50 protein-coding genes, 3 tRNA genes, 1 pseudogene and 2 riboswitches (1 of these 56 only partly in view) are annotated in these 57,671 nt (G+C 44.2%); of the genes and pseudogenes, 21 read left to right on the forward strand and 33 right to left on the reverse strand.

The window, feature by feature from the left end; all coding sequences use genetic code 11:
* Nucleotides 1-176: 176 nt before the first annotated feature.
* The 9 genes from lpxD to rimO all read right to left on the reverse strand — a co-directional run bounded on the left by lpxD (nucleotide 177) and on the right by rimO (nucleotide 11,675).
* Nucleotides 177-1,193, reverse strand: a complete 1,017-nt coding sequence (gene lpxD, locus ACZ5XY_RS02120) for a UDP-3-O-(3-hydroxymyristoyl)glucosamine N-acyltransferase (protein WP_464743690.1) — start codon at nucleotides 1,191-1,193, stop codon at nucleotides 177-179.
* Between the two features lie 74 nt (nucleotides 1,194-1,267).
* The gene (bamA, locus tag ACZ5XY_RS02125) at nucleotides 1,268-3,691 is read right to left on the reverse strand and encodes an outer membrane protein assembly factor BamA (RefSeq protein WP_464742538.1); all 2,424 of its coding nucleotides are present in this window, start codon (nucleotides 3,689-3,691) and stop codon (nucleotides 1,268-1,270) included.
* 284 nt (nucleotides 3,692-3,975) lie between these two features.
* On the reverse strand, nucleotides 3,976-5,340 hold the full coding sequence (rseP, locus tag ACZ5XY_RS02130) for an RIP metalloprotease RseP (RefSeq protein ID WP_464743692.1): 1,365 nt from the start codon (nucleotides 5,338-5,340) through the stop codon (nucleotides 3,976-3,978).
* An 81-nt stretch (nucleotides 5,341-5,421) separates the two neighbouring features.
* On the reverse strand, nucleotides 5,422-6,642 hold the full coding sequence (gene ispC, locus ACZ5XY_RS02135; protein WP_464742540.1) for a 1-deoxy-D-xylulose-5-phosphate reductoisomerase: 1,221 nt from the start codon (nucleotides 6,640-6,642) through the stop codon (nucleotides 5,422-5,424).
* 68 nt (nucleotides 6,643-6,710) lie between these two features.
* Nucleotides 6,711-7,520 (reverse strand): phosphatidate cytidylyltransferase, encoded by an 810-nt coding sequence (locus tag ACZ5XY_RS02140; protein ID WP_464742542.1) that lies wholly within the window; start codon nucleotides 7,518-7,520, stop codon nucleotides 6,711-6,713.
* 96 nt (nucleotides 7,521-7,616) lie between these two features.
* Nucleotides 7,617-8,384 carry a polyprenyl diphosphate synthase gene (uppS, locus tag ACZ5XY_RS02145; protein ID WP_464742544.1) on the reverse strand — a complete coding sequence of 256 codons (768 nt, stop codon included), beginning with the start codon at nucleotides 8,382-8,384 and terminating at the stop codon, nucleotides 7,617-7,619.
* 215 nt (nucleotides 8,385-8,599) lie between these two features.
* A complete protein-coding gene (gene frr / locus ACZ5XY_RS02150) occupies nucleotides 8,600-9,154 on the reverse strand; it encodes a ribosome recycling factor (RefSeq protein WP_464743696.1) in 555 nt (184 codons plus the stop codon).
* Nucleotides 9,155-9,236: 82 nt separating this feature from the next.
* Complete coding sequence (gene pyrH / locus ACZ5XY_RS02155) at nucleotides 9,237-9,962, reverse strand: UMP kinase (RefSeq protein ID WP_464742546.1); 726 nt, start codon at nucleotides 9,960-9,962, stop codon at nucleotides 9,237-9,239.
* Nucleotides 9,963-10,142: 180 nt separating this feature from the next.
* Nucleotides 10,143-11,675 carry a 30S ribosomal protein S12 methylthiotransferase RimO gene (gene rimO, locus ACZ5XY_RS02160; protein ID WP_464742548.1) on the reverse strand — a complete coding sequence of 511 codons (1,533 nt, stop codon included), beginning with the start codon at nucleotides 11,673-11,675 and terminating at the stop codon, nucleotides 10,143-10,145.
* Between the two features lie 378 nt (nucleotides 11,676-12,053).
* On the opposite strand from rimO, the gene ACZ5XY_RS02165 reads away from it, so the two are divergent.
* A tRNA-Leu gene (locus tag ACZ5XY_RS02165) sits at nucleotides 12,054-12,138 on the forward strand.
* A gap of 93 nt (nucleotides 12,139-12,231) precedes the next feature.
* Here the strand turns inward: ACZ5XY_RS02165 and ACZ5XY_RS02170 are convergent.
* Nucleotides 12,232-13,176, reverse strand: coding sequence for a protein kinase domain-containing protein (locus tag ACZ5XY_RS02170; RefSeq protein WP_464742550.1), 945 nt, complete (start codon nucleotides 13,174-13,176; stop codon nucleotides 12,232-12,234).
* A 78-nt stretch (nucleotides 13,177-13,254) separates the two neighbouring features.
* On the opposite strand from ACZ5XY_RS02170, the gene ACZ5XY_RS02175 reads away from it, so the two are divergent.
* Nucleotides 13,255-14,256 carry an ATP-binding protein gene (locus ACZ5XY_RS02175; RefSeq protein WP_464742552.1) on the forward strand — a complete coding sequence of 334 codons (1,002 nt, stop codon included), beginning with the start codon at nucleotides 13,255-13,257 and terminating at the stop codon, nucleotides 14,254-14,256.
* On the opposite strand, the gene ACZ5XY_RS02180 is transcribed toward ACZ5XY_RS02175, so the two are convergent.
* The 7 genes from ACZ5XY_RS02180 to ACZ5XY_RS02210 all read right to left on the reverse strand — a co-directional run bounded on the left by ACZ5XY_RS02180 (nucleotide 14,253) and on the right by ACZ5XY_RS02210 (nucleotide 22,884).
* A complete protein-coding gene (locus ACZ5XY_RS02180) occupies nucleotides 14,253-15,308 on the reverse strand; it encodes an MBL fold metallo-hydrolase (protein ID WP_464742554.1) in 1,056 nt (351 codons plus the stop codon). The genes ACZ5XY_RS02175 and ACZ5XY_RS02180 overlap by 4 nt on opposite strands.
* A gap of 29 nt (nucleotides 15,309-15,337) precedes the next feature.
* The gene (locus ACZ5XY_RS02185) at nucleotides 15,338-15,583 is read right to left on the reverse strand and encodes a hypothetical protein (protein ID WP_464742556.1); all 246 of its coding nucleotides are present in this window, start codon (nucleotides 15,581-15,583) and stop codon (nucleotides 15,338-15,340) included.
* A gap of 33 nt (nucleotides 15,584-15,616) precedes the next feature.
* Nucleotides 15,617-16,288 carry a glutathione S-transferase N-terminal domain-containing protein gene (locus ACZ5XY_RS02190; protein ID WP_464742558.1) on the reverse strand — a complete coding sequence of 224 codons (672 nt, stop codon included), beginning with the start codon at nucleotides 16,286-16,288 and terminating at the stop codon, nucleotides 15,617-15,619.
* 119 nt (nucleotides 16,289-16,407) lie between these two features.
* Complete coding sequence (rarD, locus tag ACZ5XY_RS02195) at nucleotides 16,408-17,454, reverse strand: EamA family transporter RarD (RefSeq protein ID WP_464742560.1); 1,047 nt, start codon at nucleotides 17,452-17,454, stop codon at nucleotides 16,408-16,410.
* Between the two features lie 118 nt (nucleotides 17,455-17,572).
* On the reverse strand, nucleotides 17,573-20,260 hold the full coding sequence (gyrA, locus tag ACZ5XY_RS02200; protein ID WP_464742562.1) for a DNA gyrase subunit A: 2,688 nt from the start codon (nucleotides 20,258-20,260) through the stop codon (nucleotides 17,573-17,575).
* A 332-nt stretch (nucleotides 20,261-20,592) separates the two neighbouring features.
* Nucleotides 20,593-20,934 (reverse strand): hypothetical protein, encoded by a 342-nt coding sequence (locus ACZ5XY_RS02205; protein WP_464742564.1) that lies wholly within the window; start codon nucleotides 20,932-20,934, stop codon nucleotides 20,593-20,595.
* A gap of 285 nt (nucleotides 20,935-21,219) precedes the next feature.
* Nucleotides 21,220-22,884 carry an alpha/beta hydrolase gene (locus ACZ5XY_RS02210; RefSeq protein WP_464742566.1) on the reverse strand — a complete coding sequence of 555 codons (1,665 nt, stop codon included), beginning with the start codon at nucleotides 22,882-22,884 and terminating at the stop codon, nucleotides 21,220-21,222.
* 146 nt (nucleotides 22,885-23,030) lie between these two features.
* Between ACZ5XY_RS02210 and ACZ5XY_RS02215 the strand changes: the two genes are divergently transcribed.
* Entirely contained in the window at nucleotides 23,031-23,840 is an 810-nt protein-coding gene (locus tag ACZ5XY_RS02215; protein WP_464742568.1) for a methyltransferase domain-containing protein, read from the forward strand.
* A gap of 8 nt (nucleotides 23,841-23,848) precedes the next feature.
* Here the strand turns inward: ACZ5XY_RS02215 and ACZ5XY_RS02220 are convergent, their stop codons facing one another.
* From ACZ5XY_RS02220 to ACZ5XY_RS02250, 7 genes are all read right to left on the reverse strand, one after another.
* Nucleotides 23,849-24,955: an ABC transporter ATP-binding protein gene (locus ACZ5XY_RS02220; protein ID WP_464743699.1), complete on the reverse strand. Its 1,107-nt coding sequence runs from the start codon at nucleotides 24,953-24,955 to the stop codon at nucleotides 23,849-23,851.
* 222 nt (nucleotides 24,956-25,177) lie between these two features.
* Nucleotides 25,178-26,803 (reverse strand): ABC transporter permease, encoded by a 1,626-nt coding sequence (locus ACZ5XY_RS02225; protein ID WP_464743701.1) that lies wholly within the window; start codon nucleotides 26,801-26,803, stop codon nucleotides 25,178-25,180.
* Between the two features lie 106 nt (nucleotides 26,804-26,909).
* Nucleotides 26,910-28,049 (reverse strand): Fe(3+) ABC transporter substrate-binding protein, encoded by a 1,140-nt coding sequence (locus ACZ5XY_RS02230; RefSeq protein WP_464742570.1) that lies wholly within the window; start codon nucleotides 28,047-28,049, stop codon nucleotides 26,910-26,912.
* Nucleotides 28,050-28,257: 208 nt separating this feature from the next.
* Nucleotides 28,258-28,983, reverse strand: coding sequence for a 16S rRNA (uracil(1498)-N(3))-methyltransferase (locus tag ACZ5XY_RS02235; protein ID WP_464742572.1), 726 nt, complete (start codon nucleotides 28,981-28,983; stop codon nucleotides 28,258-28,260).
* Nucleotides 28,980-30,437 carry a 3-deoxy-D-manno-octulosonic acid transferase gene (locus tag ACZ5XY_RS02240; protein WP_464742573.1) on the reverse strand — a complete coding sequence of 486 codons (1,458 nt, stop codon included), beginning with the start codon at nucleotides 30,435-30,437 and terminating at the stop codon, nucleotides 28,980-28,982. Before ACZ5XY_RS02240 ends, ACZ5XY_RS02235 begins: the two co-directional genes overlap by 4 nt.
* Nucleotides 30,438-30,467: 30 nt before the next feature.
* Nucleotides 30,468-31,973 (reverse strand): tetratricopeptide repeat protein, encoded by a 1,506-nt coding sequence (locus tag ACZ5XY_RS02245; protein WP_464742575.1) that lies wholly within the window; start codon nucleotides 31,971-31,973, stop codon nucleotides 30,468-30,470.
* A gap of 146 nt (nucleotides 31,974-32,119) precedes the next feature.
* Entirely contained in the window at nucleotides 32,120-33,748 is a 1,629-nt protein-coding gene (locus tag ACZ5XY_RS02250; RefSeq protein WP_464742577.1) for a cardiolipin synthase, read from the reverse strand.
* A 261-nt stretch (nucleotides 33,749-34,009) separates the two neighbouring features.
* On the opposite strand from ACZ5XY_RS02250, the gene ACZ5XY_RS02255 reads away from it, so the two are divergent.
* Together ACZ5XY_RS02255 and ACZ5XY_RS02260 are read left to right on the forward strand one after the other, a co-directional pair.
* A tRNA-Val gene (locus ACZ5XY_RS02255) sits at nucleotides 34,010-34,085 on the forward strand.
* A 47-nt stretch (nucleotides 34,086-34,132) separates the two neighbouring features.
* A tRNA-Asp gene (locus tag ACZ5XY_RS02260) sits at nucleotides 34,133-34,209 on the forward strand.
* Between the two features lie 281 nt (nucleotides 34,210-34,490).
* Here the strand turns inward: ACZ5XY_RS02260 and ACZ5XY_RS02265 are convergent.
* Both ACZ5XY_RS02265 and ACZ5XY_RS02270 read right to left on the reverse strand, forming a co-directional pair.
* Nucleotides 34,491-36,227, reverse strand: coding sequence for an ABC transporter ATP-binding protein (locus ACZ5XY_RS02265; protein ID WP_464742579.1), 1,737 nt, complete (start codon nucleotides 36,225-36,227; stop codon nucleotides 34,491-34,493).
* A gap of 122 nt (nucleotides 36,228-36,349) precedes the next feature.
* Nucleotides 36,350-37,753 carry an aminotransferase-like domain-containing protein gene (locus ACZ5XY_RS02270; protein ID WP_464742581.1) on the reverse strand — a complete coding sequence of 468 codons (1,404 nt, stop codon included), beginning with the start codon at nucleotides 37,751-37,753 and terminating at the stop codon, nucleotides 36,350-36,352.
* A gap of 296 nt (nucleotides 37,754-38,049) precedes the next feature.
* On the opposite strand from ACZ5XY_RS02270, the gene ACZ5XY_RS02275 reads away from it, so the two are divergent.
* The 8 genes from ACZ5XY_RS02275 to ACZ5XY_RS02310 all read left to right on the forward strand — a co-directional run bounded on the left by ACZ5XY_RS02275 (nucleotide 38,050) and on the right by ACZ5XY_RS02310 (nucleotide 43,818).
* Entirely contained in the window at nucleotides 38,050-39,006 is a 957-nt protein-coding gene (locus tag ACZ5XY_RS02275) for an EamA family transporter (RefSeq protein ID WP_464742583.1), read from the forward strand.
* Nucleotides 39,007-39,078: 72 nt separating this feature from the next.
* Nucleotides 39,079-39,693, forward strand: coding sequence for a bifunctional phosphoserine phosphatase/homoserine phosphotransferase ThrH (thrH, locus tag ACZ5XY_RS02280; protein ID WP_464742585.1), 615 nt, complete (start codon nucleotides 39,079-39,081; stop codon nucleotides 39,691-39,693).
* Nucleotides 39,694-39,885: 192 nt separating this feature from the next.
* Nucleotides 39,886-40,425 carry a TetR/AcrR family transcriptional regulator gene (locus ACZ5XY_RS02285; RefSeq protein ID WP_464742587.1) on the forward strand — a complete coding sequence of 180 codons (540 nt, stop codon included), beginning with the start codon at nucleotides 39,886-39,888 and terminating at the stop codon, nucleotides 40,423-40,425.
* A gap of 34 nt (nucleotides 40,426-40,459) precedes the next feature.
* Nucleotides 40,460-41,266: a PhzF family phenazine biosynthesis protein gene (locus tag ACZ5XY_RS02290; protein WP_464742589.1), complete on the forward strand. Its 807-nt coding sequence runs from the start codon at nucleotides 40,460-40,462 to the stop codon at nucleotides 41,264-41,266.
* Between the two features lie 133 nt (nucleotides 41,267-41,399).
* Nucleotides 41,400-42,128: an aspartate/glutamate racemase family protein gene (locus tag ACZ5XY_RS02295; protein ID WP_464742591.1), complete on the forward strand. Its 729-nt coding sequence runs from the start codon at nucleotides 41,400-41,402 to the stop codon at nucleotides 42,126-42,128.
* 99 nt (nucleotides 42,129-42,227) lie between these two features.
* Nucleotides 42,228-42,860 (forward strand): FMN-binding negative transcriptional regulator, encoded by a 633-nt coding sequence (locus ACZ5XY_RS02300; protein WP_464742593.1) that lies wholly within the window; start codon nucleotides 42,228-42,230, stop codon nucleotides 42,858-42,860.
* Nucleotides 42,850-43,104, forward strand: a complete 255-nt coding sequence (locus tag ACZ5XY_RS02305; protein WP_464742595.1) for a DUF6196 family protein — start codon at nucleotides 42,850-42,852, stop codon at nucleotides 43,102-43,104. The genes ACZ5XY_RS02300 and ACZ5XY_RS02305 overlap by 11 nt, the downstream gene beginning before the upstream one ends.
* 129 nt (nucleotides 43,105-43,233) lie before the next feature.
* Nucleotides 43,234-43,818 carry an HAD-IB family hydrolase gene (locus ACZ5XY_RS02310; protein WP_464742597.1) on the forward strand — a complete coding sequence of 195 codons (585 nt, stop codon included), beginning with the start codon at nucleotides 43,234-43,236 and terminating at the stop codon, nucleotides 43,816-43,818.
* A gap of 154 nt (nucleotides 43,819-43,972) precedes the next feature.
* On the opposite strand, the gene ACZ5XY_RS02315 is transcribed toward ACZ5XY_RS02310, so the two are convergent.
* From ACZ5XY_RS02315 to ACZ5XY_RS02325, 3 genes are read right to left on the reverse strand one after another with little or no spacing between them, the layout of a single operon-like run.
* Entirely contained in the window at nucleotides 43,973-44,497 is a 525-nt protein-coding gene (locus ACZ5XY_RS02315; protein WP_464741094.1) for an IS630 family transposase, read from the reverse strand.
* The gene (locus tag ACZ5XY_RS02320) at nucleotides 44,484-44,822 is read right to left on the reverse strand and encodes an IS630 transposase-related protein (protein WP_464741096.1); all 339 of its coding nucleotides are present in this window, start codon (nucleotides 44,820-44,822) and stop codon (nucleotides 44,484-44,486) included. Before ACZ5XY_RS02320 ends, ACZ5XY_RS02315 begins: the two co-directional genes overlap by 14 nt.
* Before the next feature lie 44 nt (nucleotides 44,823-44,866).
* Complete coding sequence (locus ACZ5XY_RS02325; protein WP_464742599.1) at nucleotides 44,867-45,616, reverse strand: AraC family transcriptional regulator; 750 nt, start codon at nucleotides 45,614-45,616, stop codon at nucleotides 44,867-44,869.
* Nucleotides 45,617-45,717: 101 nt separating this feature from the next.
* On the opposite strand from ACZ5XY_RS02325, the gene ACZ5XY_RS02330 reads away from it, so the two are divergent.
* Nucleotides 45,718-47,382, forward strand: coding sequence for a 2-isopropylmalate synthase (locus tag ACZ5XY_RS02330; RefSeq protein WP_464742601.1), 1,665 nt, complete (start codon nucleotides 45,718-45,720; stop codon nucleotides 47,380-47,382).
* Nucleotides 47,383-47,847: 465 nt separating this feature from the next.
* On the opposite strand, the gene ACZ5XY_RS02335 is transcribed toward ACZ5XY_RS02330, so the two are convergent.
* Nucleotides 47,848-48,264: a hypothetical protein gene (locus ACZ5XY_RS02335; protein WP_464742603.1), complete on the reverse strand. Its 417-nt coding sequence runs from the start codon at nucleotides 48,262-48,264 to the stop codon at nucleotides 47,848-47,850.
* Between the two features lie 250 nt (nucleotides 48,265-48,514).
* Between ACZ5XY_RS02335 and ACZ5XY_RS02340 the strand changes: the two genes are divergently transcribed.
* Nucleotides 48,515-48,835, forward strand: coding sequence for a YcgL domain-containing protein (locus ACZ5XY_RS02340; protein ID WP_464742605.1), 321 nt, complete (start codon nucleotides 48,515-48,517; stop codon nucleotides 48,833-48,835).
* Between the two features lie 154 nt (nucleotides 48,836-48,989).
* Nucleotides 48,990-49,751 (forward strand): hypothetical protein, encoded by a 762-nt coding sequence (locus ACZ5XY_RS02345; protein WP_464742607.1) that lies wholly within the window; start codon nucleotides 48,990-48,992, stop codon nucleotides 49,749-49,751.
* A 170-nt stretch (nucleotides 49,752-49,921) separates the two neighbouring features.
* Here ACZ5XY_RS02345 and ACZ5XY_RS02350 read toward each other — a convergent pair whose 3' ends face one another.
* Together ACZ5XY_RS02350 and ACZ5XY_RS02355 are read right to left on the reverse strand one after the other, a co-directional pair.
* Nucleotides 49,922-50,848, reverse strand: a complete 927-nt coding sequence (locus tag ACZ5XY_RS02350; RefSeq protein ID WP_464743703.1) for a glycine zipper domain-containing protein — start codon at nucleotides 50,846-50,848, stop codon at nucleotides 49,922-49,924.
* A pseudogene (locus ACZ5XY_RS02355) lies at nucleotides 50,825-51,292 on the reverse strand (glycine zipper domain-containing protein); the annotation flags it as partial. The gene ACZ5XY_RS02350 and the pseudogene ACZ5XY_RS02355, both read right to left, overlap by 24 nt.
* A 437-nt stretch (nucleotides 51,293-51,729) precedes the next feature.
* Between ACZ5XY_RS02355 and ACZ5XY_RS02360 the strand changes: the two are divergent.
* Entirely contained in the window at nucleotides 51,730-53,043 is a 1,314-nt protein-coding gene (locus ACZ5XY_RS02360; protein ID WP_464742609.1) for a lytic murein transglycosylase, read from the forward strand.
* Between the two features lie 109 nt (nucleotides 53,044-53,152).
* On the opposite strand, the gene ACZ5XY_RS02365 is transcribed toward ACZ5XY_RS02360, so the two are convergent.
* Nucleotides 53,153-53,977 (reverse strand): YidX family protein, encoded by an 825-nt coding sequence (locus ACZ5XY_RS02365; RefSeq protein WP_464742611.1) that lies wholly within the window; start codon nucleotides 53,975-53,977, stop codon nucleotides 53,153-53,155.
* Between the two features lie 275 nt (nucleotides 53,978-54,252).
* Nucleotides 54,253-54,358, forward strand: a riboswitch (glycine riboswitch).
* A gap of 36 nt (nucleotides 54,359-54,394) precedes the next feature.
* Nucleotides 54,395-54,524, forward strand: a riboswitch (glycine riboswitch).
* 124 nt (nucleotides 54,525-54,648) lie between these two features.
* Between ACZ5XY_RS02365 and gcvT the strand changes: the two genes are divergently transcribed.
* The 4 genes from gcvT to gcvP form a co-directional block, all read left to right on the forward strand.
* The gene (gene gcvT, locus ACZ5XY_RS02370; RefSeq protein ID WP_464742613.1) at nucleotides 54,649-55,809 is read left to right on the forward strand and encodes a glycine cleavage system aminomethyltransferase GcvT; all 1,161 of its coding nucleotides are present in this window, start codon (nucleotides 54,649-54,651) and stop codon (nucleotides 55,807-55,809) included.
* 74 nt (nucleotides 55,810-55,883) lie between these two features.
* Nucleotides 55,884-56,264, forward strand: coding sequence for a glycine cleavage system protein GcvH (gene gcvH / locus ACZ5XY_RS02375; RefSeq protein ID WP_464742615.1), 381 nt, complete (start codon nucleotides 55,884-55,886; stop codon nucleotides 56,262-56,264).
* Between the two features lie 191 nt (nucleotides 56,265-56,455).
* The gene (locus ACZ5XY_RS02380; RefSeq protein ID WP_464742617.1) at nucleotides 56,456-57,235 is read left to right on the forward strand and encodes a nitroreductase family protein; all 780 of its coding nucleotides are present in this window, start codon (nucleotides 56,456-56,458) and stop codon (nucleotides 57,233-57,235) included.
* Between the two features lie 54 nt (nucleotides 57,236-57,289).
* On the forward strand, nucleotides 57,290-57,671 hold the 5' end (the start) of the coding sequence (gcvP, locus tag ACZ5XY_RS02385) for an aminomethyl-transferring glycine dehydrogenase (protein ID WP_464742619.1). Its footprint extends 2,516 nt past the window's final position; the window shows 382 of its 2,898 coding nt (coding positions 1-382); its start codon is at nucleotides 57,290-57,292; its stop codon lies off the right edge, out of view.

A 57,671-nucleotide genomic window follows, 5' to 3' on the forward strand; every position in this document is an offset into this window, starting at 1 on the left:
CTAAGAGTAAATTGGCAATCTGTTATTTTAAATCTTAAAATTTATTGAGCAATTTTAACAATAAATCTTAGCTTGCTAAAATGCTAGTTAAAATATTTTTTATTTAACTACTGATTAAAAAATCAGGTTAAAATTTTAAAGTTTTGCGTATTAAATTTTGTGATGACTACTTAAGTTTATTTATCACCAAGTTTGCGAAAGCGAACCGCGGCGCGGCGCCAATTTGGCGTTGGCATGGCAGAGGTTCCCGAGGAATAAGCCCCTGCGGTTTTAATCGACTTGGTCACCATGGTCATTGCTGATAAAGTCACATCATCACAAATTGTAATGTGACCATTAATCCCAACGGCTCCGCCAATAATGCAGCGTTTGCCAATGGTGGTGCTGCCGGCAATTCCCGTTTTGGCGGCAATCGCAGTGCCGTCGCCGATTTTGACATTGTGAGCGATTTGCACCAAGTTATCAATGATCACATGATTGCCAATGACCGTATCATCAACCGCGCCGCGATCAATACAAGTCTGGCTACCGATTCGCACATGATTGCCAATCACGACCCGACCAAGCTGAGCAATGCGCTCCCAACCAAGCTTGCTACGGTCATTGGTCGCGGCAAAGCCAAAACCTTCTGAGCCGATACTCACGCCAAAGTGCAGGCGAACAAAATCACCAATAATGCAGTGATGGGCAATCGTCACATGAGATTTGATGACGGTGTGCTGACCAATAGTCACGCCATCTTCAATAACGACGTGAGCATCAAGACAAGTTCCATTACCAATAACAACGTTTTCACCAATGACGCAAAACGCACCAACGCTGACGTTTTGACCAATGACCGCGCTGTCTGCGATTACCGCTGATGGGTGAACATTGCCGCCATTTGGTTGATAGGCAAACAGCTGACTGCTACTGGCATACGCCAAATACGGATCGGCAACGACCAATGCCGTACTGGATGCTGGTACTAACGCCTCATGCTTTGGTATTACTAAAATGGCAGCAGCACGGCTATTTTTAATGCTTGCTTCAAACTGGGCGCTTGATAAAAAGCTGATTTCATCAGCTTTAGCATGAGATAAACTGCCCACCCCGCAAAGCTTTTGGTTCAGCATAGCAGCGCTCAGCTTGGCTTTATTTAGCACCGGTTGGCGCTGCTCAATTTTTGCAATCAGTTGTTTAAGGGTTATCATCATTTAATAGTATCAGTATAAATAACAATCAAGCCCAATCGTTGGGCTTGAACTTTTATCCTAAATGACTGGGCTTAGAAAGTGCTACCAATCTGAAACTGAACGTGTTCGGTTTCATCACCCTCTTTGTCACCGATAGGCATGGCATAACTCAGCGAAATGGGACCAATAGGGGTATACCAAGTGATGCCCGCTCCGGCACTAAAGCGCAAGTCTTTATCTTGAGTCAAGAGCGGAATACCTTTATTTTCGCCAGAAACTGGATCAACAAAGGTGCGATTTTCTTTATCGGTAGTATCAAAAACCTGACCGCCTTCAAAGAACACCACAGGGCGAACTTGATCTGCCCAATCGCCTTTAAATGGCATCGGTAAAATCAGCTCAGAACCAAAGGTCACCAGCGCGTTTCCGCCAACTTCTTCATCACGAAGTCGATCTAAACCATTGATCGCATCATAATAAGCTTTAGATCGTGGTCCAAGACTTGAAGACTCATAACCACGAACCGAACCGTAGCCGCCGGCATAAAAGTTTTCATAAAACGGTAAATCGTTACCATAGCCAAGCTTGGTATAACCGCGAGCCACCCAGTCTTTATAAATTGGGTAGTATACATTACCACGATAAATGACTTTTTGGTAGCTGGCATCCCCTAAACCAATGGTGGCATCAACGGCATGACTCATGCCTTTGGTTGGGAAAACAGGGCGATCAAGGGTGCTATAATCCCAGCCTAAGAGCAAGTTGTAGGTGTCATAGTCATTTTTAAAGCTGCCGATGCCTTTGATTTGTTCGCCATTGTCATTGGTATACGTTTCAACGCTACCGCCATCATCAATGATTTGTTGAACGTTTGATACGCCCAAGTTACGACCGCCACGAACGGTAGTATTGTCATAGTTGAAGCCTGCGCTAACGCGTTTGGTTTCATCGACCGGATAGCTGTAGTTTAAGGTCGCCCCATACGAGTCGGTGACATAGTTGCTGACGTTACGGTCATCGTATTTGGTATTGCGGTAATAAGCGCTGACGCCTTGTGATACGCCATTTTCGGTAAAGTAAGGGTCGGTATAGCCCAAGCTATATGAGTCGCGCGTTTCTGAGCGCGATAACGCCGCTTTTACGCGGTTTCCTGTTCCCATAAAGTTATTTTGGGACAAATCAACCTGAAAGGTCACCCCGCCGCTTTGAGAGTAACCGGCTGCAACTTGAGCGCTTCCTGAAGGCTGCTCTTCGACCGTATAATTCACATCGACTTGATCGGGCTGGTTTGGAACCGGTTTGACATCAACGTTAACCGTTTTGAAAAATCCAGTTCGCATCAATCGCGTTCTTGACAGCTGAATTTTTTCGTTCGATGCCAACGCCCCTTCTAACTGACGCATTTCACGGCGAAGGACTTCGTCTTTGGTGCGAAGGTTGCCGTTAAAGTTAATTCGGCGAACGTAAATAGGCCGCGCAGGATCAATGTAATAATCGATATCCACGACGCGAGTTTCATCATTAATTCTTGGTACAGGGCGGATTTGCGCTAAATAGTAGCCTTCATTGCCATAGCGGCTTTTAAGCGCGGCAGTGGTGGCGTCAAGTTTGGCTTGCGAATACTGCTCATTTGGCGCAAAAGTGACCAGATTTTGCAGCTCACTGGTTTCAAAAGTAGGCTTTCCTAAAAAGTTGATTTGCCCAAACTTGTACTGCTCGCCTTCGCTGATGCTCACTTCAATAAAGACGCTGCGCTTGTCTTCGCTGATGTTTAATACCGCATTATTCACATCAAAACGTACAAAACCGTCATTAAGGTATAACGCTTTTAAATTTTCAAGGCTTGCGGCAAGCTTTTCTTTGGCATAGCGGTCAGACTTTGATAGCAAGCGCGTCCAAGAGGACTCTTTCACCGCAAAAACATCTTTGATTTTTGAATCACTAAAGTGCTTATTGCCAATCACGTTAATGTCAACGACTTTGGCAGGTTTGCCTTCAATAAAGCGAATATCAAGCTTAACGCGGTTGCCATCAAGTAGCGTTTGGTCAACTTCGATGTCGCTATTATAGTAGCCTTGGCTGATATATTGCTGCTGAAGCTCGTTAGCTACCCCAAGCAAAGTGGCTTGCTTTAACACGTCACCAACTGCAAGCCCTGCGTTTTTTAAGCCTTGAGTTAAGCCTTCTTTGGGAATGAGCTTATTGCCTTCAAAGTTTACCTCAGCGATGATGGGGCGCTCAACGACCTCAAAAATGAGCTTTGAGCCATCAACTTTGCTTTGGATATTGGCAAAATTTTCGGTGGCATAAAGCGCTTTAATACTGGCAGCTAAGCGCTCGTCGTTAACGGTGTCGCCAACAGAGATGGGCAAAACGGGATAAAGGCTGTCGGCGGTGAGTCGCTTGAGCCCCAAAAAGCTGATGTCTGATACCACAAAATTGGCGGCTTGAGCCGGAACACTCAAGGCTGCCACAAGCGGCAACACCGCCGCGCTCATAATTAAAGGCGTTCGCATAAACACTGTCCGTCAAAAAAACTTGGCTTAAATTAAGGCAAAACGTTTGGCTTGTAAAGCCCCAAGCTTAACCGAAATTTTGGAATGTCCAACAGCCAACTAAAAAACCAAAATTGTAAATTATATAAAACGTAGCATAAAATAAACTAAAACTTACCGTTAGTATAGTGCTTAAAACTAAAGAAGAACTGACTTTTACATTAAAATAATTGGCTCATGCTAAGGATATGCCGCCCAAAGCGCCAAGTTATCATTGCTCGCTTAAAATCAGCCCAATACGAAGATTAAAACAGGCGACTAATATCATTACCAATTGCTAACACCATGAAACCTGCCAGCAAAAGAAGACCAATATTTAGCCCGACAAGCTGAACGCCCTCAGAAAGCGGTTTGCCGCGAACATGCTCGATGACATAATACACCAAATGACCACCATCAAGTACCGGAATCGGCAGTAAGTTTAACACCGCAAGGCTTAAGCTAATCAGTGCGGCGGTTGATAACACCATTTGCCAACTGATGTCAAAGCTTTGCTTGGCAACTTTAGCAATAGTAATAGGACCTGATAAATTTTCAAGACCAATCATCCCTGAAATCATTTTGCCCATGGAGCTGAGCGTCATCACCGCAAGCTGCTCAGTTTTGGCAAACGACTGAACTAAGGCTTCACCTGCGCCATATTGAACCGTCGTTTTATAGGCATCGGGAATAACAATGTCCGTTTGCGCGACCATCGCGCCAATTTGACCGTAAACGTGCCCCAAATTGTCTTTTTTACCCTGCGGCATGATTTGTAAATTAACCGGCTGATTGTCTCTCATCACTTGAACATTGAGCAGTACTTCAGGATGGTCGCGGATAATTCGCGTGGCGCTAAGCCAATCGTTAATGGGTGTGTCATTAATGGCGGTGATGGTGTCGCCGACTTTTAACCCTTGACGCGCCGCTGCCCCATCGGGTGCAAGCTTGCCAATGACAGGGGCAATTTTTGGCTGCCAAGGGAGCATCCCAAAGCTGGTGAGCGCATCAACGCCGTCTTTTTCTTGCATAAAGCGATTGATTGCCACCGGATAAGTCGTTGCATGGCTGTTATCCGGCTTTAAAGTGACGTTGACGTTGGTGGTCTCGCCCATTTTATCGGCTAAGCGGTAATTAATGGCTTCCCAAGTTGCCACCTCATGACCGTCAATAGCTACGATGGTGTCGCCGACCGGAAGCTTTGCCACTGCTGCCGGAGAGTTTGGCAACACCTCGCCGATTTTGGTGGCAAGCTGCTCTGAGGGCGTCAAAAACAGCACCCAAAATAAAAAAATGGCAATGACAAAATTCATCAACGGCCCTGCGGCAACCACGGCGATTTTTTTTAACGGATGCTGACGGTTAAACGCCAAATGCTGCTCGTGCTCGGCAACCTCACCCTCACGCTCATCAAGCATTTTGACATAACCACCCAAAGGAAGCGCGGAAATGCGGTAATCAATGCCGCTTTTTTTGCTCGTCCAGCCAAACAGTTTAGGACCAAAACCGATTGAATACGTCAAAACCTTAATGCCGCAAAGCCTTGCCACAATAAAATGTCCCCACTCGTGCAGCGCCACCAGTGGTCCTAAAATCAAAATCGCGGCAAGCAGTGTCAATAAAAACGTCATCATAAAGCGTTATCACCCTTATCATTGACCAAGCAGCAATTTATGGCGCTGCCTGACTATAGTAGCGCTTTTATTGTGGCATCACTGCGCTTTTGCAATTAAGTTTTGCGCAAGATAGCGAGCTTTGGCATCGATGGCTAAAATATCGTCGATATCGGCGTTTTTTGGCAGCGTTTCAGGCAATGACAACAGCGTTTGCTCATTAATTTCGGCAATTTGCGTTAACCCAAGCTGACCATTTAAAAACGCCTCAACGGCGATTTCATTGGCAGCATTTAACACAATAGTCGCGCCATTTCCAGATTTCATCGCCTCGCGAGCAAGCTTTAAACAAGCAAATTTTTGCTCATCAGGTCGGATAAATTCAAGCGCGCTTAACGTAAATAAATCCAACGGCGGAGCGCCGCTGTCGATGCGATTTGGGTAAGCTAAGGCATGAGCAATCGGCGTTTTCATATCAGGGCTGCCAAGCTGAGCTAAAAAACTGCCGTCGTTATATTCCACCATCGAGTGAATAATGCTTTGCGGATGAATGGCAACGTTGATTTTATCTTCAGGCAAATCAAACAAATAGCAAGCTTCGATTAATTCAAGACCTTTATTCATCATTGTTGCTGAATCAACCGAGATTTTTTGCCCCATGGACCAATTGGGATGATTGACCGCCTCGGCAACATTTGCTTTTTGCATTTGCGCAAAGCTTTTATTTAAAAAAGGGCCACCGGACGCCGTCAGCCAAAGCCTGCGAACGCCAAAGCAGCCTTGATGAATTTGAGCGCGCTCAGATTGAATTTGCGTAGGCAAGCATTGAAAAATAGCGTTGTGCTCAGAGTCGATCGGCAACAGCGTAGCATGGTGCGATTTTACCGCATCAATCATCAATTGCCCTGCCATCACCAGCGCCTCTTTATTGGCAAGTAAAATGCGCTTTCCAGCTTTGGCAGCAGCAAGTGTTGATGGCAGTCCTGCCGCGCCAACAATGGCGGCAACCACAATATCTGTTTGGCTGTCGGTGGCAATATCAATCAGGCCTTGCTGACCGCTGACAATGTCAATATTTAGATGATTGCCCTTAAGAAGCTTGGCAAATTCATCGACATTTTCTTCTGGAACGCAAACGCGCTTGGGGCGAAACTTTTGGCAAAGCTCAAGCAATTTATCCAGCTGATGATACCCTGACAAGGCAAAAACGTCATAAGATTCAGGGTGCGCCGCCAATATCGCAAGGGTGCTGTCCCCAATAGAGCCCGTTGCCCCAAGAACGGCGATTTGCGGCTTTGTCAATTTTTTATCACTTATCATCAGCGCTGCTATCTCATTGATTAAATTTTATTTTTAGCTAATTTTTTAATAGTTTTAAACAGTATCGGTTAAAGCGTTAAAATGCCAAAATGCTGCAATGCCCAAAAGCCAAGCGCAAAAATCGGCATGGCAGACAATAGCGAGTCAATGCGGTCAAGAACGCCGCCGTGACCGGGCAAGATGGTTCCTGAATCTTTGACGCCGGCTTGCCGCTTGAGCATTGATTCAAACAAATCGCCCAATACTGATGCCAAAATGGTCATGGCGGATAATGCCACAAAGCTGATAAGCGCAAGTCCTGACAGTTGCAATTTAAACACGCTAATCACAATAACAACGAAAAGTCCGGTAACAAGACCACCTGCCAAGCCTTCCATGCTTTTGTTGGGCGACACGCGCGGCGCCATTTTGCGGCGACCAAGTTTGCGACCCACAAAATACGCGCCGCTGTCCGCACACCAAACCAATAAAAACACGTAAAGCAGCCACCAAGGCGACAACTGCCACAAATCAAACATGGCAGTAATGGCGGCGGTGAGAACGATAGCACCGATAACGGCAAGTTTTTTATCGTACCATGTCGTCTGATTGGGGAAATTTTGCACCCAAATCAGCGCAAACAGCCAAATGACCACGGATAACGCCCACCAAACGACCCAAGAGCTTGGAATCGACAATGACACCAAGGTCAGCACCAAAACTAATGCCACAAATGCCCAAGGTTGCTGCCAATGGGGCATCAGCTTTGACCACTCAAACGCTGAAATTCCTGCGCCAACTGCCAATAGCGGCACTATCAAAATAGGTGAGCCACTTGCAAATAAGGCAATCCCTACAATAATAACCAATACGATGGCGGTTTTAATCCGTTGCCACATCAGCGCACCTTAACGATATCCTTAAAATTTGCCATTATAGCAGCTAATTGCGCTGCTGCTGAAATTGAGCGGCAATTCGCTTAGCTTATGTTAAGGTCAGCTTGGGTCGGCTTGCTGCTGTTGAAGCGCGACTTGTTCGCTGGTTTTGCCAAAGCGGCGCTGACGCTGAGCAAACTCGGTGACCATTGCCGCAAGCTCTTTATCGGTAAAATCTGGCCAAAGCGTTTGGGTAAAAAACAGCTCTGCATAAGCCGACTGCCACAATAAAAAATTGGACAAGCGAAAATCACCGCCGGTTCGAATCAGCATATCCACTGGCGGCGCATCGTTAAGCTGAACGTGCTGCCCTAAGCTTTCTTTGTTAATATCGTCAAGGGTAATTTCACCGATTTGAAGCTTCTCGGCAAGCTGTTTTGCAGCATTTGCCAAATCCCACTGACCGCCGTAGCTGATGGCAATCACCAGTGACATTTTGGTGAACTGTGCCGTTTTTTCTTCAGCAGCCGCCATTTTTTGCTGCAAATTAAGACTTAATTTTGAGCGGTCACCAATAAAGCGCAGCCGAATTTCAAACTGCATCATCCTTGGCAACTGCTCATCAATGGTCAAAGACAGCAGCTGCATTAACAGCGCAACTTCATTGGCAGGGCGTTGCCAATTTTCACTGGAAAAGGCAAATACGGTCAACACCTCAACGCCCACCTCGCGGCAATACTCAACCACAGGGTCAAGCGCGTCTTTTCCGGCAATATGACCGCCACCACTTGCCAAGCGGTGCGCTTTGCCATAGCGGTTGTTGCCATCCATAATAATAGCAATATGGCGCGGAAGAACGGTGTTTGAGTGCGAAGTTGGTAGAGTCATAAGGGCAGCTTTTAGTGGTAAAAATTAAAAAGTGAATCAGTGGTGGACATTGCAATTATAATAAAGCTTATTAGCTTCATTAAAAAGTTCAGGCGCGAATTTTCATTAATTTATCATAATTAACCTAGCAGCTTGATTTAAAAAAACAGCCAATAGCACCAAACTATTGGCTGTTTACCAAACAAGTTAACAGGCGTTTTAATAAAAGCGAAAGCTTAAACTTCCATCAAGTCCGCTTCTTTTTTCTCAAGCTTGCTGTCGATGCTGGCGATATATTTATCCGTCAGCTTTTGGATATCATCACCCGCGCGGCGCTCGTCATCTTCTGAAATTTCTTTTTCTTTTGCCAAGTCTTTGATGTCGTTCATCATATCGCGGCGGATATTGCGAATCGAAACGCGGCTATTTTCCGCTTCACCGCGAGCCAATTTTTGCATATCACGGCGGGTGTCTTCGGTTAAAGCTGGCATTGGAACGCGAATCACATCGGCGGTCATGGGGTTGAGTCCCAAATCCGCCTCACGAATCGCTTTGTCAACCGCTTGAACCATGGTGCGGTCAAACGGCTGAACCAATAGCGTTCTTGAGTCTTCAACGTTAACGCTGGCTACTTGATTGAGCGGTGTATCTGAGCCATAGTAGCTGACCATAACGCCTGACAGCATCCCAGGGTGGGCGCGGCCGGTACGGACTTTACTAAAGGTATTTTCAAGCGCCTCGATGGTTTTTTGCATCCGCGCTTCGCCGTCTTGCTTAATCTCTTTAATCATCATAAATCCTTAATGTTAGTCGGTTAACATTCATTTATTTAACATTTAAAATTAATCTTGAAAAAATTTGCCAAAGGCGGCGTTAATGATAAACGCGAGTGCCTTCATTTTCGCCCATCACGACATTGAGCAGTGCATTAGGCTTATTCATATCAAACACTTGCAGCGGAACATTGTGCTCGCGGCATAAGGCAATGGCGGTTAAATCCATTACCCCAAGCTTTTGCTCAAGCACTTCATCAAAGGTCAGACCGTCGTATTTGACCGCATCGCTATGCAGGCTTGGGTCTTTATCATAAACGCCGTCAACTTTGGTGGCTTTTAAAATCAAACCGGCTTCAATTTCAATCCCGCGTAAGCAAGCGGCGGTATCGGTGGTGAAAAATGGATTTCCCGTTCCGGCAACAAAAATGCAAACCTCACCGTTTTTAAGGTAGCGGATGGCGTTTCGGCTGCTGTAGCTTTCGGTCACCTCGCCAATCGGCAATGCTGACATGATTCGCGTTTTGATATTTCGGCGCTCAAGCGCATCGCGCATGGCAAGACCGTTCATCACGGTGGCTAGCATTCCCATTTGGTCGCCCGTCACGCGACCCACCAAGCCCTCTTTTTGTAATTGCGAGCCGCGATAAAGGTTACCGCCACCAACCACGATGCCGACCTGAACGCCAAGACCGCAAAGGTGAGCGATGGACAGGCTCATTTTGTCCAAGACCTCGCTATCAATGCCCATCCCTTTGCCGCCGGCTAACGCCTCGCCTGAAAGTTTAAGCAAAATACGCGCAAATTGGGGATTTTTGTCAGACATGAGAGCACCTTTTTAAGAAAATAACAACCACGATAAAAATAGATATCAGCCAATTATCCAATTCCAAGCTGCATGATGCCGCAAGCAATGGTAAAAACCATGCAAGCGATTTCGCTGTGGGCAGATAAATTGCGCCAATTGTAGCAAAATCTGCGTTGATTTGGCGCAAAATTTTTGCCTTTAGCCGTCAAAGCTTGCAAACAAATCGTACTCACTGGCTTCATCAATGGTTACGGTTAAAAACTGACCGGCTTTAACCGAGCCATCAATGTCATCCACATAAACATGACCGTCAATTTCAGGAGCATCAGCAAAGCTTCGGCAAATGGCAATACTTTCCTCCAAATCAATTTCATCGACCAAAACGGTTAGCGTTTTACCGACCTTTTCTTGCAATTTTTCAGCAGAAATGGCTTGTTGCAGCGCCATTAAGCGCTCATAGCGCTCTTGCTTAACATTTTCGGGAACAGGATTTGGCAACGCGTTCGCCACCGCGCCTTCAACTTCGGAATAAGTAAACGCGCCCACGCGGTCAAGTCGCGCCTCTTTGAGCCAATCAAGCAAATATTCAAAGTCCGCTTCCGTCTCCCCTGGAAAGCCAACCACAAAGGTAGAGCGAATCACAATATCAGGGCAAAGCTCGCGCCACGCCTTAATCCGCGCCAGTGTATTTTCGCTATGCGCCGGTCGTTTCATCGCTTTTAATACGCTTGGGCTGGCATGCTGAAAAGGAATATCCAGATACGGCAGCAGCTTTTTTTCACTCATAAGCGCGACCACATTATCCACATGCGGATAGGGATAAACGTAATGCAAGCGCACCCAAATACCAAGTTGGTTTAGCGCTTGACACAAATCAAAAAATTTGGATTTAAGCGGCATACCATTCCAAAAGCTGGTTTTGTACTTTAAATCAACACCATAAGCTGAGGTGTCTTGCGAAATAATGAGCAATTCTTTCACGCCAGCGTTTTTTAAAGCAAGCGCTTCATTCATCACGCTATCAATCGGGCGCGATACCAAATCGCCGCGAAGGCTTGGGATAATACAAAAGGTGCAGCGGTGGTTGCAGCCCTCTGAAATCTTAAGATAAGCGTAATGGCTTGGGGTCAGCTTAATTCCCGCGTCATTGATTAAATCAATTTTTGGGTCATAAGTTTTATCCAAACTGACAGGTTTCGGAACATGCTTTGATACTGCGGTAATCACCTCGTCATAAGCATGAGCGCCCGTCACTGCCAAAACTGCCGGATGCATTTCGCGGATTTTTTCTGCCTCTTTACCTAAGCAGCCGGTCACAATCACCTTGCCATTTTTGTTAATCGCCTCGCCGATGGCATCGAGCGACTCTTGAACTGCTGACTCAATAAAGCCGCAAGTATTGACCACCACCAAATCTGCGCCGTCGTAATCTTTGGCAACTTGATAACCATCGCGGCTAAGCTCGGTGATGATGCGCTCGCTATCGACCAGCGCTTTTGGGCAACCAAGCGACACAAAGCCAATTTTGGGCGCGCCATTTCCTGACAATGCCGCCGCCAAATCCGCGCCCTGTTCCGTCCTAGACTGGGCGCTTTGCCCAATACTGCGGTTTTGGTTGTGATTGGCTTTATGATGATACGGCGTATCGCTGCTTTTTTGTGGATGAAACATCGTCACGCTGTCGGTTAACGGCGATTGGTCATTTACGGTTTGGCTTTGAGGATTAGACATGGCGAACCTTGATTGCAAGTGAGTAAAGCTTGGCGCATTGTACGTTTTTTTTAATTCAATCGCCACAATTTATTCGCTAAGCACTTGATTTAATGCTTAAAATTGGGTGGAAATTAGCAAATTAAAGGCGGATTTCAGCGTTTTTGAGTAGTTTTCAACCAAAACCAAACCCTCACTTTTTGAAAAAAGTTACTTTAAAAAATATTTTAATTTCAATATTTTAGCAAAAAATTGCTAATTATTTTAAAATTAATTGCAAAAAGGGCTTGCCAAGCATTTAAAACTCTATATAATGAGCAACCACTGAGACGCACTACCGAATCAGTTACTTATCTTCTTGCGATGACTTCATATCGCTGCTAAGATAAACTGACAAATGGGGCTGTGGCGGAATTGGTAGACGCACCAGATTTAGGTTCTGGCGCCGAGAGGTGTGAGAGTTCGAGTCTCTCCAGCCCCACCATTTTTCGATAGTGACGCTTAGGTAAAACTCCTGCTAATTAGCAGGTTTTTTTATGTCTAAAATTTGACCTTTCCCACCCTTATCCCGCTCCTTTTAAAATTGTCGTAAGTCTTCAATAATCTTGCTCATGCTTTGATAGCGCTGCGCTTGCCGTTTTGCTAAGGCTTTATTGATGATAAGTTGGTATTGTTGATAATCAACTGGCAATGTTGGAATTGGGTTTTGGCAGTGAGCCGTCGCCCAAGCTTTCGCATAATTTGGATTTGACTTATCAATGCTAAAGGCGCGCTTTGCCGTCAATATTTCAAACACCATCACCCCAAACGCATAAATATCACTTTGCAAGCTAAGCCCGCCTCCCTGCCAACATTCAGGCGCTAAATACGCGGGCGTTCCAGAAACGTTTAAACTTTTGTTATCGCTAAGTTGCTTTGATAACGCAAAATCGGTTAAGAATAATTGCAGCTCGTCTTTACTATCATCAATTAAGATATTGCTTGGTTTTATATCGCCATGAATCCAACCGATTTGATGAAAGCTGTTAATCAGTTGAGCGCTTGTTAAAATTAATTTTTGCTTTTGTTCAAAACTAAGCGGCAGCTTAATTTGCTTATTTAATGAACTTGCAAAATAAGGCATCACCAAAAATTCAAGCTGATAAGTGTTCTCTAAAAAAATAAAGCTACTACTTTTGACAGCTAATAATTTTGGAACGATTTTTGATAATTTTTCTAAATTTGATAACGTTTTTAAAATAGTAATTTCGTGGGACAGTTCAGAAAAATTTTGCGGTGACAATGACCATTTAATCATCACGGTTCCAAAGTCTAAATGCTCCGCTTTACTCAACCCTTGATAACTTGAAAAATTATCCTTTTGCTGACCAAGGCGTTGATGGCAGATATTTAAATAACCAAAATCGTGAAATTCTTTGGTTAACGTTGGCAAAAGTTGAGCGGCTCTATATTCCAATTCAGCTTTTGAATTTAGTTTTTTTATTTCTAAAGCCTCGTTTTGCTGAATAACATTTTTGTTCATTATTGCGATTACACTTTGGTTAAAATTGCAGTTAAAGTCCGCTATACTATAAGCCAATTTTTAAGTCAGTGAGGGATTATGAGCTTCAATCCAGTATTAGAAGGCAGCGGCAATATTGATTTTAACGCAAGCCATTACGCCCTTCCCGCGCCTATTTTGGCGCTGCTTGAAAACTATTTGGCGCAGCACGTGACCCCAAAAATCAGCATTGACCCCGAGCAATTGGCCTATCGCTGGGTTGGCGGTCAAACGGGGCATTTAGAGCCGCTCACGGTCAATTTATTTGTGAGCCTTGATGATTTGCAAGGCATCGACAAGCAAAAAGCCAAGCTTGAGCAAAACACGCGCCAGTTTTTAAAAGGCTACCCTGCCAACCACGTGCTGATGACCGGAACGCGCGGCGCGGGCAAATCATCGCTCATTCGGGCGCTACTTCATGCCTATCACAAAGACGGCTTGCGCGTGATTGAGGTCGCCCGCGATGATTTGCTCGTGCTGGATAAAATCCGCGCCGCCATTCACGAGTTGCCTAACGACTGCCCTTGCCGATACATCGTTTATTGCGATGATTTGGCATTTAATGGTCAAGATGAAAGCTATCGAACCCTTAAAAGCGTCCTTGATGGCGCGCTCGATTCTGAGCAAGACAAGCTTTTGGTGTACGCCACCAGTAACCGCCGTCATTTGCTGCCGCAGTTGATGAAAGACAACCTTAACATTTATAACGGTCAAACCGACGAGGTCAATCCTTACGAAACCATTGATGAGACCGTGTCGCTGTCCGACCGCTTTGGCGTTTGGCTGTCGTTTTATCCGATGAATCAAGAGACCTATTTGCAAATCGTGGCGCATTATTTAAGCCAGCAAATTATCAAGGATACGGCGGATAAAAAAATTGCGCTTGATGAGGTGATTGCAAGCGCTAACGATGGTCAATTTACGTTGACCGACTCGCTAAAATCGCAAGCCTTGCGCTGGGCGTCGGAGCGCGGCGGTCGCTCAGGTCGCGTGGCATATCAGTTTAGCCGCTTTTGGATTGGTCAAGCCAAATTATTGCTTGATGATGAAAGCTCTTGCTAAACTTGACCTAAATACTCTACGGTATCAACAGCTTTTGACCCATCAACCAAATATTGGGCAAAGTCTTTTGCCAGCCAAAGGTTGCCTTGATAAGCCTGCCTAGTATCCAAGCGAATGGTTGCCATATTGGGTGTGGCGCTTGTTTCATCATCAAAGCCTTGATAGCGCGCGCTAAAATGGGTCAAGATTAAGTTGTTTACGCCAAAATTTTCAGCCGCACGCCCCACTTCAAGCGCGCTGCTGTGCATCGGGTCAAAGTCCAAATTTTTAGCTTTTATTTTTGCCAAAATATTGCTTGAATAGGTCGCTTCGTGAACTAATAGGTTGCTATCGGCAAGCGTTTTTGCAAGTAAGCTTGGCGTATCATTATCCCCTGCTACAACAATTTTAGTTTTTATTTTTTCGGTAATTAAATAGTCATTTGCCTTTAAAATTTGGTTGTTTTCAAGGGTGACATCAAAACCTTGCTGAAGCGTTCCCCAAGTTGCGCTCGGTGCAATGCCATTTTCAAGCAGTTTTTCTTTATTCAGCATTTTTTTAGTCACAATCTGCGAAATGCCAAAACCAAACGAGGCAACGCGGTGCGAAAGCGCATTAATATCAATAGTTACTTGATGATAAGGACTAAAAGGTAAATCGACGGTTTTGTCCTGCGCAAGCAAATCTTCAAGCGCTAAAAACTCAATGGCAAACGGAAAATAAAGCTCGGTGGTTAAGCTCAGCGCATCCAAAAACTTGGCAATAGCTTTTGGTGCAATTAAAGTTAACGGTGCGGTTCGACCGGACATTGCCGCGCTTGCCAGCAGCCCCGGTAAGCCGTAACAGTGGTCACCATGAACGTGGGTGATGCAAATCGCGGCAAGCTGATGAACGGACAAGTTGGTTTGTAGCAGTTGATGCTGAGTGCCCTCGCCGCAATCGATGAGCAGCCACGGTCGCTTTTTTTTAGCGCTATTATCAAATGGGTTCAGGCATTCAACCGCAAGCGCAGTGACGTTTCGCGATTTGGTGGGAACGCCTGCCGATGTTCCTAAAAACGTTAATTTCAGCATAATTTTACCGATATTTATCTTAGAACAAATTAAGGTGATTGGCAAAGTAGCACTTGACCCGAATTGTCCAATTGCCCCCCATTTGCTAGGCACTGCTTGACGACGTTTGACTCATGCGCGCGCCAACCGCCGTAAAAGCTGACCGCGCATAAAATGGCGACCAATAATTTTTGCAGCCAAGACTTAACATCAATCGGCGTCGGCTCGGGCAATTTGCTGTCGTTTATGTTGTCGTTTGGCGGTGTTGGCGGCTTTGAAAAAACTGGGTCCTGCATAATTGTCCTTTTTCCATAAATTTTTGATTAAATTTAACGAAACGTCAATTTGCCGCCTTTTTCTTCGGCTTTTTGAAATGCGTCGCGGGCTTGACAGCGTTTCATCCAGTTTAAAATATTGGCAAATTGGGCATTGTTAAAAGGCGCTTGGGCATTAGCCGCTGCTGCCGCAAAATACATCTGAACGTCCGCCGCGCTAAAACCTGCTCCGGCGAACCAATGATTGTCATTTAAGTGCTGCTCCATCATTCCAAGCATGATAGCCAAATTGCCCGCAATCATGCTGTGCTCAACCTGCTTTTGAATGCCTTTACTAATCGGCTTTATGAGCATCGGCGATTTATCAACGACTTTGGTAAACACAAGGCGCATCACCAAGGTCGGCATCAGCGCCCCTTCAGCAAAATGCAACCAAAAGGTGTAATTTTCCCAAGCCGTTTCATCACTGTCCTCAGGTTTAAACTGATGGTCTTTATCAAAATGCTTGAGCAAATATTCAATGATAAATCCTGACTCAATCAGCGGCTTGCCATCGACTTCTAAAATCGGCGCGTGACCTAGCGGCTGGATGTTTTTAAGGCAATCGGGGGCAAGATACGCTTGATTGCGCTCATAGCGGCTCAATTTATACTCAAGTCCCAACTCTTCTAACAACCACAAAATCCGAAATGACCGCGATTGGCTTAAATGGTGAAGTTGCAGCATAATAAAATCCTAATAACTAAAAATCAGGTTAAAAAGTAATTGCTTTGGATAATAGCGCAATCGTTTGGCTTTAACAGCTTGCGCCAAAGCTTTGGTTACGAAAAATAATATCTGGCAAGTCAGGGGGCACGATTTACAGTCGAACCTTTTTGCACTTTTTTTACTTTTCTAAAGCGATAAACGCGAAGCAAACTTTTGACGCGGTACTTTTTTATCCGCCTGCGCGTTGGAAAGGTTGCCACTTGCAGCTCGCCATAGCCTTGCAAGCGGTTGTCACGGCGGCGCGACCAATAGCCAAGGGCGCTGTCAACAACCATAATCATCAGCGCCACAAAAATCAGCCCGTACATAATAACCGAGCCGCCCTCCTCAATGCTTTGATGCAAAATGGTCAAAGAAAAAATAAACAAAAATATCGGCTCAAGATAGCAAAGCGTCCCAAATAGCGACACGGGCAATTTATTACTGGCGACCATCGTTAAAGACATGGCAGCGGTGCTTAAAATCCCGAGTAGCGGCAATAAATACCAAAGTTTTGGCGCGGCTGCAACCAAAGTCACGCCGCCTGATTGCCCCAAAATAAAAATAACGATAGGCAATAATAAGGTCAAATCGGCAAGAAGTCCGGTAATCGACGGAACGGCAAGCTTTCGGCGCATCAAATAATACGGCGGATAGCCCAAGCAAACAAACAAGGTTGCCCACGAAATATGCCCAAACAGCCAAATATCATAGCCAATGCCAATCGCCGCGCAACTGGTTGCAAGCCATTGCAATCGGCTCATGGCTTCATGGTAAAAAACGCGACCAATCACGATCATCACCAGTGGGTATAAAAAATAGCCCAAGGTCACATCAAGCCCTAAGCCATTGACCGGTCCCCACATAAACAGCCAAATTTGCGCCCCCAAAATCGGTGTTGGCAAGATAAATATCAGCCAATCTTGGATGGAGTTAAGCTTTTTTAAATAGTTCTTGACTGCTGACCACTGCTTTAATAAGGTGATCAGTGCCACTAAACTTATCAGCATCATAATAATGCGCCAAGCCGCAACTTGCGTTCCGGTCAAGGGCTGCAAAATCAAGCCAAATAAAAACAATACCGAAAATAAAAAATTTGCCAACACCGCTGCCAGTGAGCCTTGAGCGGTTGGGTTATTGAGCATAACTTTTGCCTTAATTTAAAAATTTTTACCTAAAATAAAAAAGCCTCAGACGCGCGCCGTCCAAGGCTTTTATTACTATTAAAACTCAAGTTATCCTTAACTGAATTAACGCCGCGGCTTATTCACGCTCTTGAGCTTGCGCGGCGCTGGCAATATCGTCAAGGTCCGTGCTAACGTCTGGCTCAATCTCGGCAGTAAACACGCCATCATCAATTAAGGCGTCAATTAACTCATCCTCATTGTCCTCGCCCTCAACACTGGCAATGGAAACGAGGTTTTCATCACTGGCAAGTCTAATTAAGGTCACCCCTTGAGCATTGCGACCATTATTTGCAATATGTTCAACGGGCGTTCTGACCAATGTGCCTTTATTGGAAATCAAAATCACGTCATCGCTTGGCGCAACTTTGACCGCGCGCACCAATTCGCCGTTACGCTCACTGGTTTTAATCGCAATCACCCCGCCGCCGCCGCGATTTTGGGTATTAAATTCATCAATAAAGGTGCGCTTACCAAAGCCATTTTCACAAGCAATCAAGATTTCTTTAGCAGCGTCATCAATGACGACTAATGATTTGATACTCTCGTCGTCATCAAGGCGCATTCCGCGAACCCCGCGAGCAGTTCGACCCATTGAGCGCGCATCATTTTCATTAAAGCGGATGGCTTTACCGCTTGATGAAAACAGCATGACCTCTTGGCTGCCATTGGTCAGTTGAGCGTTGACCAGTTTGTCACCATCATCAAGGCTCAGCGCAATCAAACCATTGGAGCGGATATTGGCAAATTGCTCAAGCTCAACCCGTTTTACGCTACCGTTCGCCGTCGCAAAAAATACAAAATGGCTATCGCTGTCATCACGCTTTTGTGGGACGGGCAAAATGGTGGTGACCGTTTCATCAGCATCAAGGTTGATGAGATTCACCAGTGGTCGACCGCGAGCGCCACGACTGGCAATCGGTACTTCAAAGCCGCGAAGGCTAAAGACGCGACCGTTATCGGTAAAGCAAAGCACCGTATCATGGGTTGAGGTGACCACCAAATGGTCAATCACGTCATCTTCTTTCATTGCCGTGGCGGATTTGCCTTTGCCGCCGCGTTTTTGCGCCACGTAATCATCAATGGGCTGAGTCTTGGCGTAACCGGTTCGCGATACCGTCATCACGACCGTTTGCTCAGGGATTAAATCCTCACGGCTGAAATCTGCTCTTGAGTCAACAATATCGGTTCGGCGCTCATCGCCAAACTCATCGCGGATTTCAATCATTTCATTGATAATAACCGCCATCAGCTTGTCAAAATCGCCTAAAATCGACTCTAAGCGGTTGATTTCAAGCAGCAAGCTTTTGTATTCATCGCTAAGTTTGTCTTGCTCAAGACCGGTTAAACGGTGCAGCTGCATTTCTAAAATGGCGTTCACTTGGTCAAGCGACAAACGGTAGCGCGATTGGTTTTCAATCAAGCCAAACGGCGCTTTTGGGTCTTCACCTTCAATAAAATCAGGGCGAACGGCTTGGCTTCCTGCCGCTTCAAGCATGGCAACCACACTGCCGGACTGCCAAGTATTTCCTAGCAAGTTTTCCCGAGCCTCACCGCGGTTTGCCGACTCTTTAATCGTGGTAATAATCTCATCAATGTTGGCAAGAGCAACGGTTAAGCCTTCAAGCAAATGACCACGAACGCGCGCTTTATTTAATTCAAAAATCGTTCGGCGAGTGACCACTTCTTGACGATGGCGAACAAACGCAGCGATCAGTTGGCGCAGGTTTAACAGCTTTGGCTGACCATTATCAAGAGCCACCATATTGATACTAAAGCTCGATTCAAGCGGCGTTTGCAAAAATAGATTGTTAACCACGACTTCCGCGTTCTCGCCGCGGCGCAAATCAATGGCAATTCGCATGCCGTCTTTGTCCGACTCATCGCGGATTTCGCTGATGCCTTCAAGCTTTTTATCGCGAACCAGCTCAGCAATGCGTTCAATCAGTTTGGCTTTGTTTGCCTGATACGGCACTTCGGTGAATACGATACGCTCGCGGTCACGGTTGACGCCCGAGTCACTCATCGGCTCGATATGGTAGCGACCACGGATATGCAGGCGACCTTTGCCAGTACGATAAGCATCGACAATTCCTGAACGACCATAAATGATGCCGCCGGTTGGGAAATCAGGTCCTGAAATATAAGTCATCAGCTCCTCGCCCGTGATTTGCGGGTTTTTGGCGTACGCCAAGCAAGCATTAATGACTTCGGTTAAGTTGTGCGGCGCCATGTTGGTTGCCATACCAACCGCAATTCCGGTGGCACCATTGACCAAAAGGTTGGGAACTCGCGCTGGCAGCACACTTGGCAGACGCTCTGAGCCGTCGTAGTTGTCTTCCCAATCGACGGTATCTTTGTCCAAATCGGCAAGCATTTGATGGGTCAATTTGGTCATGCGAACTTCGGTATAGCGCATCGCCGCCGGTGGGTCATCGTCAATTGAGCCAAAGTTACCTTGACCGTCCACCATCGGATAGCGCAAGCTGAAATCCTGAGCCATTCGCACGATGGCATCATAAACCGCGATGTCGCCATGCGGGTGGTATTTACCGATGACATCACCCACCACACGCGCTGATTTTTTATAAGCTTTGTTGTAGTCGTTTGACAGCACGTGCATGGCGTACATCACGCGGCGGTGTACCGGCTTGAATCCATCTCGCACATCAGGAAGCGCGCGCGAGACAATCACGCTCATCGCATAATCCAAATAGGACTGCTTTAGCTCATCCACAATGGCAATCGGACTGACCGAGTCACTCATAAACACTCCTTTCCTCATCAGTATTTACAACCAAAGACGATAATTCTCAAAGCTTAATCAATAATAAAAGCCCTCAATCAGCCGCTTTTATCGAGCTTTTTTGCCTTTAAAATAATGATGATTTTAACGGTAAATAAAAGAGTCTATTTTAGCACAAATTTGCCAATTTAGCGACATTTCAATGCCGATAGCACTCAGCTGAGCGCTTGATTTTGAACGCGTTAAAACCTTTTTTATAAAAATTTTCCATAAAAAAAACTGCGACACTTTCGCAGGCATTTTTCTTCATCAATAATGATTACTATCTATGCTCATGGCAAATTTTATTAAAACTACACTATTCCTGCGGCAAGTTGCAAAATAGGGTCAATGTCACTAACCTCTTGTTCAGCGCTAAGCGCGGTGACGGTATGGGCTGATTCGGCTGTATTTTGAGATGGGACTTGCAATAAACTTTCGTTTTCCACCCAAATAAGCCTATGCGCTAATAAAACCTGCAAATCTACTTTGGGTAGCATTGCCACACAAACCTGTTGACTTATGGGGTCATCGCGTTGAAGCAACAGTAAAAACTGGCGCTCGCGACCTTTTAAGTTTTGAGCCGCGCTACTTGCTTTTTTTGCACCCAATTCTGTTAACTTAATCGCGCCAAAGGGTGATGATAATGTAGTCATAGGTCACTCCTTTTTTTACTTTAAACTGCAAAACCCAATCTAAAATCCCCCCTATTATAAAGGTTCAAAAAACTGATGCGTCTTAAATGATTCTTATTACTAGACTTAATATTATAATCTATATATTCAATATCACGCAAATAAAAATATTTCTTCCTCATTATGTTCAGTAGTAACTATCATTAACTTTAAGAGTTTATCTACCAATAGACATTTAAAAAAACTATAAAAAAAGGGACTGATATCAGCCCCTTTTTTTAACATTTGTATAGTCAAATACAATCATTAACTGGGATTGGTTTGTACCTTAATAAAATTTTGGTCAAAAAACTCGCGCGTCGCCTGCGTACAAGCAGTACTGGCAAGTTGATTATGATAGCTGCTCAATACAGCAGCTTGAGAAGCTTGCGCTGCCTCCATGTCTGACTTACCCGCAGCTTTTGCTTGCTGATACGCGGCGGTGCTTGTGGCGTCAATCGTCTTGGCAAATTGCGCTTGCACACTATCAACGACATGATTCACCTGCCAAGTATTTGCTGAGGCGCTGCCAATCAAGGTCAAGCGGTTATTTGGGCGCGTTGTTTTATTGGTGGCATCAACATCAAGAACGGTGACGTTTAAGCTTTTTTTAGGGTCTTGCGCAATTTGCTGCAAAATTGCCGTCATTGACCCTGTATTTAGGTCATAAAATACCGTTGGGTCTTGGTTGCCACCGCAAATAAAGGTCGGCATCGTTGGCGCATAGCCGCGCAAATCATTGGCTTGCAGTGATTTACGAAGCTCATTTTGCGGATTTTGAATTGGAAGCACTCCTGTACCCGCAAGTAACGGGTCAGGATTTTTTTCTACGTCCATCAAATACTGAGCGCGGTAATCGGTTCGGATGAGATAGTTTTTATCGGCAAAACCAAACTTTCCGGCAGGAGATATGGCATCAAGCGCCGGAATGCTCGTTGGTGCAGCTTGAAACAGTGCCGTTTGCGGCAATTTGCCATTAATAATTAAATCGTTAAACTTACCTTGAGTCGGCAGCATCGTTTCATTGTAAGGTTTATTAAAAATATCAGAAAGCTGATTATAAATCTTTGGATTTGCCGGCTGTAAACTTCGCGCAATCAATGGCGCAAACGCCGTTGCCCCAACGTTGACATTGCCGCCAAATATCGCATCGCCAAACGCCACTAACGCATAAGGTCCTGAAGACGGCGCAAGGGCAGTGACTGGGCGATGTTGCGATTCAAGCAATCTTGCCGTTGCCATTGCCACATGACCGCCTTGTGAATAGCCGGTTAAAAATAGCTTTCCTGAGTCTTTCACCATTTGATACGCCGGATTGTTCGCGCTTTTTTGCTCATTTAAGATTCGGCGCGCCATATCAAGCGCCGTGACCATCTCACCTGATTGCTGCTTTGCATTGAGATACGGATGATAGTTTAAATTCGACTTGTCGTAACCGGCATAATTGGGAACGACAACGATATAGCCTTGAGCGGCAAAGTTTGCTGCCATCAAGGTCGCTCGAAACCCAGCTTGGTTTTGGCCATTTCCCACTTGGGTAAAGTCATAGCTTTGTTCAGTTGCCGTGCCATGAGCGTGTAGTAATAGCGGTCGCTCGCCTTGACAATCGCTACTTGTACCACTTGGCAGCATGAGGGCAGCGGTGGCGGTGGTCGGCTCGCCTGCTGACCCTTGAGTTTGATAGCTGAATTTTTCAACGACCACGCCGCATTTGGCATCAGGAGTGACCGCTTTTCCCACATCAGAAATTTTTGCTAAAGCGTTATCGATACCTTTTGCATCAAAACTGCTGATGTTCTCTGGGACATTTGGATAATAAACGATGTTACTGTCGTCATCATTACACCCTGTTAACAGCAAACTGCTCACAATGGCAACTGACAAGGCGGTTAAATGAAACTTGGGCGAAAAAAAAGTAATATTTGGCGTCATGGTCGCTGTCCTTAGCAAACGATTGTTAAAATTATTTTGTTGCGCTTACCTTACTTTTTATACGCCAATTGTTGATAAAAAGCTACTGCCAATTGTGACACGGCGTGATACCATGACGCCGATTTGATAACTGGTTTTATATTGTTATGACACAAGCCAAAACGCCTAGAGCTGACCGCAGCTTTGACCCTATCGCCGACCATTTTGAAAAAAAAGTTTATGGCAATTTAAAAGGCGATATCCGCCTTGCCGTATTGCGCCGCGATATTTTTGCGGCGATTGAACGTAAAAGCGCCGAGCTTGGGCGAGCGCTTAAAGTGCTTGATGTGGGCGCAGGACTTGGTCAACTGGCGCTTGAGATAGCAGCCATGGGTCATGACGTTGTTATCAATGATATTTCGCCCAATATGATTGCCAAAGCCAAAGATAAGGCGCAAAAGCTTGAATTAAAACCAATCCGTTGGTACGTTTGCCCTTATCAAGACCTTGAAAGTGAACTGGCTGATGAAAAATTTGATATGATTTTATGCCATGCGCTGCTTGAATGGCTGGCAAAACCTTGGGAAGTGATGGACTTTTTTGATGAAAGGCTTCATCAAGGCGGCTTGTTGTCGCTGTGCTTTTATAATCCGGCAAGCTTTGATTATCGCAATTTAATTATGGGTAATTTTAATTTACTCGACAATCAAAACTACCAAGCGGACAATAAAAAAAGCCTAACGCCCAATCATCCGGTAGCAATCAGCGAGGTCAACTCTTGGCTTGCGGCGCGCAATTATCGGATTAAAACGATAAGTGGTCTGCGCGTGTTTCACGATTACGCGCCACTTAAGCGCGGCGGTCATAACGACCCAAGCGCGGTAATCGCAATGGAACTGCGCTATTCCAACCAAGAGCCGTTTAAATGGCTTGGTCGTTATTTGCATATTTTAGCTCAGGCTCAGGCTCAGGCTTAATTTTAATATCAGTCAGCAGCGCGGTCATATTCTGACCATGTGGTGGCATTAACATTTTTTTCATCAAAAACAACGACGTGCTCAAGCATGGGAATGATACCGATATCTGAGCCTATCGCATGATTGTGATGGCTTGGGACGAGTGCTAACACCATTTGACCATCATTAAGCTCAAGCCGGTACAAATAATTGGCACCGCGAAACACGCGACCAACGACTTTGGCGGTTTGCGAGCTTGCATCATCGTGAATGATGTCATCGGGGCGAACGAGGACTTTAATCAGGGTACCGTTTGGATAATCGTAATGGCAATATTGCGGCTGACCGTTTTGGTCAGGAACTTCTAAGCGCCGGTAAATGTCACCAAGCGCCGTTGCCACGTGACCGTCTTGAATGACGCCGTCAATCATCGCGCCCTCGCCAACAAATTCGGCAACAAACGGGCTTGCCGGCTCATGATACAGCTCGCTTGGCGTTGCCCATTGAATGAGTTTGCCGCCGTGCATCACCCCAACTTTATCGGCAATGGCAAAAGCTTCGTTTTGGTCGTGGGTGACCAAAATTGCGGTGGTTTGCGTTTGCTTTAAAATATCACGAACACTCATGGCAAGCGACTCACGAAGCACCACATCAAGGTTGGAAAATGGCTCATCAAGCAAAAGTAGTTTGGGCTTTGGCGCAAGCGCTCTTGCCAATGCCACGCGCTGCTGCTGACCGCCGGACAGCTGACTTGGGCGTTTGTTAGCGTGGGCGGTCAATCCAACAAGCTCAAGCATCTCGGTTACGCGGGCTTGTTTGTCTTTTGCTGACCATTTATTTAAGCCAAACGCAATATTTTTAGCCACGCTTAAATGCCCAAATAACGCGTAATCTTGAAATACCATTCCCATATCGCGCTTGGCAGGGGCAATTGCCACGGCGACGCCTGCGCCTTGGTTAGTCAAACATTTACCATTTAAGCCAATACTGCCAAATCGCGTCGGCTCAAGCCCAGCTATAGCTCGCAGCGCGGTGGTTTTTCCGCAGCCGCTATAACCCAAAAAGCAGCCAATTTCCCCTTGCTGCAAGCTTAATGATAAGCCATCGACCACGGTAATATCGTCATAGCCAACCATCAAACCAGTAACTTCAAAATACGGCTTGTCAGTTTGAGCGGATTTTGCTGCTGCATTGTCATCCAACGGCGTTAAGCTTGGTTTTACCGATTGGGATTTTGGCTGATTAAATAGCGGCTTTGAGGTCGCTGCTGTATTGATAAATTCAGACGTCATAAGCTGTACCACTATTGTATAAAATAAAATGCATAAAATAAAAGTTAAGCGTCAAATTTGTACACCTCAGCTGCCTTTATCGCTTTGCCGAAGCAGCACCCAAACCGGAATCAAGCCCACAAGCACAATCAGCAAGCTTGGCAGCGCAGCTCGACCCCACATGCCCTCGCTTGTCATCTCAAATACCCGAACGGCAAGCGTATCCCAACCTTGGCGGCGGGTCATCAAGGTGATGGGCATCTCTTTCATCACCTCAACAAATCCCATCAACAGCGCCGTCAGCACCCCCGGACTTAAAATCGGCAGCACCACTTGCCGCCAGCGCTGCCAAGCACTGTCACTTAGCAAAGTTGCCGCCGCTTCTTGATTGACCGTCAGTCGTGACAGCTGACGGTCAATTGGCTGAAATCCCACCGTCATAAAGCGCGTTGAGAGCGCAAGCAGCATCACCGCCACACTTCCCGACAATACCGGAAGCTTGGTAATGCCCTGCTCAATCAGCACATTATCCACCCAAGCAATCGGAATAAATACCCCAACTGCAAGCACCGTCCCTGGAACGACGTAACCCAAATTGGCAAAGGTGGCAAGGACTTTGGTCAACTTATCCGGATATTGGCGCTTAATCCAAGCAATAATCACCGCAAGTACCGCGATAAACAATGTCGTCAGACTGGCAATGACAAGGCTGTTGGTCACAAAACCAATATAGCGCGCGTCAAAATCTTGCTGAAAGTTCAGCGCCGTCCAATACACCAATTGCAAAAATGGAATTAAAAACGCCACCAAAAACATCACGCTGCAAATGGTGGTTAAGAGCAACTGCCCCGCAAGATTAACCTCAAGGCGACGATTTGCGCCTTGAACGATGGTCGCGCCGCGCTTGGCTTGCCAATATTGCTCCACCAAAACGACGACAAACACCATCAAAATCAGCAGGGCTGCAAGCTGAGCTGCCGTCGTTAAGCTAAAAAAGCCAAACCAAGCTTTATAAATGGCAGTGGTAAAGGTGTTGACATTAAACACCGACACTGCGCCAAAGTCAGCAAGCGTCTCCATCAAGGCAAGCAGCAAACCGCCAATCACCCAAGGCATGGCTTGTGGCAGCGCCAGCCTAAAAAACACTTGCCGGCGACCAAGCCCAAGCATTTGACCGGCTTCAATTGCCGTTCGACCTTGCGATAAAAACGCTTGGCGCGCAAGCAAATACACATACGGATAAAACGCAAAGGATAAGACAAGCCCCGCGCCCCAAACGTTACGAATCGAGGGAATGGGCGTCATGATGCCAAAGTCGCGCATTGCGGTTTGTAAAGGTCCACTAAAATCAATGATGCCAACAGAGACAAACGCCAGCACATACGCCGGAATCGCAAGCGGCAACATAAGCGCCCAAGCAAAAAACTTTTGCGCCGGAAAGCGGTACATGCTCGTCACCCAAGCAAGTCCCGTCCCCAAGCTTCCGGCGATAAGGCTGACCATGATAAGTAAAATCGCGGTATTTTTAATCACCTCAGGAAGCACAAACTCGCGCATATGCCCCCAAATATCAGCGGTCGGCTGCGTCCAAGAAAACAGCACCACCAAAATTGGGATAAACATAAACAACGAAATCAGTCCTAAGACTGATTTCGAGGCGGCACCTTGGGTTAGCAATTTAAACTTACCTTGAGCACGACCAACTTTGGTCATGCCTAAAGGCAGCTTAGCTCGTTTTGGTAGAGTCATCATGACCGAGTTACCATATCATTGTTACCATATCACCTGCATAAACTTTTATTATATGCCGATTTAAGACTTATTTGTAACCTGCTTTGTCCATCATTTGAATAGCTTGGGTTTGCAGAGCGCCAAACTTTTGAACGCTGATATCATCTTGCTTAAAGTCGCCCCAAGATTTGAGCAGTTCTGATTTATCGATACCCTCTTTTACAGGAAATTCTTTATCAGAGCTGGCATAAAGTCCTTGAGCTTTGTCAGACGACAACCATTCCATAAGCTTAATCGCGCCTTCAGGGTTGCTTGCGCCTTTCACCACGCCTGCGCCCGAAACGTTCACATGAGTTCCGGTGGTACCTTGGTTCGCCCAAAAGATTTTAACTGGAAAATCAGGCTTTTCATCAACGATTCGACCATAGTAGTAGCTGTTGGCAATACCAACTTCACATTGACCTGAAGCAATTGCTTCAAGCAAATTGGTATCATCGCTAAATACGTCAGTGGCAAGGTTATCCACCCAACCTTTAATAATTTGTTCGGTTTTTTCAGCGCCTAAATGCTCAATCATACTGGCAACAAGTGATTGGTTATATACCTTTTTTGACGTCCGCAAACACAATTTGCCTTTCCATTTTGGGTCAGCCAAATCAGCGTACGTTGATAGCTGCTCAGGCTTTACTTTGCTTGGGTCATAAAAAATCGTTCGCGCGCGCAGTGACAATCCCGTCCAGTTGCCTTCAGGGTCGCGGTATTTGGCAGGAACGTTGCTCTCAAGAACTTCTGATTTCACTGGCTGAAGCAATCCTTCTTGCGCCGCTTGCCAAAGGTTTCCTGCATCCACCGTTAAGAGCATATCGGCAGGGGTATTTTTACCTTCTGCTTTTAAGCGCTCCATCAAAGGTCCTGAACTGTCAGTAATCAGCTCAGCCTTGATGCCGGTTTCTTTGGTAAATTGGTCAAGAAGCGGCTTAATGAGCTGCTCATTTCGTGATGAATAAATGGTGACCGTTTGCTTATCATCGGTTGGGGCTGCGCTATCCGCGCCTGCCGTGGTCGTAGGCGCTGACTCAGTGGTTTCTGAGCTCGTTTCAGGGGCTTTATTACAACCGGTCAGCCCTAGCATTAAGCTGACAACGGCGATCGATAAGCTTGACTTAACCGATCCAGATGGCAATGATTTTGATAACAGTGACGATGAAAAAGTGACGCCTTGCGACATGATAAACTCCAAAATAAAAACCGATTACCGCAAAAAATTAAAAACAACTGATCGCCCAGTCCAAATCTAAAGCTCAATTTAACTTCGGCGCAATTTTGAAACCAACATACTAATAGAAACGATAGTGGTTATCAATCTATTTAAGGACAAAACCTATAAAGCAATACCTCAATAAGCTAGGATTATGATTTCAGTTTCAGCTTTAAAATTATGGGCTGTTGAGCAGCCACTGCCCCAAAATCGCATTGACCGCCGCTTCCGTTCGTAAAATCCGCGAGCCAAAGCTGACCGCTTGGCAATTATGCGCCGCTAAAAGTTCAATCTCGTAATCAATCCAGCCGCCTTCTGCACCAATAAACACGACATCGGGCAATGTACTTTGATGTTGCAGACATGCCTTTAAGCTTATATTTGCATAAGGGTGCGCCACGATGGCATTTTTCGGCTTTAATGCCGCAAACTCATCCTCAATAAACGGCTTAAATCGCGGCTTTAAGGTAATAGTTGGCGCTATCGTATCGACGCCTTGCTGAAGCCCTTCTAAGACAAACTCGTCCAAGCGCTTGAGCATCGGGCTTTGCCAATAGCTTTTTTGGCTGCGGTAGCTGTTGACCAAAATAATATCGCGAACACCAATGGCGGTCATGTCCATGACTAAGCGGCGCAACACTTTGGGTCGCGGCAATGCCAAAACAACAGTTAAATCAAGCTTAGCAGGTGGCGGCTCACTAAGCATAAGGTCAGTTAACGTGATGGCGTTTGGCAAAATATCTTGAATAACTGCCAATCCCAAGTTGCCACCAATTTCACCGATTTTAATCGCGTCGCCGATTTTGGCTTTGAGAACTGTTTTAATATGCTCAAGTTGTAGCGTATCCGTGATGGTGGCGCTTGAATTTTGAATTTGTGAGCTTGGCAATAAAATACAGTTCATGAGGTCGGCTCAAGCACTTGATTAATAAAATTAAGCTGGTCGGTTAGCGCCGATTGCTGCGATTTTGCTAATGCCTCGCCTGCTTTTCCTGCCATTTCGGCAAGCTTTGGCTGAGTTAACCACGCCACTAGCTGCTCAAATAAGAGTTTTTGCTCGGCATCATTAAAATTGGCATTGTTAAAATTTTTCGATAACGTTTTAACATCATCATTTTTTGGCAAATTGTCTATGGTGATCGCTTGATAATGGTCATTATTTGGCTGAAATAATGCGCCAACTTCCGCCAATTTATCGACCACTTCTTGGCAAGAATAGGTAAACTTTCCCATTAAAATCGGCGTGGCAACGCTTGCCGGCTCCACCGGATTGTGACCGCCAACATCAACCAGCGAACCACCAACGAGCGCCACATCAGCGCTTTGATACCAATGCATCAGCTCGCCCATCGAATCGGCAAGATAAACTTGCGTTTTTGCATCCACCGCTTCATTTTGACTGCGCCGCGCTATCGTAAAGCCATTACTTTCAATCATTTTTGCCACCTCATCAAAGCGTTCAGGATGACGGGGCACAAGAATGAGCAACGCATCCATTCCCAAATTTAAAAGCTCACGTTGAAAGTTAAGCGCGATTTGCTCCTCGCCGTCATGCGTGCTTGCAGCCACCCAAATCGGGCACTTTGTTGGCAATATTGGAAATTGAACGGTATTTTGGTTCGTATTTGCTTGCGGCATCACCCATTTAAGCGAGCCTGCGGTAACGACTTTTTGACTTTCTGCGCCAAGCTTACAAAAGCGCTCGGCGGACGCGGCATCTTGCGCGATAATCAAGGTTAAATTGTCCATCATGCTTTGACTGACCGCTGCAATTTTTTGATAGCGCGTAAATGATGATGCTGACAGTCGACCATTGACCAAAATGCTTGGGATTTGTCGCTTGGCTAAAACTGCCAAAATATTTGCCCAAAGCTCCGTTTCTACAAACAGCGCGGCAATGGGCTGAACGTGCGCCAAAAACCTCTCAATCACCTTTGGGCTATCGACCGGAACAAAGCTATGGCTTAGCTTTCCGCTGTCAATTGCTTTGGCAAATCGGCTTGCCCCGCGCGCAAATCCCGTTTGCGTGGTGTTGGTCAGCCAAATCTGGTAGCCTGCCGCCATGAGCGCGTCAAGCAGTGGCGCGACGGTGTTGGTTTCACCAAGCGATACGGCGTGACACCAAATGACGCCTTTTGCGCCTGCGTTCGGCGCTCGGGGATAATGATGACCAAATCGCGCGGCAACTTCCGAGCGGTAATTGGCATTTTGATGTGAGCGCTGCCAAACTTGTAAGCGATACAGTGGCTTTAACACCCCGATTGCCGCTTGATAATACCAAGGCGGTCGCTGAATTGGGGTTATTTTCGTGGCTGCTTTCTTGCTCGTAGAAGGCTTTGGCTTAACATTTGAAGTCATATGACAATTTATTTAATCCTAATTAAAATATTATACAAAAATCACTAGCAAAATCGCTGCCACCACAAGCCCCGCAATGAAAACTTGATAACGCTTGATGCTTGTTTGTTCCTGCTTTTGCGAGGTCAGTAAAAGCTCAGCTTGCTGCCACTGCGACTGAACGGCAAGCGCGTCAGGGTGACCATTTTCTGCCGCTTTTTCAAGCCAAAATTTACCTACCGCCAAATCTTGCGGCACAAATAACCCTTGATAATACAATTTGCTGAGCAAACGCTGAGCGCAGCTGTCCGTTGCAGCGGCTTTTTTTATGATTTCTAAAGCGCTCTCTACTCGCGCCTCGCTGTCTTTAATTAATCCCTCGCCAAGCAGCTCATACATGGCAAGATACAGCATCGCTGCGGTGTTGCCGTCTGTTGCCGATTGCTCAAGCAGCGCTAAGGCTTTGTTTCGTGCGCTTAAATTTGCCTCAGAGAACGTCACCTCACCGCGTGGCTTTTTTTGCTTGGCAATGTGGCGCTCAAACTGGTCAAGGATTTTGCGCGCTTGTTGATAGTCGCTCACGCCGCCGCTTTGCGCCACCTCAATGTTATCCATATCGCTCATCAACTGCACAAAAACTTCGGGGGTTGGGGCGACAACTTTAACAGGTTTTGGCGTTGTGGGCTTGCTGATAGGAATTTGATTTGGCGGCGATTGCTCGGCGCTTTGGTCGATATTTAACGGCGGTTTTTGGGAAATACTTTCCGCAATCGGCACAGATTTTGGCAGATTCTGATTAAATTCAGCTTCCGCGTTAGTTTTAATAAGTTGAGTTGCTGCAAGATTGTCAGGAGGTGAATTATTTATCGCAGAGTTATTTATCGTAGAATTATTACCAAACGCCTGCTGAGATTGGATTAAGTTTTCACTCAACCGCGTATTATTGTTTTTTTCAAAATCGTTTTTTAACAAGTTTTCTTTTTTTGCTAAAACTAAATCCGCAGATAAAGGCTGATGGCCAAGCTGATTGAGAACGTTTAACACACCTTGATAAAGACCGCTGGCAATCGGCTGAGTTTGCACCGCTTGAAAAGGTCGGTCAATACTGCCAAACAACCGCAATCCTATCGGCTCAAGGGCAAAAAATAAGGCGCCATTAATTCCAAACGCCATTTGCTGATAAAAGTCATCATGGTTTAAGACAAGATTCGCCTTGCGGCTTTTTAGGTCAAACGGACTGAACCAATGCCCAACCAGCCCACTTTGGGCTTGCAGCACGCGACCGGAATAAAACGCCAAAAACAGCAATAACTGCCGATATGTATCATCGGCGAGAATGAAAGCTTCTAAGCGGTGGTTTTGGATCATATCGCGGCGGATTTTACTTAAGAGCGTATCCACACGCTGCAAGCTGTCAAGCGTTTCATCAAGGCGGCAGTAGCGAACTTCAAGCTCATAAGCCATGCCCCCTGCAATCGGACGCTTTGCCAAAAAATCCTGCCAATAGCCTTCCGCCACGTAATCCAAAGTCGTTTTTTGTGCCGCCGGTGTTTGCATATCGCTATCAAATCCTTAAAACGCTGAACCACTATGCCATTTTTCGCCAAATTTGATAGCCTTTATCGCATTTTTTACCCTAAAAAAGCAAGCGCTTGCCCAATTTTTAGGGTTTTGTTTGGGTAGTCTTGGTGGTTTTGGCATTGTTAAAGCAGCGGACTCATTAACCGAATGACATTGTCAAACAAATCTTTTGCCGCGCTGCGTTGCCGCCATTCCTCAAGCCCTAAGAATCGACAATTTTGCAAATAAATCTCTTGGCAATCAGCAATTTGCTTGACCATTGGTTTGCTATAAATGGCAAGGCTGACTTCCATATTTAAATAAAAACTGCGCATGTCGATGTTGACCGTACCAAATAAGCAATAATCCTCATCAATCACCACCGTTTTGGTATGCAAAAGCCCTGCTTTAAATAGCGCAATGGTCACGCCTGCTTCAAGCAGCTCTTGATAATACGCTTGCGAGGCATGCTGAACTAAAAACGAATCGACCTTTTCAGGGATAATTAAGGTCACCTCAAGACCGCGTTTGGCGGCGGTGACAAGTGCGCCGCAAAGCGCCTCATCGGGAACAAAATACGGCGTGGTGATTTGAATTCGCTTGTTCGCGCGATGAATGATAGTCACCAGAGTGTTATAAATCACGTGCGAAGTCAGATGCGGCGCGGAGGGAATCAGCTGCGCTGTGACATTATCAACCACCGGCATCGGCGGCACCAAAACGGCACCGGTCGGCGCGGGGGCAATTTGCATCATTTTAGCATCGCTTAGCACCCGAACGCGGCGGTTAATGTCATTAATGGTCGGCTGCATGACATAAAGCTTTCGCGTATAGCTGCTGACCCGTTTTTGCAGCGCGTTGAGATTGTCATTACTCTCCGCACTAATATCGGTCACCACCACCTTCGCCATCGCCGTAGCAATGCTGATGGACTCATGGCTAACGCTGCGAATCATGACATCAATCCACTGCCCCACGGCTTTATCTTGTTTAAAAAACTCAGGGTCAACCAAGTTAAAACTGCCGGTATAACCGATAAACTCATCAATCACCACAATTTTACGGTGATTTCGCAAATCGGTTCGCTTAAACAGCGTCTTAAAAAGCCCAACCGGCAACGATTGATGAACCACCACGCCCGCTTCAGTCAACTGCCGATGGCAAGCGCTGTTAAAAAAGTTAAAACTGCCCACACTATCGACAAGCAAATGGCATTCAACGCCGCGCTTTGATGCCTCCATCAACGCCTCAAGAACATCAAGCACGCGACCTTTGGGATAAACGATATAAAACTCCATCAAAATCGTGCGCTCAGCACCATTAACATCATCAACCAACTGACTAAAAATCACCTCAGGCGAGGTCAACAGCTGCATCTGATGCCCTGAAAAAACCCCAAACCCCGTCCCACAAATCCCAATATGGCTCACCCCTTGATAATTTGCCGCCACCAGATTTTGACCTTGGTCAAACACCAATTGCTCACGCTTTGCCATATCATCGATTAACAGCTGCGCCTCCTCCATGCGCTTACGATAGCGACTACCAATCATCGGCTCACCCACCAAAATGTAAGCAAGCAGCCCAACCAGTGGCAACACATATAAAATCGCCACCCAAGCAATCGCTACCCCTGTATTACGCTGAACCGACACAATTCGCAGTGTCATTAAAATCATCATTGACATGTGCAGCAGCCAGCCATAACCGGCAACATCGCTCCACGACCATGATGTTAATGGCTCAGTTATCGACCAAAATTCCAACCTCATCTCCAAGATTACTTTTTATGGTTATCCATCAAACAATAAATTAAAAAAAACGGCAAACCCTACAAAAATTTCGCTGAACTCCGCAAACGCTTATAGTATAAAGACTTTAAAACACCATAGCGTAGCTTACTGTAACGTCAACCTTGAAAAAATTACCTGAAAAACATGATTAAAATCAAAGCTATCTCATTTTTATGCAAAAAAATTTAAAATAATATTTGACACGCCTTAGCAAATGTATATAATACACACCCACAGAGCGGGTGATTAGCTCAGTTGGTAGAGCGTCTGCCTTACACGCAGAATGTCGGCGGTTCGAGCCCGTCATCACCCACCACTTATTAGCAAGTGGGTTCTTTTAGAACAAAATGCTAAGCGACCTAAGCAGCGGTAGTTCAGTTGGTTAGAATACCGGCCTGTCACGCCGGGGGTCGCGGGTTCGAGTCCCGTCCGCTGCGCCATATTTAAAACTTAGTTAGCTTTTAATTAAGTGCAAAAGTTTCGACCTCAAGTAATGATTTGCTTGAGGTTTTTTTGTGCTTTTAATTTAAGTAAACCCCTGATTTATATACCTTTATTTTCTTTGTTCGGGTAGTCAGTTTGAATCACTGAAGTTTTCTTTCAATGTCAACACTAACTTTGATTGCAGGGAGTTTGCTTCTTTAAAATCGGTGACCATTTGGTGACCAAAATTGTTAAATACGAGCACTTTTTTATACATTTAGCAAATTAGCCATAAAACTTAAAAAACAGCCTTGTCAGTGGTATACAAGCTCGATTGCAACTCCCACAATTCTTTAAAAACCCCATCAACGCGTTTTAATTCTTCAGGAGTTCCATCTTGAACCAAAACGCCCTTATCAATCACTAAGACCCGATCTACGCCATTGATAGATCCCAATCGGTGGGTAATCATAAAGCTCAGCTTTCCTTTAGACAGCAGTTTAAAATCCTCATAAAGCTTCGCTTCAGACTTTGGATCGATGGCTGAGGTTGGCTCATCCAAAAGGATCATAGAGGTTTTGGCATTCAATCCGCGCAAGATGGCTAATCTTTGCCACTGACCTCCTGAAAATTCAATACCGCCAAATGATTTGCCGACCAAAGTATCTAACGAAACATCAGCAGGTAATCCAAGCTCAGATTGGATTTTATTATCATTAAAAGAGGTTGTTTTGCTCAAGCTAATATTTTCTTTAATCGTTAACTTAAATCTAAAAAAATCTTGGAACACCGCGCCAATGCATTTTCGCAACTCCAAAACATCATATGAGCGTATATCCTGACCGTTAATTAAGATTTGACCTTTTGATACGTCCCAAAACCTGCAAGTTAAATGTACCAGCGTTGATTTTCCCGCGCCATTATGACCAACAATGGCAATAGACTCGCCAAGACTTGCTGAAAAACTAAGGTTATAAAGAATATAGTTTTCAGATTTTGGGTATTTAAAACTTACATTCATAAACTCAATAGTTTGTATTTTATCAATTGTCAATTCGCCATTTTTAATATCCTCTGAATAGTCTAAAAATGAAAAGTACTTTTTAAAATAGTCTAGTATTTCATAAAGCAAAGCGCTGTGCTGTATCAAGCCATCCAATCGATTATTTAAGATTACTATGGACTGTAACAGCACAACGATTGATGACGCGATAATGGTCGCTGCTTTGTTTTGCTCATAAAGCGAAAATAACACCAAACCGATCACAAAAATGGAAATCAGCTGAAACGGTATTGGCTTGATAAAGATATTAAATTGCGCTTTTTTAAGCTCACTATAAACGCTTTGAAATGCCTCACTATATTTATCTATGAGTAATGGATATGCCCTAAACAAATGAATATCTTTTTGAGCCTCTTTTGAAAAAGTAATTGAAGAAAAATAGTCCATCAGTCGGCTTTGCTTTCCGGTTGTCATCAATGCTTGCCAGCTAAAGGATGCCACTTTAAAATTGATATAGGACAATGGTATCGCCGCGAGCAAAATAACGAAAGGAATCCACCATTTAATTGCAAATAGCATGAAGGATAACGCGGTTACCGTAATCAGCTCTCTGGCGATGGTGACTAAATTCACTGAGAAATTGGTAGGTCTAAATTTAGATTGGTTTTTTAAAACGGCGACCGCATCTTGAATGTCTACATCTTCATAAGCTTGCAAGCCATGAAAAGAGGCATTTTTTTTCATCAATTGCGTGATTATTTTATTGGTGACCAGCTGATTGATATGCGATTGTAGATAGCTGATAAAAGGATTAAGCAGCGTAGGCAACAACAAACTTATGCCCCAAATTGCGATAACAAAAATGATAGAATTTTTCGTATCATCGTTTTCAAAAAGTGAAACCAGCTGACCAGTCGCAAAAACATTTAACGCTGGCATGATCCCAACCACAAATAAACATAGCGCCATGGCGATATTGTAGTTAGGGCAAGCAGAAAAAATTTCTTTAACTGATCTAAAAAACAGTCGCATCTTTTTATTCATTTGTCATATATTTTTAATAAGAATTAATGTAATTTTGCAAAATAACTGAGCTATATGGAATAAGTCGTTCGTTTATTATTGCCAATCCTTTATTTACAACACAGCCCAGCTTACGCCTTACTCTTTAAATAATCTCCCAGCCAAACCAAAAACTCATCGCTTGTCGTTGACACATTCAATCGTAGATAGGTCGAAGGTTTTGCCTCTGGGTTAAATAAATGCCCTGGAGCGACAAGCCAACCCTCATTATAAGCGTCTAATGCTAATTGTCCCGTATCTTGCTTGGTGTCCACCCAAATAAATATCCCTGACTGCGTATGCTCCGGATATTCAAGACCAATTTTAGGTAGTGCTTCACGTAGTCTTTGATGCGCTAAATATAAGTTTTGCTGAACTTTTTTAATCTGACGTCGATACTCGCCATGAGTCCATAGACGATGGACGACCCGCTCACCAAGTTCTGGCGTATTTGAATTACTTAATATTTTAATGCGTATGACATCATCAATAAATTTTTCAGGGCAAACGAGCATTCCTACACGCCAACCTGATGCCATCAGTTTTGAAAATCCTGTGGCATAAAACACCCGCTCGAACTGATCAAGACTGGCATATCGTAGCGCTTGACCGTTTGGCACCAGCGAGGCATATAAATCATCTTCAAAAATGTAAGCGTCATATTTATGAATCAAATTAAGCACTTGATGCGCTCGGGCAGGATGCAAATGATAAGACGTTGGGTTATGAAGGACACTATTGGTTAAATACAATTTTGGTCTATACGCTGCAAACATCTTTTGCAACTGCTCAATATCAGGGCCTTGATGATCGCGATCAACCGCGATGACATTTAAGCCTTGCTGCTGCAGGGAGCTGGATAACCAATACCAACCTGGGCTGTCTACCAACACCGTGTCACCAGCTTGGGTAAGCAGCTGACTGACCATCGTCACCGATTGCGAGACGCCGGCGGTGGTCACAATGTTGTCAGCACAGGTTTGCAGCCCTAGTGTATTTAAATGCTGTGCAAACTGCTGACGCAGCGGCAAATAACCTTGGATATTTCCGTAGTTATAAATAAAGTCGTCAGCTTGCTGGGTAACCTGCCGGATTGCCCATTCCATTTTGTCATTGCGCACCCAATCGTTTGGTAGCGTTCCTGAGCCTGGTGAAAGGTGATGCGGAGTGTTGTTAAGGACTTGTAATAGCCAACGTGTATCTATGACTGGATACTTATTTATGCGCTCATTTTTAGCGTATTGGTGGCTCGATCTTAAAGCCGCATTGACATAGTAGCCTGAGCTGGGTTTGGCAATCAAGATATTGGTTGCGACCAATTGCTCATAGGCCTGAGCGACTGTAAAGCTTGAAATATTTAATAATTTTGCCAATTTTCTGACCGATGGCACGCGCTGATTAGGCAAATAAATTTGCCAATCGATGCGCTGCTGAAGCCATTCAGCGACGGCGGCGGTTTTCGTTAGATTAGGATTCAAGCGATAGCTGCTGTCCATAAAAAACCTGTTTTTTATTAAAATTAATGATTGGTTGAACCGTCATGGTAAAAGCAACGATACAGATTGTTTGCTAGAAGCAAAAATGTATAGGTACTGTCATGGTCAATTAAATTATAGTTTGAATTGTTTATAACTGTCAAAACGATCAAGGTGAAAAATAATGGGGTTTAAAAGCAATACACCGTCAGCACTAATTCTACCTACCATGCCAATTTTAATGCTAAAGCGTTTAAGTGAGCTAAAAAACAACACGCTTAACGCGTTCATCAATCATAAGAAATCAGGATAACCATATGACGCCTTTACAAACGGCATTAGCTATCTTAGTGACCTTTATTTGGGGTGTAAACTTTTCATTTATCGCTTGGGGACTTGAAAGCTTTCCGCCACTGATGCTGACAGCAATGCGATTTTTCTTTACGGCTGTGCCATTGGTTTTTTTCTTAAAGCCGCCTAAGTTTAATCGGACGCTATTCATCTATGCCATTGGCACCTTTGTCATGCAGTACGCTTTTGTTTTCACAGCGATGCATCTAGGCGCGTCGGCTGGGCTTACCGCACTGCTATTGCAGATTCAGATTTTTATCACGGTACTTTTGGCCTATTTCATGCTGGGCGAGACCGTAAGCCGTTTGCAGATTGCCGGAATGGTATTTGGCATTTTAGGATTGACGACCATTACGCTTAATCTTGGTGGCGACATGCCGCTGACGGGCTTTATTTGTATTTTGATTGCGGCTATTGGTTGGAGCTTTGGCAACATTGCCTCAAAGCAAATATCAAAGCAACCTACCAAACAAGCATCGCTGCAAAATCCTAATGTATCGACGGTTTCAACTACTGATAATAAAACTAAAGCATCGGCATTATCTGCTCTATCACTGGTGGTTTGGGGCGGACTGATTGCCTGCGTAATTTTAATGCTATCTTCTTTTATCTTTGAAACTGAGGCTTGGCAATTGGCAACGTTTACGCAAGCTTCGCTTAAGTCTTGGTTGTCGCTTGGCTTTATTGTTTATATCTCAACCTTAATAGGATTTGGACTTTGGGCGCATTTATTGGCTCAAAATACAGCGTCCAAGGTTGTGCCATTTGCTTTACTTGTGCCGATATTTGGAATGATCACCTCGGTGCTGCTACTTGGGGAGAGCGTAACGTGGTGGAAGATGCTGGCAATGGTGTTCATTTTATCAGGTTTGGTACTGGCAAATGTGAAAATCAGCCGCGCTAAAAAACTGGCTCACCCATAAGATCATCTAGATAATTTTATGATGAGCTCAAATAAAATCTATTTATTCAGTTTATTAAATAAGGAAACTTATATGAAAATGATATGTCTTGACGTCGAAGGTGTTTTGTTTCCCGAAGTTTGGCAAGCGATTGCAGCAGAAACTGGAATTGCTTCTCTTAAACTTACTACTCGCGATGAGCCAGATTATAACAAACTTATGGCTGACCGAATTACTGCTTTAAATGCTGAAGGCATAAGATTTGACGATCTGATTGCTTGTGCCACTCGTATTGATCCTCTACCTGGTGCAGCAGAGTTCTTGTTACGGTTACGACAACGCTATCAAGTCTCGCTAGTCTCTGATTCTTATTATGAATTTCTGCAACCACTTAGCGTGAAACTAAGTATGCCTGCAATATATTGCCATAATTTAATTCGTGCAGAAGATGGAACAGTACAAGGTTGGCAACCCAGACTCATTGACCAAAAACCGAAATGTGTACAAGCCTTTCAAAAACTTGGTTTTGAGATTTTTGCAGCAGGTGATAGTTTCAATGATATTGGTATGCTAGACGTTGCAAATCGCAGTGCTTTTATTCATGCGCCAAAACACATTTCAGCGTTGCGACCCGATATTCCCGCCTGCAAAGACTACAAGGAATTGGAGTATTTCATTAATCAAGAGAACTGGTGTCATAATCACTAATCTAATAAGCTAAGGATGAATACAATCATCCGGATATCTTCGATTTTGATTGCTGATGCTAGCGATAGTGTTCATTCGGGTTTATCTTCTAAAAATTTTATAGCTGATTTATACATACAGGTCTGTATACATCTATTATTAAATGGTCTATAATGAGTTATAAATCATTCGTAAAATAGGCGTTATAAGCGTATGTCAAAGAAAAAAGAAGATATCTTGAATACTGCCATAAAGCTGTTCAACGAATATGGCTTCGTTAATGTAGGGATAGACAAGATTATTAATGATTCTAACGTGGCTAAAATGACCTTTTATAAATACTTTCCATCTAAGGATGATTTGATTAAAGCCTGCTTGTTAGAACGAGATAAGCTAATTAGAGCCAGTATCATGCAGTCATTAGATTCCTGTGACAACGGCATAGCTAAGCTAAAAGGTTTATTTGATTGGTATGAAAACTGGTTTAAACAAAAAGACTTTTTTGGCTGTATGTTTGTCAAAGCTCATGATGAGCTAGCTCAAGATGCGCTTTTAGTCACTATCATTATTGATCATAAAACTTGGTTGACAAATACTATCGCTATTTTATTAAAAGATATAAAAACTGAGTTATCAGCTTCGCAAATTAGAATCATTCTAGATGGTGCTACTGTGAATGAAAATGTATATGGAGACAATGCGGCGATTGTAGAGTCGTGGGCATTGGTTGAAAAAATTTTGAACTGTGATTAATGAGATTTACGTACCCTATAATTGAGGATATAAAATGCAACTCGAGATTAATGTGGTCGACGCTTTCACTGATACCGTATTTAAAGGAAATCCAGCCGCCGTCATTATCACTGACAATTGGTTATGCGAAGACTTAATGCAATCCATTGCAATGGAGAACAATTTACCCGAAACCGCTTTTTTAGTTCCCGATGAGTCAGATGAACAAGGGGTTTACCACATTCGCTGGTTCTCTCCGACGACTGAAATTGCTTTTTGTGGTCATGCTACTTTAGCATCAGCTTTTATTTTATTTAAGAAAAATCCAAATTTAAAAAGTATAAGGCTACTCACTAAAACTGTTGGGGAGTTAACCGTTGTCCATACAGAGTCTGGCGAAATTCAAATGGACTTTCCCAACACTAAGCCGAAAAAGGTTGAATATGTGCCTAGTGTATTACTTGAAGGATTGTCTATAGCTCCTATAGAAGTTTACCGAAATGATCAAGCCTACTTTGTGATCTATCATTCTGAAAATGATGTTCTCACTGTTAAAAGAAACAATGAGTTGCTTAAACAACTAGCCCCTTTAAAGCTAGTTGTAACATCCCTTTGTGAAAATGAAGATTATGACTTTATTTCTAGATACTTTGTTCCAGCAGACGGTGGAGTTGAAGACCCAGTAACCGGATCAGTCCATACAGGGCTTGCACCATTTTGGGCAGAGCGTTTAAATAAGAATGATCTGATAGCTTATCAGGCGTCGAGCCGTGGCGGAGTACTTAAATGTATCGTGAAAGACGATAGAGTTCTTATATCCGGTAACGCTGTACAGTATTTAACAGGGTTTATCAATGTCTAATTTTTTATAGGTTAAATAAAGGTCATCATATGTTAAACGTTAAAATATAGCTCGATGAATTAAAGTAGCATGTTTTTTATTTATCATGACCATCGTTATAGTACCTAAAAATTAATATGAGTAGAAATATATTATGATTAATGGGAATCAGAACCTTATCTTAAAACAAAATACTTTAGGAATTATCGGTGGCATGAGTTGGGAAAGTACCGAAAGCTACTATCGTCTAATCAATGAAGGGGTAAAGGCTAGACTTGGTGGATTACATTCAGCAGATTTGATAATTCGTAATCTAGATTTCGCACCAATTAGTGAGCTGCAAGCAAAAGATGGGTGGGAAGAAATGGGCAATATATTGGCTAATAGCGGTAAAGATTTGAAAGCCGCTGGTGCAAAAGGGTTGATGATAGCCACCAATACCATGCATAAAGTTGCAGAGAATGTGAGAATTGCTACAGGTTTGCCATTAATTCATATTGCTGATGCTACAGCACAAGCTATCACTCAAAAAGGCTTAAACAACATTGCGTTATTGGGCACTAATTTTACGATGACCCAAGATTTTTATAAGCAACGTTTGATTAATGCAGGTTTGACAGTAATGATACCTAATGAGGTAGAACGAACAGAGATACATCGTATTATCTATGATGAACTATGCCAAGGACAATTGCTTGACAGTTCACGTCAGTACTATAGTGAAGTCATTAAAGACTTAGAAATGCAAGGAGCAGAGGGTGTGATATTAGGCTGCACTGAGATTGGTCTACTTATTAGTCAAGAAGATAGTCTTATTCCAATATTTGATACTACAGCCATCCATGCAGCCGCCGCGGTCGATTTTTTACTTATGAATATTTGATTTTATGATCACATTTTTAATAGTCCTCCAAAATGACTAGGCGCTGTTTATTCACGAACCTGACCGATTCTGTACGTAACAAAGCCATTTGGAGCAATCATGTTTATTCCTCAATCTTTTAAAGAAAACGACTTTGCTAAGATTAAGTTGTTTATTAAAGAGCATCCGCAAGCGACACTTATTGCTCAGACGTCTTGCGGGCTAGAAGCTTGCCATATCCCAATGTATTGGCAAGATGATGGCAGTAAATTTGGCAGCTTGTATGGTCATATGGCTAAAATCAATCCGCTTAATAACAACGATAATACCACGACGCCATGGTTGGTTATATTTCAAGATTCGGGACATTATATCAGTCCTAATTGGTATCCTAGTAAGGCGGTGACTCATAAAGAAGTCCCCACTTGGAATTACCGCAGTGTGCATATCCGCGGTGACGTCAGCTTACTGACAGCGCATCATGAGCTCATTGATATCTTATCAAAGCAGACTTTTGAGTTTGAAGCCCGTCAAGAAAATCCTTGGTCACTTGAAGACGCGCCGGAGTCTTATATTCAAGCGATGTGCGGAGCTATAGTCGGAATCCGCATTAATATTACGGACGTCCAAGCCCAGTTTAAGCTGAGCCAAAATAAAACAGATGATAATAGATTAGGTGCTATCGCAGGTCTTAAACAGCTTAAAACTGCTAAAGCAGATGAGATGGCAAGATTGATTGAAGATGCAAAATAAACTTAGTTTGTTCATGAAAAAAGAACGCTTTGCTATTTGGCGTTTTCATTTTCCAGAGGGTGCAGATAATTCTGGCTTTGTCGGTTGGCTTGCTATGTATCTCAAAACCCAGTTTGGGAATGGTGTTTTTGTAGTCTGTAGTCAAAACAGTGCCGACGGTGGTATTTTTGACTACTGGGGCTGTCCATGGTCACTACGCGATGAAGTAATTGATGCAGTGCAACAACTGGTAGATAATCGTTAGCACATAGCTATCTTACTTTATATTTAACTATACAATTATCAATTAATATATTACTTATTAGAGCCTTTTTGATTACCATTATTAGGTTATAGACTAAATCAACCAAACTAATGATAGGAATAAGCTTCAATGAATTTAGCTTTATTTGATTTTGATGGCACTATCACGCATACAGATGCTTTCACAAAATTTATATTTTTTGCTGCTGACAAGCAACGCATAAAAAGAGGTAAATTATTACTACTTCCAGAAGTCATTGCCTATAAAACTCGCGTAATAGGTGGCAAACGTATCCGACATAAAATATTTAATTTCGCTTTTAAAAACACGATTGAAAATGAAATAAAAATAAAAGCTTTAGAATTTTCTGAAAATATCATCCCAAGTTTAATCAGACCGCAAGCTATGGATAGAATCAACTGGCATAAAGATAGAGGCGATGAGATTAGAGTCGTGTCTGCATCATTAGATTTGTATTTAGTGCCTTGGTGTAAGCAACATAATATAGCGTTATCTTGTAACGAAGTTGAAGCAATTGGAGGCACTATCACAGGTAATTTTATAGGTCACGATTGTAGTTCGTACGAAAAAAGAAGAAGAGTTGAAAATGCCTATAATTTGTCTGATTTCACAAATATCTATGCATATGGTGATACTTCCGAAGATAAAGAATTGCTTAAACTTGCTAATTATCCATTCTATCAATATTTTTAAGACATATTATTCGGTGCTAATAAGCAGAAGATACTCCTATAACAGACGTTATGATAGCCATAAGATAAATGAGTTTAAGCATAAAAATTATCTTGTCTTCTGTATAAAATCAGAAGGACATTGACCAAAAAAATCTTTAAACGCGGCAGTATAGTCAGTTCACTTTAAAAGAGTTATGGTTTGGATGAATGTCATAAAACAGCTTTGATAAGTCATTTTCTATCCAACCTTGTCTTAAGAATTTTACTTGAGCCCACTTGTTTTCGATAAGATTTAAGTCAGGACTGTAAGGCGGCAGCCAAAGGATACGATGACCATGACGGTTGAGCAGTTTGGCAATGCGACGGTTTTTGTGAAAGGAGGCGTTATCCATAACAATCACACATTTGGTTTTAAGGCTTGGAATCAGTTTGTACTTGCACCAGTCATAAATCACCCGCCAATTGACGTTCTTTTCAATGAATTCTAGCGCAAACAAGGCCTTTTGATATAAAGCTCCGATGACGTTGGTACGTTTTTTGCCTTGCCAATTGTCGCTGTCGATACAGGGCTTACCTATCGGTGCATAACCATATGGTCTTATCGTTTCATGCTCAAAGCCACTTTCGTCCATATAAACGATGGGAAAGCCTTGCTGTTTGAAGCACTGAAGCTTGGCTTCAAACTCAGCTCTTTTCATCGGGCAAGCGTTTGGGTGTTCTAAGGTCTTTTTTTTTGCTGATTCCCAAGCGCTTTAATGCCTCACAAATCCCTGAGGCACTGCAGTTCAAGCGGGCAGCACGTTCGTAATGATAGCTGTCGGGATAGTCTTCAACGTCTTTACGCAACGCATCATCGGGTATCTTTCGCGCGGTGACATTGCGAGTGGTTTTACTGTGAAGCCGCTTCTTCCACTTTTGAATGGTGGTCGGGCTGATGTCATAAAATACGGCAGCTTCAGCAAAGGTCATGCCTTTATCTAAGCTTTTAAGCACTTGTTTGCGAAAGTCTAAGGAATAGGTCATGATTCATTGAGGTGTTAGTTAAGATGTTTTATTTTATAACATTTTTAGGGTGATTTGGCTATATAAGCACTGTGACTGCTATAGCCGAACTGAAAGGCAATATGAGTGATAGGCAGCCCTTCACTAAGCGCCTCTAACGAATAAAGCAATCGCGCTTGTTGTCGCCATTTCCCAAAAGAAATACCTGTTAATTTTACAAATTGACGTTCAAAAGTTTTTGCTGAGATATGAAGCTCGTTTGCCCATTTAGGGATAGACCGTGAATCGGTAGGGTGATGAATCAAATACTCACAAATATTATGATAACGAGCGTCCTTAGGCCAAGGAAGAAGTAAGTTCAAAGACGTTTGCCGTTTTAGCGCTTCTAACAGTAAATTTACTAACAAAGTGGCATAATTATCATTTTGATAATCAACGGGAAGTAACGTTGTTTCTAATATCAGCTCTTTAAGAAGAGGTGAAACATTAATAACGTAGCTCGTATTAGGCATCTCTGTACAGATAGCGTCCGTTTTAATGAATAAACTACGTACTTTAGTATGACTTCGCATCACCACAGTATGCTCTTCTTGAGCCGCGAGCCAAACTGCACGATTTGGTGGGATCAGCCACCTTCCAGCAGCGGTTTCAACCAACAAAGTGCCAGAGATAGCATATAAAAGTTGGGCGCTATTATTATGAGTATGGGGCGCAATAACGTACCCTTTAGAGTAATCTACAGCTATTCCATGCACTGGCAGTTGCGAGAATTCAAATTGGCTTAACTTTTCTGATTGTTCTATTGTTTTGCTCATGATTGTCTTTTTCTCTACATATTTAGCTCTATTATAGATAGTAAGTCAATTATATAAGCGTCTACTATATCAATCTATTCTTGATTATTAGAGCGTTTGTTATGTTAATTGACCCAAGCCACAAATATATTGCCTATCTACGTGTCCAACTTACAGATCGCCACTGGCCGGATCAGACGATTAAAAAGGCGCCAATCTGGTTATCTACTGACTTAAGAGATGGCAATCAGGCGTTATTTGAACCGATGAACCTTGCTAAAAAGCACCGGTTGTTCCAAAAACTGGTGCAAGTGGGCTTTAAAGAAATAGAGATAGGCTTTCCTGCCGCCTCACAAATTGATTTTGATCTTTGCCGTCAGTTGATTGAGCAAGATCTAATCCCTAGTGATGTGACCCCTATGGTGATGACGCAATTACGTCATGATTTAATCGATCGCACGGTTGAGAGTATGCGCGGCGCTCGGCGGGTGATTGTTCATTTATATAATGCCATTGCGCCAGCTTGGCGTGAGATAGTTTTTAACTTATCTGTCGATCAAATTGAGCAGTTAGTGCGCGATCATGTCAGCTATTTAAAAAAGCGCGTCACTGATTTTCCAGAAACAGAATGGGTATTGCAGTATTCACCCGAGACGTTTTGCATGGCAGAATTAGAGGTGTCTTTGCAAATGTGTCATGCCGCAATGGATGAGTGGCTCGAAAATGATACTCAAACCATGATTATAAATTTGCCCACTACCGTTGAGGTCAGCACAGCAAATGTATTTGCAGATCAAATTGAGTGGATGCATAGACATCTAAAGCGACGCCAGCAAGTTATTTTATCCGTTCATCCTCACAACGATCGCGGCACTGGAGTGGCTTGTGCTGAGCAAGCTTTACTTGCAGGTGCAGATCGTGTGGAAGGTTGTTTGTTTGGTAATGGTGAACGTAGTGGTAATTTAGATTTGGTGACGATTGCATTAAATATGTATTCCCAAGGTGTTCATCCAAATTTAGATTTTTCTGACATTTCAGGCTTAGCATTAGCAGTTGAGGAATGTACGGCAATTGCGCTACACCCCCGTCATCCTTATGCTGGGGATTTAGTATTTACCGCATTTTCAGGATCTCATCAAGATGCGATAGCTAAAGGTTTTAAACAACAAAAAGACGATGCGCCATGGCGCGTGCCGTACCTACCTATTGATCCTAAAGATATAGGGCGTACGTATGATGGTATTGTTCGCGTGAATAGCCAGTCAGGTAAAGGAGGTATTGCCTATTTATTGGAGCAAGACTATGACATTCAAATGCCGCGCCGGATGCAAGTTGAATTTAGCTCAATCGTACAAAAACAAGCCGACAGTGCTGAAGCTGAGCTGACAGGTCAGCAGCTTTGGGAGTTGTTTACTCAAACATATCTACACCCTGAATTGTCTTCAGGCATCTATGGTTATCAGCGACATTCATTGTTTGAAACCTCATCATCTCAAGAAATTGTACTCAACTTAAAGTCTGCGCAAGGTAAGTATCGGCAGGTGAAGGGTCACGGAAATGGTCCTATTGCCGCAACTTTGAATGCTCTATCTATGAAAGCATCTGTGATGTCGTATGAAGAACGCAATTTAGGTAAAGGCAATGATGCCGAAGCTATTGCTATGATTGAGTTGTCGGTCGCTGATCTACCAGGCACCTATTTTGGTGTAGGTATTCATACCAACAGTACCACGGCAGCTATCCTTGCGGTTTTGAGTGGTTTGGCGCGGATTGATAAATTAAATTAGTGAAGTTTGCTTAGGGGGGGGGGAGAAGAAACGTTCATCATCTTCTAGGCAACTACTTTTGGCGATGCGGTACAATTTTTGGAGAGTTAGAAAGTATATTAAAGCTCTTCTAAATACCTCTATTTAGAATAAATCGTATAAAATATATACTAATAAATGCATAATTTTTATACTACATTAGTGACCAAAATTAGGGTATTTAGCTTGGAAAATAACTTTAAATTGTGCTAAATGTCATTTAATATTTTATCCCGTACACCTTTACACGTAAAGCTTTGTAGGTTAAAGTAGCTTAAGATATATTAATGAAATCTTGCGGGTCTAGCCTGTCACGCCGGGGGTCGCGGGTTCGAGTCCCGTCCGCTGCGCCATATTTAAAACTTAGTTAGCTTTTAATTTAAGTGCAAAAGTTTCAACCTCAAGTAATGATTTGCTTGAGGTTTTTTTGTGCTTAGATTTTATATATTAAGCTTTATTGACCTTGATATACCACTTCGGCTGCATGGCTTCAAAATCTTGGCGCTCGTTCAATGGCAAATAACTGGCAGAATCTAAAACAAAAGACTGACCATCGATACGCTTAAAAACGACCCAATGCCAAAAGCTAACACCATCATCTACGTGATGCTTAATCGCTAATAATGCTAAATTTGGTAGCGCCTCCCAAGACTTAAATGCTATCTCGCTATGGGAAGCTTGAAACCCTAAATAAGCTAACAGCTTGCGGACATACTGCGTGTCTGACCAAAGCGATTTATCAGAAGCGTAAACTCCCAAATCATTAGCAATCGATTTCATTTCCGAATAGCTTTTACCGGCGATATTGGCAACTGACGCAATGCCGCAGCCGGTTGCTTCTTCTTGAATGACAGATTTTATCATTTCTATTTTCTCATTCACGATTTTATTCTGTTGCAAACTCAAGATTAGCTTTATAACTATCAATAAAACACAGTCGGAAAGTAAACAAAGGGCGCTGTACCATTTATAACAATAATATCGTTAAACTGCCAAAATAGCTTGTTTTTAGATAAATAACTGGTAATGAAAGCAGTGAAAACAGTCACCATAAATTGTAGTTTTAGCATTATTTTTTTATACTGTCATGAATTTCTGAGCTTCAGGTAACCCTATGCACTGCGATGTCTATAAATTCCCGCGCCATGATGATATGTACGTCTATATCGCCCGCCCTGACTATCCAAATGATACCGACGAATTAAAAGACTGGCTTGGCGTATTACCGCAAGACCTGCGAAAAACACTTGGTACGGCAAAGTTTGTCATGCATTTGGATTTGAACACCACACCAAAACTTGCGCGGGTTGATAAAGCCGAAGTCCTTGAAAAGCTTGCTACTCAAGGCTACTTTGTTCAACTGCCGCCACCTGACGTCTTGCGCCGACAAGCTGAGCTGCGCGCCCGTGAGGCTCAAGATAAAAAATACGATTGAACGAGAGTCAACGGTAATCTGCCAAAAAGTCGAGGCTAAGATACACAAAGCAAAATACATTTTGCGCAAAAGTCGTGATAAACTAGCGGCTTACAAGTGGCAACCGGTCAAAAATCGCCGCGAGCAATGAATAACAGTAGGTAGCTAAACACGCATGGATTGGTTAAAAAGTATTTTACAAAGCTTACCGCTTGATACAATCAGCGATATTTTGGGCGAAATAGTCATCTGGTGGAGTCAGATGGTCAAAGGGGTTCCACCTGATGATTTGCCCATGTATTCTTATGTTGGCGGTTCAATTATCGTTCTTGCGCTTTGGACACTGGTGGCTCGGATCATGCCAAAACCTCTTGGCGGTATGACTTGGATCATGATTTTTGCGATTCTACTTACCCCCGGCTCAGCGCTTGGGGATCCTAGTATGCTCGCCCCTGCCAGCATCAGTGTGGTTTATGCCCTTATGATGAAAGACACGGCATTAGCAATCGATAGCGCCATCCCTATCTTAGTAGTATTGGTCGTTGGTATGTTTATCGGTTTTATTTGGCAGCTGATTCGCGGGGCATTTGAATCAAGTCTCGCTACCGCCCGAATCCGCAGTAGCGAAGATGCTAAATCTACGATGAATCTATGGCTAGGAAATTATTTAGCACGCTATAATCATTCAAAAGACACAGGATTGCTCTCTAAATTTCCCATCACCAGAACTAAAACCGCCGTAAGCTCAGCCACTGAGTCAGCTTCCATTAAAAGTCATGACAAAAAAGCAGAGTTGAATGCAAAACAAGAATCTCAAGCCGCTGAATTAAAAAAAGAGCAAATGAACGTTGAAATGGCGAAAAAAGACCTTGCTGAAACAGCAGACATCAAAAAGCCATTATCTAAATCCGACAGCGTCGAGATAACTAAAAAATAGTAGCTTATGACCTTTTATTAAACTGAGTCATTAAGCAAAAGCAAGAAAGGATCTTATAAGATGCCTTTTTTTATGGATGAGTTAAAGATTTAAATGCGCCATAAAAAATCAGCCACAAATTGCGGCTGATTTTATCAAAGTGATTTAACTCTACTTATTAGCACTTTGGTTTAATAAACGGGGCGATTCCAAGCATCATAGATAGCAGGTCGCGCTTCTTCCCAAGTCAATCGCGACTCACCACGATGATTATCCCAATCATTTGCAAGGCTACTTTCAATCACTTCAAATGGCTGGTCGCGACCGTAGCGTTTGCGCTGGGCATAGCCATAAGAATAAGCATTACGGTAGTCGGTATCATAATCATAACTTGGGTTGTAATACGCCGTCGTCGTATACTGTGATCGCCAATAATTGTCTTCGTCAGTATTGCCCTCAAAAGCGTTACCAAGAGCATTTCCGGCGCTTGCTCCTACCACTGCACCAACGGCACCGCCTGCCAGCGACCCAAGAGGACCCCCTGCGGCGCCCAAAGTAGCTCCTGCTACAGCACCACCAACCATTCCAGTTCCGCTAGCAACTGGGTTTGACTCTTTTTGAGTCTCATTTGGGTCAGTTGGGTTTACTGCTTCGCCAACTTCTTGACCACCTGCGCCGCCCATGGCTGCACCGGCAAGACCACCTACCACTGTCCCGACGGGACCAGCAACTGAGCCTACGGCGGCGCCTGCGGCTGCCCCGCCAACAGCTCCGGCACCACTTGCCATGGAATGCGGTTTTTCGTGGGCTTCTTGAGGGTCAGTTGGGTTGACCATTTCGCCGGCTTCGTGACCGACTTTACTTCCGGCCATCGCACCAATTGCACCCCCTACTACTGTGCCAACAGGACCTGCTGCTGAACCTACTGCTGCCCCTGCGGCTGCCCCACCAAGAGCGCCCGTTCCAGTAGCCACTGGATGCGGCTTATCTTCATCATCATGAACCACACCTGCCACATGGTGACGCTCAGTTGTATTGGTATAATGCGGATATTCACGCGGCTCGTAAGCTCTTCCTGCCATTCGAGCATCGGTTCTGTCCCAACCATCACGAACCATATCACGGGCTTGTAGCCACGTCATTTTTGAAGCGCCTTTCACTTCGTTCCATTTGCGCTCAAGATCTGATTCTGCATCTTCAAATCGCGTTCCTTCTGGATAATGAACTCGTGAAGCGTAACCTACGGCATAAGCAGGGTGATAATCGGTCTCATAGCTGTAGTCAGCGTTATAATAAGGTCTGGTGGTGTGCGTTTCTTGCCAGTAATCGTACTCAACGGTTGGATCAAGCATTTCGCCGGCTGAGCTGCCTGCAACGCCCCCAACAACTGCGCCAATCGCGCCACCAATAAGCATGCCAAGTGGACCACCAACTGCGCCAATCATTGCGCCTGCTGCCGCGCCACCTGTACCACCAATAGCCGTTCCGATCGGGTGCGAGCCCGGTTCACCAGTGATAGGATCAGCGTTATTATCGTGAGCTACGTTATGCTTGTTATCCATAATATTTTATCCTTCTAAATTTTTGAATTTTATAGTTTTCTAAGTTATTTACAGGATTTACTTCAATCTTGTGCCAACGCCTACTTTAAAAGAGCAATCGTCTGGAACACGGTTTAATATAGCAGTATCTCATTATAAGTTTGTGGCAAGTCGCTATAGCTAACATAGTAGTTGCGTAAATGCAGTTACGCGATTGCATTATATTGTTAACTAAAATCTAGTAGTAAAACTGACAAAGTTTTGCTTTTAATCAAAAGGCAAAACTAGTTGTCAAAAAAAGCGCAAGCGGTTAATTTTAAAAATTAATTGTTAGTCAATCATCGACTTTATAAAAAATTATTGTTAACCTAACGACCATCGTTAAATGGATGTAACTTTTAGTTTCATGGGTTTAAGATGTCATTGTTTTAAATTGCAAATTGTGACCTGAGATATTTATGATGAGAACACCTCTTTATCTTGCTCTACTTCCCGTTTTGTTTTTAGCAGGATGCGCAAGCCAACAGCCAACCCAAGTGCCCCAAAAGCCGGTTCGTAACGCCAACGTTCAAGTTACAGAAAGCCAAACCATTCAAAAACCAAAACCCGTGGTGGTAAAGCCTGCCACGCCCGCCCCAAAGCCTGAGCCAAAGACTTATTACTCAAGCTTTGAAGACTGGAAAGCAGACTTTAGCCGTAGGGCAATTGCCTCAGGACAAAGCCCATCCGAAGTTCAGCGCTTGCTGGCGTCAGCGACTTTAAATCAGCAGGTCATCTCATTAGATTCAGGTCAGCCCGAGTTTTCTAAGATGCCTTGGGATTATGCCGATTCTGCTGCCTCTGATGGTCGAGTGAGCACCGGTCGCCGCAAGTTTTCTGAGCAAAGCTCTTATTTATATAGCTTGCAATCACAATACGGCGTCAATGCTGAGATTATCGCCGCAATTTGGGGTATGGAATCGTCTTTTGGCGCGGTCACGGGCAACAGCTATTTGCCAAGCGCGTTGGCAAGTCTTGCTTATGATGGTCGCCGCCGTGAGTTTGCCGAATCGCAATTACTTGCTTTGATGACCTTGCTTCAGCGCGGCGATGTGCCGTGGTCACAGCTTGATGGCTCTTGGGCAGGAGGCATGGGTCAAACGCAGTTTATTCCTGCCACTTGGCTTAAATTTGGCGTTGATGGCGACAACAACGGTCATAAAAACCCATGGTCCACTCAAGACGCCCTTGCCTCCACCGCCAACTATTTAAGCAAGTCAGGCTGGGTTCGTGACCTTGCGCCATTTTATGAAGTCAGATTGCCGCCAAGTTTTGATTATTCAACCGTAGGCTCAAAACTTCCTGCAGCAAGATGGGCGGCGCTTGGCGTTGACACCATTGATGATGTGTTTTTAAATGCCAATACCCAAATGGAGCTTTGGCTTCCTGCCGGTAAAGATGGTCCTGCGCTACTTTTAAGTCCAAATTTTGATGTGATTAAGGTGTATAACAACTCCTCAAACTACGCGCTTGGGGTCAGCTTATTAGGTCGCACCATTGCCGGTCAATCAGGACTGCGCACTTCGTGGCCACGTCACGAGCGACCGCTGTCAACCAGTCAGGTCACGCAGCTACAAAACCGTTTGACCCAAGCTGGCTACGACACCAAAGGCGCGGACGGCATCATTGGCACCAACACCAAAAAAGCCTTTCAGCGTTGGCAGGCAGATAACGGTCAAATCCCTGATGGCTTTATCTCTCAGCGCAGCGCAGCGGCCTTGACTTCTTGGTGAGCGCCATGGCGGTTGCCATTTTTTCTTAGCCGCTATTGGCAAGAGCAAAAAAGTCAATTTTTACAAAAAAAGCCCTAAAATAAAGGGCTTTTTTATATTAGCTCAGCATTTAATTTGCCACCCCTTCTAGCACTTGCAGCGGAAAGGTAATCACATCAAATGCCAAGGCAAAAGGCAGTAGCACCAGCTTTTGCGCGCCACTTTTATTATTTGTCGCTGGTTGCTGCAGCGTCATCGTATAAAAGCTCACCAAGTAAGGTCGGCTTAATTGCCGATACTGACTTTGAATCATGGCTAGGTTATTTACAGGTGGATAAATAACACCCTTAACCGGAACGCTAAAGCAAAAGCGCTGCGCCAAAATGCGCTCATCACTGGTGGTAGTGCAATCTTTGCCGCCATTTTGCAAAAAAAACTGATAATCACGGCGACTAAATTCATCTTTTAATTTGGCATACGACAGCTTCATCGTTCCTTGAAAATGACCATCATTGTTAGGCACTAAAAACGCCATATCGTTATCCACTTGGATATTTTTTGGCGTCAAATTGGTCAATAGCGTGGTCATTTGCTGACCACCATCGGTCAAAACATAGCTGTTGTTATAGCCCACAATCACCATGCTGGCACTGGGTAGATTGGGCAGACTTTGCGCTGGTCGACCAAAGGCAACGATATTGTCTTCACTGATGACTGTTCGTACCGTTTTGGTCGCCTGCCGGTCAGCTTCAAGTAAGGCACTGGTGGCGCAACCTGAGGCAGTTAAAATGGCAGCAATGGACACCCCAATCACGGCTGATTTGGCAAAAGGTAGTGAGTTTGTTTGTTGGCAAGCTTGAGTAGCTTGCATGTCATTCTTTTTTGATGGTTTTACAACCGCTGAATTGTTTTTAGTGGCTGCTGCCTGTTTTGGACTGTTATTTGCTATTGGCATGATACGACCTCCTTGTCCCATCAACGACTCATATTCGCTAACCGAGTCGTCATTTACCTATTTTACTTATGATAAAATCACCAACTGGCACAACTCCTATCTTAGCATCAATCCTAAAGTTAAAATGATAATCATTCAAAAATTATATTCATACCAACCAGCCAAGAAACCGCAAATTATATCTTTGAGAATACTGATAAAGCGCAAATTGGTAAAATTATTGCCATTAACGCGCCGAACAGCTTGTAAAAAAGGCGCGAACCTTTCATAATAAATGCGGTTTTTCAGGAGAGCGTTTTATCTGTTATTTAAAAAAAGATAAGACCACCGAAGGCGCAATCACCCTAACAATCGCTCAGGTCACCGGACTGAAATTACCCTTTGCCAATGCAGCTTATTTTCTGCATTTTTTTATGGCAACACCAATCTGGAGAGTGGTTTCAAACGAAACCCACCGAAGGGAAGAAAATACCACTCGAAAGACTGCCTATTTTTTGGTAGTATCAAGGGTATTGAAAATCTCAGGTTAAAGGACAGATAGGGCAAAAGATGGGCTGATTGAGCATCGGCTTGGCTTTTGGCTTATTTTTTTTGGACTATTTTGCGCCGATTTGAGCGCCTTGACACAATCAAAGCTGACTACGCTCTTAAGATTGCCATAAGGATTTGTTATGACGGAAGCTTCTACCCCTGCCCCACAGCGCACGCCCCTTTATCAGTCTCATGTCGACAGCAGCGGAAAGATGGTCGATTTTTCAGGCTGGGAATTGCCGATTCATTATGGCTCGCAAATCGATGAGCACGAAGCTGTCCGAACTGATGCCGGCATGTTTGACGTGTCACATATGGTGGTGGTCGATGTCACCGGCAAAGACAGCAAAGCTTGGCTACAAAAGCTACTTGCAAACGATGTCAATAAATTAAAAACCGTTGGTAAAGCGCTTTACTCGCCCATGCTCAACGATAATGGCGGCATTATTGATGATTTAATCGTTTATTTGTCAAACGAAGACGAAACAGCGTACCGCATTGTCTCAAACGCCGCCACTCGCGACAAAGACATGGCGCAATTTGAAAAAGTCGCCAAAGACTTTGAGGTAAGCTTAAATGAGCGCTTAGACTTGGCAATGATTGCCGTTCAAGGTCCAAATGCCATTGCAAAATTGACCCAAGCCAAGCCTGAATGGAAAGAAACGGTTGACGGGTTAAAGCCGTTTGTTGGGGCAGATTTGAGCAATATTGAAGGTGACAACTGGTTTGTTGCCAAAACAGGCTACACCGGTGAAGATGGCGTTGAAGTCATCATGCCAAACGAAGCTGCTCCTGAATTTTTTGAACTATTAAAACAAAACGGCGTGAAGCCTGCTGGACTTGGCGCTCGTGATACGCTTCGAATGGAAGCTGGCATGAACCTTTACGGTCATGATATGGATGACAATGTCAGCCCTTATGAGTGCAACATGGGCTGGACACTGGCGCTCAAAGATGACCGCGACTTTGTCGGTCGTGAAGCACTGGTTAACAACCGCAAAGCCTCACAAGACAACAATACGGCAATGAAGCAAGTCGGGCTTTTGATGACCGCTCGCGGTGTCCTTCGTGAGGGCATGACCGTGACCATCAATCAAGGTACGGAAAATGAGCAAACCGGCATTATCACCAGTGGTACATTTTCACCAAGCTTGAAAAACTCTATCGCTATTGCCCGCGTTCCTGCCAACGTCACCAAAGACGACAGCGTTCAGATTGATTTACGCGGTAAAGGCAAGTTTGTTGATGTTCGCGTGATTGATTTGCCTTTTGTTCGTAACGGCAAGCAGCAATTTGACTAATTGATCCCGCTAATCAAAATTTTGATTGCACGGATTGACTTTTTTTATTCTCTTTATCCTTAAAGGAGCCCCCCATGAGCAATATCCCAGCCGACCTTAAATATGTTGCAAGCCACGAGTGGTTACGTTTAGAAGACGACGGTACGATTACTGTTGGTATCACTGACCACGCTCAAGACTTGCTTGGCGATGTGGTTTTTGTTGATTTGCCAGACGTTGGCGACAACATCACCGTTGATGAAGAAATCGCGGTGGTCGAATCAGTAAAAGCGGCTTCTGACGTTTTTGCGCCTATCAGCGGCGAAGTGGTTGCCATTAACGAAAGCTTAGAAGATGACCCTGAAATCATCAACTCTGACCCATACGGCGATGGTTGGTTCTTTAAAATGAAGCCTGAAAACATGGCAGATTTTGAAGCGCTAATGAGCGCTGAAGACTACGAAAACGAGCTGTAAGTTTTATCGTTTTCATCATGCTTTTTTAATGTCTTATTAAAGTTTGGGCAAATAGTATCTAAGAATAGTATTTGCCTGCGCTAATCCGTCAAACTGGCGTTATGTTTGTCAGCAAGCATTGCGCTAAGCCTTCTTGTCATAGCCTAACCATTCACTATTTACTTAAGCGTTTTATTATCGCGGAGTGAGTTATGAGTCCTGATGACAGCCGCCTTACGCCTACCTTAAAAGGTCAGGACTTTGAGGTCTGCGTTCAAAATGACAATGTGCATCTTGATGCTTTTCGCGAAGTGATTGAGTCGCGCCGCGCCGTCCGCAAATTTACCAAAACGCCAATCCCTGATTCGGTCATGCAAGATTGCCTGCGCCTTGCTATGCTTGCGCCCAATTCAAGCAATTTACAGCCGTGGGAGTTTTACGTTATTGATAGCGCTGACAATCGCGCCTGCGCCATCAAAAACTGCATGAATCAAAACGCGGCAAAAACTGCAGCAAGGCTGATTGCGGTGGTGGCAAGAACCGATACTTGGCAGGACAATGCCAAACGCCTCTTAAATGAGTATCCCATCAAGCCGCCGCCCAAAAAAGTCAAAGACTACTATAATAAGCTTGTGCCACTGGAGTTTTTTCGAGGACCTTTGAGTGTCATGTCGCTTGCAAAATGGGGTGCGACCCAAACCATTCGGCGTTTTAAACCAATAAAATCACCCTATTATACCTTTGATGAGGTTAAAAATTGGGCAACCAACAATACGGCGCTTGCCGCTCAAAACTTAATGCTGGCACTGCGAGCGCACGGCTTTGACAGCTGCCCGATGGGCGGCTTTGATGAACCTGCCATGAAAGCGCTTTTAGGTTTAGGCAATGAGCATCATATCGTGATGATGATTGCTGCCGGCAAGCGTGCGGACAACGGCATTTATCACGACCAGTTTCGAATCACTTCAAGACAGTTTGTATTTCACGTTTGATTGAATCAATGCCTCATCGTTGAGTGTTGATGTTTTATTTTTACAAGGATTTTTATGACCACTGCAAAAGCCCCTGACTTTGACTCGTTCAAAGGCTTATTTAATGAAAAAGAGTTTGTCTATCGTCATTTAGGCTCAGACGAAGCTCATCAAGCGGTGATGCTCAGCGCCATCGGCTATGACGATATGGCAAGCTTTATTAATGATACCGTTCCAGAAGCCGTCCGACTGCATAAAGAGTTGGACTTGCCACCTGCGATGAGCGAGCATGCCGCGCTTGCCAAACTTCGCGCCATGGCAGACAACGTAACCGTAAACAAAAGCTACATCGGTCAAGGCTACGCGCCGGTTCGTATGCCGGCGGTCATTCAGCGCAACGTCCTTGAAAATCCGGGTTGGTACACCGCTTACACGCCATACCAAGCGGAGATTTCTC

It is taken from the genome of Psychrobacter sp. GTC18467 (assembly GCF_055397455.1).

Coding starts and splice junctions, on each gene's coding strand:
- lpxD (WP_464743690.1), bottom strand. CDS start 1,193: ATGATAACCCTTAAACAACTGATTGCAAAAATTGAGCAGCGCCAACCG.
- bamA (WP_464742538.1), bottom strand. CDS start 3,691: ATGCGAACGCCTTTAATTATGAGCGCGGCGGTGTTGCCGCTTGTGGCA.
- rseP (WP_464743692.1), bottom strand. CDS start 5,340: ATGACGTTTTTATTGACACTGCTTGCCGCGATTTTGATTTTAGGACCA.
- ispC (WP_464742540.1), bottom strand. CDS start 6,642: ATGATAAGTGATAAAAAATTGACAAAGCCGCAAATCGCCGTTCTTGGG.
- ACZ5XY_RS02140 (WP_464742542.1), bottom strand. CDS start 7,520: ATGTGGCAACGGATTAAAACCGCCATCGTATTGGTTATTATTGTAGGG.
- uppS (WP_464742544.1), bottom strand. CDS start 8,384: ATGACTCTACCAACTTCGCACTCAAACACCGTTCTTCCGCGCCATATT.
- frr (WP_464743696.1), bottom strand. CDS start 9,154: ATGATTAAAGAGATTAAGCAAGACGGCGAAGCGCGGATGCAAAAAACC.
- pyrH (WP_464742546.1), bottom strand. CDS start 9,962: ATGTCTGACAAAAATCCCCAATTTGCGCGTATTTTGCTTAAACTTTCA.
- rimO (WP_464742548.1), bottom strand. CDS start 11,675: ATGTCTAATCCTCAAAGCCAAACCGTAAATGACCAATCGCCGTTAACC.
- ACZ5XY_RS02170 (WP_464742550.1), bottom strand. CDS start 13,176: ATGAACAAAAATGTTATTCAGCAAAACGAGGCTTTAGAAATAAAAAAA.
- ACZ5XY_RS02175 (WP_464742552.1), top strand. CDS start 13,255: ATGAGCTTCAATCCAGTATTAGAAGGCAGCGGCAATATTGATTTTAAC.
- ACZ5XY_RS02180 (WP_464742554.1), bottom strand. CDS start 15,308: ATGCTGAAATTAACGTTTTTAGGAACATCGGCAGGCGTTCCCACCAAA.
- ACZ5XY_RS02185 (WP_464742556.1), bottom strand. CDS start 15,583: ATGCAGGACCCAGTTTTTTCAAAGCCGCCAACACCGCCAAACGACAAC.
- ACZ5XY_RS02190 (WP_464742558.1), bottom strand. CDS start 16,288: ATGCTGCAACTTCACCATTTAAGCCAATCGCGGTCATTTCGGATTTTG.
- rarD (WP_464742560.1), bottom strand. CDS start 17,454: ATGCTCAATAACCCAACCGCTCAAGGCTCACTGGCAGCGGTGTTGGCA.
- gyrA (WP_464742562.1), bottom strand. CDS start 20,260: ATGAGTGACTCGGTCAGTCCGATTGCCATTGTGGATGAGCTAAAGCAG.
- ACZ5XY_RS02205 (WP_464742564.1), bottom strand. CDS start 20,934: ATGACTACATTATCATCACCCTTTGGCGCGATTAAGTTAACAGAATTG.
- ACZ5XY_RS02210 (WP_464742566.1), bottom strand. CDS start 22,884: ATGACGCCAAATATTACTTTTTTTTCGCCCAAGTTTCATTTAACCGCC.
- ACZ5XY_RS02215 (WP_464742568.1), top strand. CDS start 23,031: ATGACACAAGCCAAAACGCCTAGAGCTGACCGCAGCTTTGACCCTATC.
- ACZ5XY_RS02220 (WP_464743699.1), bottom strand. CDS start 24,955: ATGGTTGGCTATGACGATATTACCGTGGTCGATGGCTTATCATTAAGC.
- ACZ5XY_RS02225 (WP_464743701.1), bottom strand. CDS start 26,803: ATGACCAAAGTTGGTCGTGCTCAAGGTAAGTTTAAATTGCTAACCCAA.
- ACZ5XY_RS02230 (WP_464742570.1), bottom strand. CDS start 28,049: ATGTCGCAAGGCGTCACTTTTTCATCGTCACTGTTATCAAAATCATTG.
- ACZ5XY_RS02235 (WP_464742572.1), bottom strand. CDS start 28,983: ATGAACTGTATTTTATTGCCAAGCTCACAAATTCAAAATTCAAGCGCC.
- ACZ5XY_RS02240 (WP_464742573.1), bottom strand. CDS start 30,437: ATGACTTCAAATGTTAAGCCAAAGCCTTCTACGAGCAAGAAAGCAGCC.
- ACZ5XY_RS02245 (WP_464742575.1), bottom strand. CDS start 31,973: ATGCAAACACCGGCGGCACAAAAAACGACTTTGGATTACGTGGCGGAA.
- ACZ5XY_RS02250 (WP_464742577.1), bottom strand. CDS start 33,748: ATGAGGTTGGAATTTTGGTCGATAACTGAGCCATTAACATCATGGTCG.
- ACZ5XY_RS02265 (WP_464742579.1), bottom strand. CDS start 36,227: ATGCGACTGTTTTTTAGATCAGTTAAAGAAATTTTTTCTGCTTGCCCT.
- ACZ5XY_RS02270 (WP_464742581.1), bottom strand. CDS start 37,753: ATGGACAGCAGCTATCGCTTGAATCCTAATCTAACGAAAACCGCCGCC.
- ACZ5XY_RS02275 (WP_464742583.1), top strand. CDS start 38,050: ATGACGCCTTTACAAACGGCATTAGCTATCTTAGTGACCTTTATTTGG.
- thrH (WP_464742585.1), top strand. CDS start 39,079: ATGAAAATGATATGTCTTGACGTCGAAGGTGTTTTGTTTCCCGAAGTT.
- ACZ5XY_RS02285 (WP_464742587.1), top strand. CDS start 39,886: ATGTCAAAGAAAAAAGAAGATATCTTGAATACTGCCATAAAGCTGTTC.
- ACZ5XY_RS02290 (WP_464742589.1), top strand. CDS start 40,460: ATGCAACTCGAGATTAATGTGGTCGACGCTTTCACTGATACCGTATTT.
- ACZ5XY_RS02295 (WP_464742591.1), top strand. CDS start 41,400: ATGATTAATGGGAATCAGAACCTTATCTTAAAACAAAATACTTTAGGA.
- ACZ5XY_RS02300 (WP_464742593.1), top strand. CDS start 42,228: ATGTTTATTCCTCAATCTTTTAAAGAAAACGACTTTGCTAAGATTAAG.
- ACZ5XY_RS02305 (WP_464742595.1), top strand. CDS start 42,850: ATGCAAAATAAACTTAGTTTGTTCATGAAAAAAGAACGCTTTGCTATT.
- ACZ5XY_RS02310 (WP_464742597.1), top strand. CDS start 43,234: ATGAATTTAGCTTTATTTGATTTTGATGGCACTATCACGCATACAGAT.
- ACZ5XY_RS02315 (WP_464741094.1), bottom strand. CDS start 44,497: ATGAAAAGAGCTGAGTTTGAAGCCAAGCTTCAGTGCTTCAAACAGCAA.
- ACZ5XY_RS02320 (WP_464741096.1), bottom strand. CDS start 44,822: ATGACCTATTCCTTAGACTTTCGCAAACAAGTGCTTAAAAGCTTAGAT.
- ACZ5XY_RS02325 (WP_464742599.1), bottom strand. CDS start 45,616: ATGAGCAAAACAATAGAACAATCAGAAAAGTTAAGCCAATTTGAATTC.
- ACZ5XY_RS02330 (WP_464742601.1), top strand. CDS start 45,718: ATGTTAATTGACCCAAGCCACAAATATATTGCCTATCTACGTGTCCAA.
- ACZ5XY_RS02335 (WP_464742603.1), bottom strand. CDS start 48,264: ATGATAAAATCTGTCATTCAAGAAGAAGCAACCGGCTGCGGCATTGCG.
- ACZ5XY_RS02340 (WP_464742605.1), top strand. CDS start 48,515: ATGCACTGCGATGTCTATAAATTCCCGCGCCATGATGATATGTACGTC.
- ACZ5XY_RS02345 (WP_464742607.1), top strand. CDS start 48,990: ATGGATTGGTTAAAAAGTATTTTACAAAGCTTACCGCTTGATACAATC.
- ACZ5XY_RS02350 (WP_464743703.1), bottom strand. CDS start 50,848: ATGGTTCGTGATGGTTGGGACAGAACCGATGCTCGAATGGCAGGAAGA.
- ACZ5XY_RS02360 (WP_464742609.1), top strand. CDS start 51,730: ATGATGAGAACACCTCTTTATCTTGCTCTACTTCCCGTTTTGTTTTTA.
- ACZ5XY_RS02365 (WP_464742611.1), bottom strand. CDS start 53,977: ATGCCAATAGCAAATAACAGTCCAAAACAGGCAGCAGCCACTAAAAAC.
- gcvT (WP_464742613.1), top strand. CDS start 54,649: ATGACGGAAGCTTCTACCCCTGCCCCACAGCGCACGCCCCTTTATCAG.
- gcvH (WP_464742615.1), top strand. CDS start 55,884: ATGAGCAATATCCCAGCCGACCTTAAATATGTTGCAAGCCACGAGTGG.
- ACZ5XY_RS02380 (WP_464742617.1), top strand. CDS start 56,456: ATGAGTCCTGATGACAGCCGCCTTACGCCTACCTTAAAAGGTCAGGAC.